The organism is Dolichospermum circinale AWQC131C, from assembly GCF_000426905.1.
In the GTDB taxonomy this organism is placed as follows: Bacteria; Cyanobacteriota; Cyanobacteriia; order Cyanobacteriales; family Nostocaceae; genus Dolichospermum; species Dolichospermum circinale.
This window is the reverse complement of sequence record NZ_KE384618.1, coordinates 7,572-50,046: the sequence shown is the minus strand read 5'-3', so window position 1 is coordinate 50,046 and position 42,475 is coordinate 7,572. Positions and strand designations below refer to the sequence as shown.

37 protein-coding genes and 2 pseudogenes are annotated in these 42,475 nt (G+C 37.2%); 19 read left to right on the top strand and 20 right to left on the bottom strand.

What is annotated here, in order from left to right; all coding sequences use genetic code 11:
• Nucleotides 1–58 precede the first annotated feature (58 nt).
• Nucleotides 59–586 (bottom strand): annotated as a pseudogene (locus tag ACIR131C_RS22710) (hypothetical protein); the annotation flags it as partial.
• A gap of 121 nt (nucleotides 587–707) precedes the next feature.
• Between ACIR131C_RS22710 and ACIR131C_RS0113435 the strand changes: the two are divergent.
• From ACIR131C_RS0113435 to ACIR131C_RS0113390, 10 genes and pseudogenes are all read left to right on the top strand, one after another.
• Nucleotides 708–1,454: a sucrose-phosphate phosphatase gene (locus ACIR131C_RS0113435; protein ID WP_028090618.1), complete on the top strand. Its 747-nt coding sequence runs from the start codon at nucleotides 708–710 to the stop codon at nucleotides 1,452–1,454.
• Nucleotides 1,451–2,092: a Holliday junction branch migration protein RuvA gene (gene ruvA, locus ACIR131C_RS0113430; RefSeq protein WP_028090617.1), complete on the top strand. Its 642-nt coding sequence runs from the start codon at nucleotides 1,451–1,453 to the stop codon at nucleotides 2,090–2,092. The genes ACIR131C_RS0113435 and ruvA overlap by 4 nt, the downstream gene beginning before the upstream one ends.
• A gap of 145 nt (nucleotides 2,093–2,237) precedes the next feature.
• Nucleotides 2,238–2,597 carry a DUF4870 domain-containing protein gene (locus tag ACIR131C_RS0113425; RefSeq protein WP_028090616.1) on the top strand — a complete coding sequence of 120 codons (360 nt, stop codon included), beginning with the start codon at nucleotides 2,238–2,240 and terminating at the stop codon, nucleotides 2,595–2,597.
• Nucleotides 2,598–2,895: 298 nt separating this feature from the next.
• Nucleotides 2,896–3,873 carry a porphobilinogen synthase gene (gene hemB / locus ACIR131C_RS0113420; protein ID WP_028090615.1) on the top strand — a complete coding sequence of 326 codons (978 nt, stop codon included), beginning with the start codon at nucleotides 2,896–2,898 and terminating at the stop codon, nucleotides 3,871–3,873.
• A gap of 228 nt (nucleotides 3,874–4,101) precedes the next feature.
• Nucleotides 4,102–5,250, top strand: a complete 1,149-nt coding sequence (locus ACIR131C_RS0113415; protein ID WP_028090614.1) for a VWA domain-containing protein — start codon at nucleotides 4,102–4,104, stop codon at nucleotides 5,248–5,250.
• A 17-nt stretch (nucleotides 5,251–5,267) separates the two neighbouring features.
• The gene (locus ACIR131C_RS0113410; RefSeq protein WP_028090613.1) at nucleotides 5,268–8,507 is read left to right on the top strand and encodes a tubulin-like doman-containing protein; all 3,240 of its coding nucleotides are present in this window, start codon (nucleotides 5,268–5,270) and stop codon (nucleotides 8,505–8,507) included.
• 77 nt (nucleotides 8,508–8,584) lie between these two features.
• Nucleotides 8,585–10,438 carry a hypothetical protein gene (locus tag ACIR131C_RS0113405; RefSeq protein ID WP_028090612.1) on the top strand — a complete coding sequence of 618 codons (1,854 nt, stop codon included), beginning with the start codon at nucleotides 8,585–8,587 and terminating at the stop codon, nucleotides 10,436–10,438.
• A gap of 76 nt (nucleotides 10,439–10,514) precedes the next feature.
• On the top strand, nucleotides 10,515–11,270 hold the full coding sequence (locus tag ACIR131C_RS0113400; protein WP_028090611.1) for an OmpA family protein: 756 nt from the start codon (nucleotides 10,515–10,517) through the stop codon (nucleotides 11,268–11,270).
• 79 nt (nucleotides 11,271–11,349) lie between these two features.
• Nucleotides 11,350–11,821: pseudogene (locus ACIR131C_RS0113395) on the top strand (J domain-containing protein).
• A gap of 57 nt (nucleotides 11,822–11,878) precedes the next feature.
• Nucleotides 11,879–12,145 (top strand): DUF3143 domain-containing protein, encoded by a 267-nt coding sequence (locus ACIR131C_RS0113390; RefSeq protein WP_035372048.1) that lies wholly within the window; start codon nucleotides 11,879–11,881, stop codon nucleotides 12,143–12,145.
• A gap of 209 nt (nucleotides 12,146–12,354) precedes the next feature.
• Here the strand turns inward: ACIR131C_RS0113390 and ACIR131C_RS0113385 are convergent, their stop codons facing one another.
• Genes ACIR131C_RS0113385 through lysA form a run of 3 tightly spaced genes read right to left on the bottom strand, consistent with a single transcriptional unit; the run spans nucleotide 12,355 to nucleotide 15,537 of the window.
• Nucleotides 12,355–13,104 carry an isoprenyl transferase gene (locus ACIR131C_RS0113385; protein ID WP_028090608.1) on the bottom strand — a complete coding sequence of 250 codons (750 nt, stop codon included), beginning with the start codon at nucleotides 13,102–13,104 and terminating at the stop codon, nucleotides 12,355–12,357.
• Nucleotides 13,101–14,090: a diadenylate cyclase CdaA gene (cdaA, locus tag ACIR131C_RS0113380; protein ID WP_028090607.1), complete on the bottom strand. Its 990-nt coding sequence runs from the start codon at nucleotides 14,088–14,090 to the stop codon at nucleotides 13,101–13,103. Before cdaA ends, ACIR131C_RS0113385 begins: the two co-directional genes overlap by 4 nt.
• Before the next feature lie 34 nt (nucleotides 14,091–14,124).
• Nucleotides 14,125–15,537 (bottom strand): diaminopimelate decarboxylase, encoded by a 1,413-nt coding sequence (gene lysA / locus ACIR131C_RS0113375; RefSeq protein ID WP_028090606.1) that lies wholly within the window; start codon nucleotides 15,535–15,537, stop codon nucleotides 14,125–14,127.
• A 147-nt stretch (nucleotides 15,538–15,684) separates the two neighbouring features.
• Between lysA and rimI the strand changes: the two genes are divergently transcribed.
• Nucleotides 15,685–16,206 carry a ribosomal protein S18-alanine N-acetyltransferase gene (gene rimI / locus ACIR131C_RS0113370; protein ID WP_028090605.1) on the top strand — a complete coding sequence of 174 codons (522 nt, stop codon included), beginning with the start codon at nucleotides 15,685–15,687 and terminating at the stop codon, nucleotides 16,204–16,206.
• 151 nt (nucleotides 16,207–16,357) lie between these two features.
• Here rimI and ACIR131C_RS0113365 read toward each other — a convergent pair whose 3' ends face one another.
• The 4 genes from ACIR131C_RS0113365 to petB all read right to left on the bottom strand — a co-directional run bounded on the left by ACIR131C_RS0113365 (nucleotide 16,358) and on the right by petB (nucleotide 19,227).
• On the bottom strand, nucleotides 16,358–16,729 hold the full coding sequence (locus tag ACIR131C_RS0113365) for a hypothetical protein (protein ID WP_028083692.1): 372 nt from the start codon (nucleotides 16,727–16,729) through the stop codon (nucleotides 16,358–16,360).
• A 306-nt stretch (nucleotides 16,730–17,035) separates the two neighbouring features.
• Nucleotides 17,036–17,479, bottom strand: coding sequence for an ATP-binding protein (locus tag ACIR131C_RS0113355; RefSeq protein WP_028090604.1), 444 nt, complete (start codon nucleotides 17,477–17,479; stop codon nucleotides 17,036–17,038).
• Nucleotides 17,480–17,924: 445 nt separating this feature from the next.
• The gene (gene petD / locus ACIR131C_RS0113350; protein ID WP_028083690.1) at nucleotides 17,925–18,407 is read right to left on the bottom strand and encodes a cytochrome b6-f complex subunit IV; all 483 of its coding nucleotides are present in this window, start codon (nucleotides 18,405–18,407) and stop codon (nucleotides 17,925–17,927) included.
• A 172-nt stretch (nucleotides 18,408–18,579) separates the two neighbouring features.
• Entirely contained in the window at nucleotides 18,580–19,227 is a 648-nt protein-coding gene (gene petB, locus ACIR131C_RS0113345; RefSeq protein ID WP_028090603.1) for a cytochrome b6, read from the bottom strand.
• A 396-nt stretch (nucleotides 19,228–19,623) separates the two neighbouring features.
• Between petB and ctpA the strand changes: the two genes are divergently transcribed.
• Nucleotides 19,624–20,856 carry a carboxyl-terminal processing protease CtpA gene (gene ctpA / locus ACIR131C_RS0113340; RefSeq protein ID WP_028090602.1) on the top strand — a complete coding sequence of 411 codons (1,233 nt, stop codon included), beginning with the start codon at nucleotides 19,624–19,626 and terminating at the stop codon, nucleotides 20,854–20,856.
• A 296-nt stretch (nucleotides 20,857–21,152) separates the two neighbouring features.
• Here the strand turns inward: ctpA and ACIR131C_RS0113335 are convergent, their stop codons facing one another.
• The 10 genes from ACIR131C_RS0113335 to csx18 form a co-directional block, all read right to left on the bottom strand.
• Entirely contained in the window at nucleotides 21,153–22,685 is a 1,533-nt protein-coding gene (locus tag ACIR131C_RS0113335; protein ID WP_028090601.1) for a hypothetical protein, read from the bottom strand.
• On the bottom strand, nucleotides 22,669–24,150 hold the full coding sequence (locus ACIR131C_RS0113330) for a hypothetical protein (RefSeq protein WP_028083686.1): 1,482 nt from the start codon (nucleotides 24,148–24,150) through the stop codon (nucleotides 22,669–22,671). The genes ACIR131C_RS0113335 and ACIR131C_RS0113330 overlap by 17 nt, the downstream gene beginning before the upstream one ends.
• Before the next feature lie 39 nt (nucleotides 24,151–24,189).
• Nucleotides 24,190–25,920 (bottom strand): RAMP superfamily CRISPR-associated protein, encoded by a 1,731-nt coding sequence (locus ACIR131C_RS0113325; protein ID WP_028090600.1) that lies wholly within the window; start codon nucleotides 25,918–25,920, stop codon nucleotides 24,190–24,192.
• Nucleotides 25,920–26,432 (bottom strand): hypothetical protein, encoded by a 513-nt coding sequence (locus ACIR131C_RS0113320; protein WP_196811762.1) that lies wholly within the window; start codon nucleotides 26,430–26,432, stop codon nucleotides 25,920–25,922. The genes ACIR131C_RS0113325 and ACIR131C_RS0113320 overlap by 1 nt, the downstream gene beginning before the upstream one ends.
• Nucleotides 26,433–26,446: 14 nt before the next feature.
• Nucleotides 26,447–27,322, bottom strand: a complete 876-nt coding sequence (cmr4, locus tag ACIR131C_RS0113315) for a type III-B CRISPR module RAMP protein Cmr4 (protein ID WP_028090598.1) — start codon at nucleotides 27,320–27,322, stop codon at nucleotides 26,447–26,449.
• A complete protein-coding gene (locus ACIR131C_RS0113310) occupies nucleotides 27,315–28,496 on the bottom strand; it encodes a type III-B CRISPR module-associated Cmr3 family protein (RefSeq protein ID WP_028090597.1) in 1,182 nt (393 codons plus the stop codon). The genes cmr4 and ACIR131C_RS0113310 overlap by 8 nt, the downstream gene beginning before the upstream one ends.
• Nucleotides 28,496–31,546 carry a type III-B CRISPR-associated protein Cas10/Cmr2 gene (gene cas10 / locus ACIR131C_RS0113305; protein WP_028090596.1) on the bottom strand — a complete coding sequence of 1,017 codons (3,051 nt, stop codon included), beginning with the start codon at nucleotides 31,544–31,546 and terminating at the stop codon, nucleotides 28,496–28,498. The genes ACIR131C_RS0113310 and cas10 overlap by 1 nt, the downstream gene beginning before the upstream one ends.
• A gap of 795 nt (nucleotides 31,547–32,341) precedes the next feature.
• Nucleotides 32,342–32,623 (bottom strand): CRISPR-associated endonuclease Cas2, encoded by a 282-nt coding sequence (gene cas2 / locus ACIR131C_RS0113295; RefSeq protein ID WP_028083680.1) that lies wholly within the window; start codon nucleotides 32,621–32,623, stop codon nucleotides 32,342–32,344.
• Nucleotides 32,624–32,643: 20 nt separating this feature from the next.
• Nucleotides 32,644–33,636, bottom strand: a complete 993-nt coding sequence (cas1, locus tag ACIR131C_RS0113290) for a CRISPR-associated endonuclease Cas1 (protein ID WP_028090594.1) — start codon at nucleotides 33,634–33,636, stop codon at nucleotides 32,644–32,646.
• Between the two features lie 14 nt (nucleotides 33,637–33,650).
• The gene (gene csx18, locus ACIR131C_RS0113285) at nucleotides 33,651–33,926 is read right to left on the bottom strand and encodes a CRISPR-associated protein Csx18 (protein ID WP_028090593.1); all 276 of its coding nucleotides are present in this window, start codon (nucleotides 33,924–33,926) and stop codon (nucleotides 33,651–33,653) included.
• A 207-nt stretch (nucleotides 33,927–34,133) separates the two neighbouring features.
• Between csx18 and ACIR131C_RS0113280 the strand changes: the two genes are divergently transcribed.
• The gene (locus ACIR131C_RS0113280) at nucleotides 34,134–35,315 is read left to right on the top strand and encodes a helix-turn-helix transcriptional regulator (protein ID WP_028090592.1); all 1,182 of its coding nucleotides are present in this window, start codon (nucleotides 34,134–34,136) and stop codon (nucleotides 35,313–35,315) included.
• 227 nt (nucleotides 35,316–35,542) lie between these two features.
• Here the strand turns inward: ACIR131C_RS0113280 and ACIR131C_RS0113275 are convergent, their stop codons facing one another.
• Complete coding sequence (locus ACIR131C_RS0113275) at nucleotides 35,543–36,268, bottom strand: cytochrome b/b6 domain-containing protein (protein WP_028090591.1); 726 nt, start codon at nucleotides 36,266–36,268, stop codon at nucleotides 35,543–35,545.
• A 59-nt stretch (nucleotides 36,269–36,327) separates the two neighbouring features.
• On the opposite strand from ACIR131C_RS0113275, the gene ACIR131C_RS0113270 reads away from it, so the two are divergent.
• Together ACIR131C_RS0113270 and trpD are read left to right on the top strand one after the other, a co-directional pair.
• Entirely contained in the window at nucleotides 36,328–37,134 is an 807-nt protein-coding gene (locus ACIR131C_RS0113270; RefSeq protein ID WP_028090590.1) for a DNA adenine methylase, read from the top strand.
• Nucleotides 37,135–37,438: 304 nt separating this feature from the next.
• Complete coding sequence (gene trpD / locus ACIR131C_RS0113260; protein WP_028090589.1) at nucleotides 37,439–38,485, top strand: anthranilate phosphoribosyltransferase; 1,047 nt, start codon at nucleotides 37,439–37,441, stop codon at nucleotides 38,483–38,485.
• Here the strand turns inward: trpD and ACIR131C_RS0113255 are convergent.
• Nucleotides 38,415–39,440 (bottom strand): retropepsin-like aspartic protease family protein, encoded by a 1,026-nt coding sequence (locus ACIR131C_RS0113255; protein ID WP_028090588.1) that lies wholly within the window; start codon nucleotides 39,438–39,440, stop codon nucleotides 38,415–38,417. The genes trpD and ACIR131C_RS0113255 overlap by 71 nt on opposite strands.
• A gap of 120 nt (nucleotides 39,441–39,560) precedes the next feature.
• Between ACIR131C_RS0113255 and ACIR131C_RS0113250 the strand changes: the two genes are divergently transcribed.
• From ACIR131C_RS0113250 to ACIR131C_RS0113235, 4 genes are all read left to right on the top strand, one after another.
• A complete protein-coding gene (locus ACIR131C_RS0113250) occupies nucleotides 39,561–40,169 on the top strand; it encodes a hypothetical protein (RefSeq protein WP_231395461.1) in 609 nt (202 codons plus the stop codon).
• Between the two features lie 70 nt (nucleotides 40,170–40,239).
• A complete protein-coding gene (locus ACIR131C_RS0113245) occupies nucleotides 40,240–40,545 on the top strand; it encodes a hypothetical protein (protein WP_231395460.1) in 306 nt (101 codons plus the stop codon).
• 96 nt (nucleotides 40,546–40,641) lie between these two features.
• Complete coding sequence (gene carA, locus ACIR131C_RS0113240) at nucleotides 40,642–41,787, top strand: glutamine-hydrolyzing carbamoyl-phosphate synthase small subunit (RefSeq protein ID WP_028090585.1); 1,146 nt, start codon at nucleotides 40,642–40,644, stop codon at nucleotides 41,785–41,787.
• Between the two features lie 251 nt (nucleotides 41,788–42,038).
• The gene (locus ACIR131C_RS0113235; protein WP_035372045.1) at nucleotides 42,039–42,383 is read left to right on the top strand and encodes an STAS domain-containing protein; all 345 of its coding nucleotides are present in this window, start codon (nucleotides 42,039–42,041) and stop codon (nucleotides 42,381–42,383) included.
• The last annotated feature ends 92 nt before the right edge of the window (nucleotides 42,384–42,475 follow it).

The following is a 42,475-nucleotide window of genomic DNA, read 5'->3' as shown; positions in this document are numbered from 1 at the left end:
AGATGAAATCATCCGTGATTATTGTGTATCTTAATGTCTCATTCTTAAGTTAAATGACTATAGCTTCCGTTTGAGTTTTACCTCTTCCCATGACCCTTAACCATAGTGTATCCTCTGTTATGGGTAATTGGTTAATAGCAACAATGGCGGTTTTCTGATATTTGGGTAAAAAATAAACTCCTGTTTCCCATTTCTCCTTTGTTTGCGCTCCAAAACCTGCGAGGATTCTTTCAGAACAAGTTGGTGTTAAAATCCATAGAAGGGGTAATTCTTGTTCAGAAATAGAACGTTTTTCTCGTTTCGCTTCTCGCAATAAATCACCTTGTACACTATACAATTTTAACAAACAAGTTCTAATTTCTACTTCATTAGGTGCATTGCGGTAAGGTTCAAATAAACAGCTTGTAACTGCCATTTTTCCTAATAATCCTAATTCGGAATTTGTAGATGTTGTAGTCGGAACAAACCAAACATCTATTTCTTGAACTTCGCTTTTTACATCTTTACTGGTTTCTACCTTACCTAGAGGTTTCAATAGTTCTTCTAGATATTCTTTGGCCAGTTGGTCGTGGACTTGTCGTGTCATGAATTTCCTAGTATAGCCGTAATTTCTAATTTCCAGGGCTTGTTTTTGAATTAGGAATTGTACAGTAAGTGCCAAAACAACATACACTTTTTGTGAATTAACCTCACAAAAGGAGTTGGCCATGAATAAGTTTTTATTCGTAAGCGATTTAGATCATACCTTAGTAGGCGATGATCAGGCATTGTTGGTATTGAGCGATCGCTTGCAACAGCATCGTCAACAATATGGTACAAAGATAGTCTACTCTACAGGGCGATCGCCTGTGCTTTATCGAGAACTCCAACAGGAAAAAAATCTCTTTTCCCCAGATGCTCTAGTTCTGTGTGTTGGTACGGAAATATATTTGCATGGTAGCAACCATCCTGACACAGAATGGGCAGATATTCTCTCTCAAGGTTGGCATCGGGAAAAGATTTTATCCATTACTGAGCAATTCCCGGAATTAGTGTTACAGCCGGATACAGAACAACGTCCTTTTAAAGTCAGTTTTTTCCTAAAAGCCGAATTATCGGGCATTTTACCACAACTTGAGACAGAATTGCAAAAATCCCAACTAAATATAAAATTAATTTATAGTAGTGAAATAGACCTTGACATTTTACCCCATACCAGCGATAAAGGTCAAGCAATGCAGTTCCTCCGTCAGAAGTGGAAATTTGCAGCCGAGCAGACTGTTGTTTGTGGTGATTCAGGTAATGATATTGCTTTGTTCGCTGTTGGTAGGGAACGGGGAATCATTGTTGGTAATGCTCGTGAGGAGTTACTGCAATGGTATCATCAGCATCCCGCTGACTATCGTTACCTGGCACAAAATCGTTGTGCTGCTGGGATTATGGAAGGTTTAAAATATTTTGGTTTCCTAGAATGATTAGCTATCTTAAAGGTATCGTCGCTGGTGTCCAAGCCATTACCCCTAATCGTGTTATCTTGACCTTAGAGGTAAATGGCATGGGTTACGATTTGCAAATTCCTCAACGTCTGGCCAACCAGTTAACATCTACTGGAGATGTGGTACAAATTTTTACCCATTACCAGATCCGGGAAGAAGTACCTATGCTCTACGGTTTTTCTTCTCCCTCGGAACGGGATTTATTTCGTCATTTACTCAGTGTCAGTGGTATTGGTGCGGCCTTGGCCATCGCACTTTTGGATACAATGGAATTACCAGAGTTAGTTCAAGCTATTATCGCTGCTAATATCCAAATCTTAATTCAAGCTCCTGGTATAGGCAAAAAGACCGCTGAACGCATCTGTTTAGAACTCAAGAGTAAATTAATCGAATGGCGCAAATCAGCGGGCTTCTTCGTCGCTACGGGCGGACCTGCACCAGGAATTTTAGAAGAAGTGCAAATGACTCTCTTTGCTTTGGGGTATACTGCTCATGAAGTTAGTAATGCTTTGCACGTTGTTAGTGAAGATGTTGGTTTACCCAAAAACGCCTATGTAGAGGATTGGATTAGACAAGCGATCGCTTATTTGAGCAGCAATGATATGATTTTACAGTAGATTACAGGATTAGGAGGTACAAATGTTCATAGTAAAACTCTGATTGTGTCTGCATCCTACCAGCTTATATGTACCTCAATCATAATGCAATCATATTTAACCTAACCTAATTACGCCCTCTGCAATATATTTATAGGAGGAAAGAATGTACGACAGCGATAAACGTAAACTATTATCAGCCTTGTGTCACGGAGCAATTTTTTTTAGCACTACAATTGTCTCCGTTGGTTTACCCATAGCTATATTATTTGTATCAGATGATCCTGTCGTCAAAGAGAACGCGAAGGAATCTATCAACTTCCATTTTAACGTTTGGTTCTATGGAGCAATTCTCGCAGCTTTGTTTTTTTTAACCGGTTGGTTGGTTTTAACCCTAATCATCCTCTTACCACTAGCCGGTTTAGGGTATATATTACACTGGGGATTAACCATTTGGGCGCTAATTGCTGTTTTCCGTAATCCTGAACAACCCTACCGTTATCCGTTTATTTTCCGGGTTTTTTAAAAGATAGTATTTCCCTGCTGCTGTCACCTCCGGGAATAGGCAATTAACCGCAACAGACCAAGAAATGATATAAAATCATTGAGAATATTGGATTTTTTTAAGATTGTTTTTTGCAAATAGGTTATTAGCAAATGTCCATCAAGTTGTAAAATATAAAATTGCCCCACAGCTTCATCAACAGCAGGGCAAAAGACAGTTAAAGCACTGCTTGTAGTTTGTCTGAATAAAGCCAGCTAAAAACCTGCTTCTGTGACGCTTTATTCTGTGTCCATCGTATTGTTTTCTCTGCACAAAATTTATGTTTCCTATCCACCGTCCCCGTCGTCTGCGTAGCCATACCCAATTACGTCGTATGGTACGTGAAACCGTTTTAACTACTAGCGATTTGATTTATCCATTGTTTGCTGTACCAGGGGAAAGTATAGCCAAAGAAGTCAAATCTATGCCCGGTGTTTATCAACTTTCCGTAGATAAAATTGTTGAGGAAGCTAAAGAAGTTTATGATTTAGGCATTCCCGCAATTATCCTATTTGGAATTCCTGAAGATAAAGATATAGATGCTACCGGCGCGTGGCACGATTGTGGTATTGTCCAAAAAGCAGCAACCGCAGTTAAAAATGCTGTTCCTGATTTAATTGTCATGGCTGATACTTGTTTGTGTGAGTATACAAGTCATGGCCATTGTGGTTATTTACAAGTTGGGGATTTAACAGGTAGAGTATTAAATGATCCAACTTTGGAATTATTAAAGAAAACCGCAGTTTCCCAAGCTCAAGCTGGTGCAGATATTATCGCACCTTCGGGAATGATGGATGGTTTTGTGCAAGCAATTCGCGCGGGTTTGGATGCAGCGGGCTTTGAAAATATCCCTATTATGTCTTATGCTGCTAAATATGCTTCAGCTTATTATGGACCATTTAGAGATGCGGCAGACTCAACACCACAATTTGGAGATAGACGCACTTACCAAATGGACCCCGGTAACGCTAGGGAAGCCCTGAAAGAGATTGAATTGGATATCGCTGAAGGTGCGGATATGCTGATGGTTAAACCAGCATTGGCATATATGGATATTATCTGGCGCGTTAAGGAAGCTAGTAATTTACCTGTAGCGGCTTACAATGTATCTGGTGAGTATGCAATGGTGAAAGCAGCGGCTTTAAATGGTTGGATTGATGAGCAGCGTGTTGTTATGGAAACTTTGACCGGGTTTAAACGGGCTGGTGCTGATTTAATTTTAACTTATCACGCCAAGGATGCGGCTCGGTGGTTGTAAGTTAAGATATTATCTCACGCAGAGGCGCAGAGGCGCGGATAGCGTTTTTGTGTTTGGGCGTGAGATTTTTTTTGTGGTTTTTGTTGAGCTTATGGAAATTAAGACGGGTGGGATTTTTGTATAAGTACCGAAAGTTCTGAAAACATCCTTTAAGATAGTTGACTAAAATTATTGACTATTTGTGCAATAATATTGACACATACACTATTAAAATAGGCTATAGAGTTTGTGACTTTGACAAAAATTAGCCCCGGACAACCACTGACTGATATACAGAAAAATGGCTTACAGTTGGTATCCCTGTTGACCGGGGGTAAGCGTGATGTTGTTTTAGCTATTGATGTTACGGAAAGTGTTGGTTTTAATGATCAAGGCCGGATTCGTTTACGTCAAATAGTTACAGACAGTCTGAAAACTGGTGATTATGTTTATGTTGTTCCCTTCGCTCAAAATTTGGTTTTTGATGATGTTATATCTGTAGAAAATCCTTTGGGAACACCTATATATTTTGGGCAGAAAAATGCAGAAAATATTGATAAAGTATTAGCCAAAATACCTTTTAGTTACGACCCTAACCGCTATGGTACAGATATTCAAAAAGCAGAATTAACTATTTATCAAGGTATCGCACAAATTAATCAAAATCGAGTTTCTAAAAATCAATTAATTAAACCCCAGTCCGTTGTTTGGATTACTGACGCACCTTTGTTTACTCAACCGGGAATTAATTCTCAGATTTGGACAGAAACCCATGCTGATAGTCCCTTGAGAATAGCAACATCACCAGAAAGCCAAGAAAGACAAAAATGGATTGAGACTTTACCTTTAAAACAGCGATCGCTCACCATTGTAACACAATCCAGTAAAGATTATCAACTATCTGTAGTAGACATTAACCCGACAATTCAAGAATTTTGTACACCAGCCCCCGGAGGTCAAGAAACCTGTTTAGTTAATTCGTATTTACTCAAACAGCTATGGTTTCCCAGTTTAATTTTATTATTATTAATAGCTGCTGGTGTTTGGAGTCTATGCAAATTTGCTAGATTACAAAAAAAATGGAAATTGCGAATCACCTTTGAAGATAATACAGAAGATGAAGAAAAATTATGTATACTACCAAATAAGAAAAAAATCGCCATAGGTGAAGATGATCCTAGCTGTAAGGATTCCATTGACTGTCCAGGGGGAGAAATTAGAGGCTATTTACAACGTCAAGGAGAAAAACTTTATTTAGTCCCAACACCAGAGGGAAACATTCAACTAAACAACAAAAAAGTGATATCAAAGACTCTCATAACCAATTCTAGATTTACGCTAAATTGTCCAGATTCACGCCGGCGTGATTATCAAATAAATGTTAAAATTGAAAAATAGTATTCAGGGGAAAAACTATGACTCAAGCATCTGCAAAAGAAACCCAATCTAGAGGCATTAATCGCACAATTTGTATCGGTTTAGGGGGAACTGGGAGAGATGTATTAATGCGAATTAGACGGTTAATTGTTGACCGTTATGGAGACCTAAATAAGTTACCAATTGTCAGTTTTGTTCACATTGACACAGATAAAGCAGCCACCCAGGTCACAGGGATTAGAACAGGGAGTACCTATCATGGTGTGGATTTAAGTTTTAAAGAAGCTGAAAAAGTCAGTGCTACCATGTCATCAAGAGATGTCACCAGGTTTGTAGAAGAATTAGAACGGAGTTCAGAATATAGTAATTATGGACCTTATGAGCATATTCGGAGATGGTTTCCTCCGCAATTATTACAAAATATCCCAGCAGTAGAAGAAGGTGCAAAAGGGATTAGACCTGTGGGAAGATTGGCTTTTTTCCACAACTACCGAAAAATTCAAGCAGCCATTGAATCCGCAGAAAAACGCACGAAAGGACATGAATCTTTATTACTACAATCAGGTTTAATCATAGAACCGGGACTAAATATTTTTGTTGTTGGTTCTCTTTGCGGTGGTACAGGAAGCGGAATGTTTTTAGATGTTGGCTATACCCTAAAAAATCTTTATGGTGAAGACGGCGCTCAAATTTTAGGTTATTTAGTAATTAGTCCAGAATTATATGGTAATACAACTAGCATGATTGCTAATACTTATGCTGCATTACAAGAACTGAATTATTATAGTTCTCCTGGGACAAAATTTGAAGCACTTTATGATACTCAAAATGTAGTTTCTGTAATAGAAAAGCGTCCACCATTTAACTACACTTATTTAATAAGTAATGAAGCAACAGCAGAATATTCAATACTTACACAAGGTAAACTATGTAATGTAATTGCCCATAAGATTGCTTTGGAATTTTCTGGTGAATTAGCCGCCTCTGTGAAAAGAAATAGAGATAATTTACAAGAACATATAACCAAGTATGATGATCATCCACGTCGTAATAGCCAAAACTACCTAACATTTGGACTGTCAGCAATTTATTTTCCTCGTGATACTATTATCGAAATTGCTTTAACAAAGGTAGGTTTAGAGTTAGTCAGGTTTTGGTTAAATGGTAAAGGTCAAAGTCCAGATCCTATTAACTTACTTGAGCAATTTTTGATTCAACATAATTGGCATAATGACTTAGGAAAACGAGATGGTTTAACTAATAAATTAGCAGAGTCTGTAGAAGAATCCAATAAGACCTTTAGTAATAGTCTTAAAACTTGGCAAAATAAATTATCCCGGTTAATTGCTGAATGTAAAAACAAGGATGACCGCACTAATATCCGTCAGCAATTAGCAACAGAATTTTATAAGCAATTTCGCACAGTGCAACCAGGAGAAACAGAAAGTATTCGCGGTTATTGGTTGACGAAATTAATACAAGCTACTCCTAAGATTACCAAAGAACTTAATGGGAATATTGATGATTATGTGATGCAATTACTCGCACCAGTAGATTCTAATTTCTCTATTAAAAATACACACAATTGGTTAGATTCTCTGCGACACGAATTACATAAATATCAACGAGATTTACAAGAATCAATTACTGATTTTGGAGGCATGAAGCGCTTAGAAGATGTAGAAAGAAAATGGGATAATGCAGAACAAACAATTGAAGATATGGAAAATAAAATAGGTATTCCCTTTGTTGATTTCAAAAACATTCCATTTCAGGAGGAGTGCAAAAAAGTAATGCAAGAAGTTTACAAAATTATCAAGCATAATTTTGAATTAACTGTATTGCAAGAAACTTTGAAAATGGTCAATCAATTACAAAAGCAAGTTCAAGAAAAAGAAAAGCAAATTGCAGCTTTTAGTAGTTTAGTAGAGGACTTAGAAAGTGCTTATGAAAAAGAGGAAAGAGAATTAAAACAATTAAATTTCGATGAAATGAGTGGAGAAGCGATTTTTGATACTGAAGATATAGAACTCTGCTATCAAACAATGATCCCAGAAAATGATAGTCGTCCCCAATTAATATTAGCAAGTTCAGAAATTACTAAAGAAACCGATAGAGGAGCATCTTTAGGATTTTTCCTGAATATGGAACGCACTACTTATTCTCAGCTAAAAGAAAAAATTGATCTGAAAGTTAATACTTTATTTGCTTTTCGCGGTAGAAATATTGTTACTTCTGTGATTAAACGCTTCATGCAGAAATATTCTTTATCTGCACGTTCAATTCGTTTAAAGCAAATTATCCAGGAATCTCAACCACTTTTACGTTTAGATTTGGAGGATAGGTATTTTGTACCTGATAAGGGTAAAAGTAGTAAATTAATAGGTTACAAGGATACAGAAGAATTAGAAGTGGCACAGTTTGAAAGTTTATTGACACAGGATTTATCTGTACAACAAAGTGACTTACAAGAAATGCAAGCAGATGATGAAATTTTATTTGTGAATGAATACGGTGGGTTTCCTTTGAGATTAATTATTGGTTTGGGAAAAATGAGAAACCCATATTTAAAAGAAAAAAATTCTGGTAAATCTTTTTTGCATAATGATTATCGTATATCCTTTCCTGATATTATGCCACCTAATGCTGGAAAAATGGAAGAAGTGGAAAATATTTTCTATCCTTGTTTAGCATTAGAACTGTTAGTAGAAAATCATGATACTCAAGAATTAGAGTTTCAATATTATGACCATTTTCAGAATAGTTATGATACTGTTTCCTTGAGTGGAATTTGGATAGAATCTTTGGAATATCTAGCTAGTCACCCCAATATGACTGAAGCATTAAAGCAAATTTTGGATAATACAATTTTAGAAATGGAAAATAATCCAACATTGTGGGTAAATATTCATTTACCCAAGTTGCGTCAATTTCCTGATAAGCTGACCAAAATTTCTGAAGATAATCCTAATTCTCTCTATAAGACAAGAGTATATACAGACACAAGGGATAATAACGATAATACAAAGGAGGGCGTTATCAATCGTTTTTTGAAGAAAATGGAGGCGAAATTCGGAAACACAAATTCAATTTTACCAAGAAACAATACAGGAACTCAAAAAGCTATTGTGGGGGAAATAGTTGCTAATTCTTCTGATAATCGTTCAAGACGACGACAGGAATTAGAGCAGCTTAAACAAGATTTAGATGAAGGTTTTATGACTTCAGAAGAATACGAACGAGAAAAACAAAGAATTTTTCTCCAATATCCACTATAGTTTTTTATGGGTAGTTCATATCTACCCAATTCTCACATTTTTTTGCACTACTTATTTCACTACCACAGGTCACTTTTATGCCAGCAATACCACTTTACTTAATTCTCATCACTCTCTTTCTGGTTGTTATTCCATCTGTGATTACTATTGTTATTCGCATATATCTTTACCGCTATTTAATAGATTTGACGAGCAAAGTTCAAAGATTAATCAAAACAGGAATCAGGGGAGTACAACCGAAAATTATCCAAACATTAGAAGCTAGATTTGAACAAGCTAGTAAACAATTAGAACAGGTAAATACAGCAGCATTAATAGATCAAATTTATAGTCAGGAAACAATCAAGGGATTTACCTTTACCTGTGAACAAATAGATTATTTATGTCGTATTTTGCCAAATTTACTGTTAGCTTTTGGGTTACTTGGTACTTTTTTAGGTATCACTATTAATCTATCTACTCTGAGTCAAACGATTAATCAAGCTAATGCTAGTGATGTCAGTAATTTAGTTACTGAGTTAAAGAAACCATTGGAAGGAATGAGTATTGCATTTACTACCAGTTTAACAGGACTATTTTTCAGTGCTTTGGTAACAATAGTCAATTTCATCTTTAATAGTGGACTTGCTAAATATCGCTTAATTAGTTCCTTAGAAGATTATCTAGATAATGTATATTTTCCTAAAGTGCAGGGTGATACCCGTCTTGATAAAATAGTTAATAGAATGGTATCGCAGCAGGATGAATTTTTAACAAATTTTGGTAAAATAGTCCGCGAAGCTGTGGAACAATCTATGGGAAAAGTCGCAAAACAAATTGCTGACGGGAATAAAGAAACTACAGATTTAGCTAGACAGGTTTATGAAAAATTTACAGTTTCTGCTGGAACTATATCTAGTGCTGCTAATGAGTTTAAAAGTTCAATGTCAGCATTAAATACAACATCTCAAATATTTAAACAGTCCGCTGAAACTTTTAATAAAAGTGAGTTTCCTCTCAAATTATCATTAGCTGTTGTAGATTTGAGTAATACACAACAAAAATTTTCTGAGTCAGCTACAAGTTTAGCAGCAACAACGGAAGTAATTAAAACAGTTTTAACGGAGGTTCAGAATTGTAGTCAAAGTTTAATTAAGTTAGCAGAAGAAATCAAAGATACAAATAAAGCTTTGGTTAAAGTGTTAGATTTACATCAAAATAACCAAAATCTTCTTAGTGAAATTATTCCCCAACTTCAACAAGGAGCTAATAGTTACGAAAAAGCAATTAATAAACTGGATGATTTAGATCAAAGAGTGGGAGATAAGTTCAATAATTTTGATCAATTAATCACAGCTATGACTCAGTTATTAGAAAATGTGAAAACATATACAACGGAATTAATTAGCAAAGTTGCAACGGAAACTGAAAATTCTAGTCAAAGCTTAATTAGTTTATCTGAAGAGATAAAAGCTATGAACCAAACTTCAATTCAGGTATTAGAATTACATAAAAATAACCAAAATCTTCTCACTGAAATTATTCCCCAACTTCAACAAGGAGCTAATAGTTATGAAAAAGCAGTTAATAAACTGGATGATTTAGATCAAAGAGTGCGCGATAAAGTTAATAGTTTTGATAAATTAATCACAACTATTGAGCAGTTGTTAGAAAATGTGAAAACATATACAAATAATGTAAATACTACTATTAGTATAGCATCTAACCAAACAGATGCTAATAATCAAAAACTGATGAAATTATTAGAGAATAATAATTCTCAACTAATTGCTGAATATCAAAATGTCAGTAATACCATTATTGAAGGAATTGACAGACAAACTAATATCAACAAGAAGGGTTTTGAGGCTAATATTAAAGGTTTGGAGCTATTAATCAAGAATCTTGGGGAATATCCACAAAAATTTGATGACACAAATAACGATACATGAGGTGCGTTACGCTGACGCTAACACACGCTACTGTTGAAGTTGACTAACAAATTTACAAAAATAAAACATTGCAATTATGGCTCGTCGTTCACGCTACACACAATATAATGAAGACCTAAACGTTTGGCCAGCATTTACTGATTTAATGTCTAATGCGTTTATGATATTGGTTTTATTTTTGTTTTTAACCATCATCATATCACAAATCAATAAATCAGAAATTAATAATATAGATAAAAATGCTCAAAATTCAAAACAGTTGGCTTTAAAAGTAAAACAATTACAGCAGCAAGTAAAATATTTACAAATACAACTAGAGCCTGAAAAAAAAGCAACAGACGCACCACCAATCATAGTTATAAAAGATGAAGGTGCTTATAGATTTGCTTCTGGTAGTGCTGAAATCTCTCAAGAAATGTCGAATTATATCCTGCAAAAAATAGTACCAGAAATAGAGGCTAGAACTAAACAATATGGGATTAATGTAGTAGAAATAATCGGACACACAGACGGACAAGCTAATGGTCAAGTAACTAGTAATTTGGATGTCAATTTAGAAAATGTAGTTAGTGGTAATATACAGGTAGGAAACTTACGAGCAGGTTCTAATGCTGATTTAGGATTAATGCGGGCTTTATCGGTTGTCAAGGCGCTGCGTGATATCCAAACAAAAGAAAATAGACTATCTGGATTATCCTTTCGCGCCTATTCTGCGGCACAATTAATATTACCAAATGGACAATTTGCAGCAATAGCGCGTCAAGATGATGTTACCCGACGACGAATTGAAATCCGTTTTACCCGCTTGGGAGAAGTACAAGAGGTTAGATAATTTAGATGATCTAGTTTTGTTATATATCTGAGAGGATGTCAAAAAAGATTTAGAATATAAAGAACTGAATTTGAGCAAAGTGATTCAAAAAACCGTAAACCAAAATGGGGAAGTCCCACTTTTTTAGCAATACTACCTATTACTCCCTGCTAGGGCTACATCCCTCAGCATCAGTAATTGATATCCGTCGCGCTTATAGAGAATTAAGCAAAATTTATCACCCTGATACGACGGAATTACCTGCTAATCTTGCTACTGCTAAATTTCAGCAAATTAATGAAGCCTATGCTACCCTCAGTAATCCTGAACGGCGCTTAAACTATGATTTAAAAATTGGCTATTCCCGTTTTGGTGTCATTCAAACCCCAACTGATTTAAACCGTCCAGTGTCTCGTGGCCATGACTGGTCAAAATCAGGTTATTTAGATGCCACAGATCGTCCCCTGTCTTCCGGGGAAATATTTGTATTATTTATTTTGGGATTGACCATTGTTGGTTGTATGCTATTAGCGATCGCTATTGCTGTTCTTCGTGGGGAAGTAATCCTCTGAATAACCACCTCCCACTTTTCGACTAAACAATAATTTTTCCATAATTTTAAATTGCTTATGCTTCCCTCCCATACACCCTTATATAGTCATCCTTTACCACAAATCGAACAGTGGTTAAAAAACCAAGGTTGTCATCAAGACGAAACTCAGCTACATTGTTGGCATATACAACGATCTAGTTGGGAAGCAGAAATTTGGTTAGACACTGAAGAAATTACAGTCCGGTATCTCCAATCAGGAGGAAATAATCAAGATATTCAACGTTCCTTTAAGTATTCCCTGAGTCGGGAAGATGTGGAAGCAGCGGTTTTTTCTGGACCATAATCTAATTTTAGATTTTGGATTTTGGATTTTGGATTTTGGATTTTAGATTTCGGGATTTTAGGATTTTAGGATTTTAAGATTTTAAGATTTTAGGATTTTAAGATTTTAAGATTTTAGGATTTTAAGATTTTAGGATTTTAGGATTTTGAGATTTCGGGATTTTAGGATTGATTGTCAATCTAAAATCACCAATTTACAATCTAAAATTGTCAGACTTTCCCAAACCGTCGCTCCCGCTGTTGATAAGCAGATAAAGCCCGATGGAACTCACTGCGGTTAAAATCTGGCCAGAGAGCATCACTAATATAAATTTCTGCATAAGCCATTTGCCAAAGTAAGAAATTTGACAGGCGCATTTCCCCACTGGTACGAATTAATAAATCTGGATCTCCTATTCCTGATGTATACAAGTGACTTTCAAATAATTCTTCAGAAATTTCTTCAGGCTTTAATAAACCCTCTTTAACCTTTTGAGCGATCGCTTGACAAGCTTGTAAAATTTCTTGCCTACCGCCATAATTAGTAGCTATTGTCAACCGAATACTGCGATTATCCTTAGTTTCTGCCATAGAACGGGAAATTTCCCTCTGAAGTGCCTTTGGTAAGGCCGATAAATCACCCACAAACTGAATTTGCACATTTTCCTCTACCATTTCCCGCAATTCCTGACGCAAAACCCGCTGGAATAAAGTCATTAAAAATTCCACCTCTTCCTGTGGTCTTTTCCAGTTCTCCGTCGAAAAAGCATAGGCCGTTAGTGCTTTAATCCCCCAATCCTTACAACAGTGCAGCAAATCCTTAAGAGCATTGACACCAGCTTTATGACCCACAATTCGGGGTAAACCTTGGCGTTTTGCCCATCGTCCATTACCATCCATAATCACCGCAACGTGCCGGGGTAGTAATTCTTGTTTTAAATCAGGGGGTAAATATTGCAATTCAGTTGGTTGTGTTATCATTTTTTATCTTCAGAAGCGGTCGTATCCCTGCCGGGAAGTGAACTACGCGTAGCGTGTCGTTGGTGTAGCCCCTCATAGATCAGACGAGGTAATCTAACTAATCGAGAAATTAATTGTAGTGACTGACCACCAAGCCGACGAACTAAACTTAAAATACCAGGTGCATGAGCTTCCCGATCTACAGTTGGGGAAAATCGAGCCTCTAAAGACTCTTTGAGCTTTTTAATAGTTAGTGGTCTATATAAAGTTCCTCTTTCGGCTAAGGAAATAGAACCGGTTTCTTCAGATACAACGACACAAATACAATTTTCTACTCTTTCGGTAATTCCCATTGCTGCCCGGTGGCGTGTTCCCAACTGGCGGGAGGCTGTGCGTCCTGAAAGTGGTAAAATTATTCCTGATGATATAATACGTGAACCACGAATTAACGTCGCTCCATCGTGTAACAAGGTTTTGGGTTGGAAAATAGTTTGGATCAGTTCTTTAGAAACCTCAGCATTTAGCTTTACCCCCGGCACGGAAAAATCTTGTTCTTCAATAGGTCTTGTAGTTTCTAAAATTAGTAAAGCGCCAATGCGATTTTTCGACAATTCTTTAACCGCATCCACAATTTCGTCAATTACACTATCCGACTTAGGAATTGCACTAGCGTTATTCACAAAACACTGCCAAAATTCACCGCGCCCCAATTGTTCTAAAAAACGGCGAAATTCTGATTGTAGTGCCACAGCCATAGCCACAGCACAGCCAATCACCAATTTTTCTAGGACAAAATTTAGCAGAGGCAATCCTAATTTACTACTCAGCGCCGAACAGAGCATTAAAATTATAAACCCTCGTACCATCCATAACGTACGCCGTTCACTAATAATTACTAGGATTATGTATGTTAGTGCCAGCACTAACATCATATCCAGAGTCCCAAGGAGCAAGGACTGTGACCAATCTCCCAGGTTTATCAGCCATTGCTTCCACCAATCTCTCATGACATCTGGATTCTTATAGTCATTTGTCAACGGACTATTTAAGTCTTTCTGGTAGGCAATCTTGTCGAATCAAGTCTTGATAAGTTTCGCGCTGCAAAATTAAATTTGCTTCGCCATTGGCTACCACCACCGCTGCCGGTCGGGGAAGACGATTGTAATTAGATGCCATACTGTAATTGTATGCACCTGTTCCCATAACGACCAGAATATCATTGGCTTGAGTTTTTGGCAGTTGGGCATTTTTAATCAGAATATCCCCTGATTCGCAATGTTTACCCGCTAAGGTCACTGTTTCCGTGCAGGGAACAGACATTTTATTGGCAACTACCGCCCGATAAACTGATTGGTAGGTAATAGGACGCGGATTATCTGACATTCCGCCATCAATCGCCACATAAGTGCGAATTTCGGGAACAATCTTACTAGAGCCAACAGTATAAGCAGTAACACAAGCCGTGGCAATGAGCGATCGCCCAGGTTCACAGAGTAATTTTGGTAAAGGCAGATTTTCTGATATACAAGCCGTTTGCACGACCTCACAAATCGCTTTTGACCATTCTTCAATGCTTGGTGGATCATCAGATTCTATATATTTAATCCCTAAACCACCACCAACATTTAATTCTGTAATTGTCAATCCGTGTTTAGCCGCATCTCTTAACCACTGCACCATCACAGCCGCTAAATCTCTATGTGGTTGACGTTCAAAGATTTGTGAACCAATATGAGCGTGTAAACCAACACAGTTTAGACTAGCTTGTTTACTCACAAAAGCAAACACTTCCTGTAAATCATTGGGATCAAAGCCAAATTTACTATCTAAGTGTCCAGTACGAATATATTCGTGAGTATGGCATTCTATCCCCGGAGTCAAGCGTAGCATAATCCGAATCGGCGCAGCAGCAGAATTTTCTGCTTGTTCCCCTCCTATCTTCACCAACCTATATAATTCATGCCAGTTATCTGCAACAATAGTACAACCAGACTCAATTGCTAAAACTAACTCATCATCAGACTTATTATTGCCATGTAAGTAGATTTTGCTGGGATTCATACCAGCATTCAGCGCAGTATAAAGTTCCCCACCGGATACTACATCAATTCCTAACCCTTCTGAGGCCACAATGGCACAAACGGCTAAACAATTCCAGGCCTTAGAAGCATAAAGTACCTGAGATTCTCCTTGATAGTATTCTTTAAAGGTATTTCGATATTGTCTGCAAGCCGTCCGCAGGGTTTCCTCATCTAAAATATATAAAGGTGAACCATATTGCTCCACTAGGGTTGTTACGTCACAGCCACCGATTTCCAGGTGATCATCATGATTAACTCTCGCTGTCAGGGGTAAAAGTTGTTGGTTAGGGGAAATATCAGCAGTATTGTCATTTATTGGCTGTAAATATTGACGGCCAGAAAGTTGAAGTTCGACGGGGTAAGTCAATGCCATAATTAATTAAAATTGTATTTGTGAAAATTCTACAGAATGACAATAAGTCCTCATTCCTAGTTTACCCTCTCATTGCTAATGGGTAATAGGTAATTGATCATTGATCGTTGGTAATTAGTTATTAAACTTCCTTAATCCTCAAAAATCGTGATTTCATCAGACTTAAAAATTCAACCTTTGACGAGAGACAATTTAACTGCGTTACTAGAACTAGATAAAGCCTGTTTCCACGGTTTGTGGACCATGGAAGGCTATCTACGCGAATTAGAAAGTCCTAACAGTCATTTTCTGGGTTTATTTTCACCTTTTAATGACTGCGAACTTCTGGGAATGGGCTGTTTTTGGTCAATTTTAGAGGAAGCACACATTACAATTTTGGCTGTTCATCCCCTGTATCATGGTCAAGGGCTAGGAAAAGCTATATTATATTCTCTACTGCGAACTGCTACTGATATCGGTTTAGAGAGAGCCACCCTGGAAGTCCGTGATTCTAACTACGTTGCCATTTCCCTGTATCAAAAGTTTGGTTTCAAAACGGCGGGACGACGACGGGGTTATTACAAAGACAACAATGAAGATGCTTTAATTCTTTGGCTTTCTGAACTACAGCAGCCACATTTTCTCAAAAATCTAGATCAATGGGCAAGTTTCATAAATTCACCCTTCTAGATTCCAACTTAACACTGACAACTGACCATTGACAACTGACCATTGACAACTGACCATTGACAACTGACAACTGACAACTGACCATTGACAACTAACAACTGACAACTGACCATTGACAACTGACCACTAACAACTGACCACTAACAACTGACTAATCTTCCCATGATTGGGCTTGGACTTCAACCGCTGTCACATCAATTGTCCCCTCCGGTGTAAAACGTTGAAATTGACTGTTTTTGACTAATAATCGCTCTCCACAGTTAGTACACTGTGTTTGACTATTATTTAAACCTGTTAATTCATATCCACATACGGGACATTGTCCACTAACCAGATTCTTTTGTAACCACCAACGAAACCCAAAAAATGCTGCTACGGGTAAAAATAACAATAAGCCAAAAATAATTACTAAAGAATTAACTAACCAGCCCAAGCCCAATGATGCTAATAACCAGGTAATTGCTAACAGGGTCAGCCAGGGGCGGATTTTTTCAAAGTTGAATTGCAAGTTTTTAAAGCTCATGTCTCAAATTTGTACTGCTGACTCTAGGATAGCGAGTTTATTTTTTGCTGATGGAAAACGGCAAAAATAGGACTTTTTAATAAACTAAATAGTTATTGTACCCTTTTATTTTAACTTTTTAATTCCTGTAACCTGTCCCCTGTAACCTGTCCCCTGTAACCTGTTCCCTGTTCCCTGTCCCCTGTAACCTCTTCCCTGTTCCCTGTTCCCTGTAACCTGTCCCCTGTAACCTCTTCCCTCTTCCCTGTCACCTGTCACCTGTCACCTCTTCCCTTGTCATAACGACAATTTTTAACGCCAACCTACTTAGTGTGATTCATCTAAACAATATTTGACAATTAACAAACAATTTCTTGTATCTTGATCACGCTCATAGACGACTTTATCAGCCAAACGGCGGAGTAAAAACCATCCATACCCACCGACTTGTAGAGTCCCCGGTACTGGTTCAGTGATAACATCAGGATTAAATGGTTTTCCATAATCCCAAATTCTCATTTCCAGTCTATTAATCCATAGACTGACTTGAATTTCTATAGCTGTTTCCGGTGGTAAAGAATGATGAGCATGACGAACAGCGTTGGTAAAACCTTCTGCTAAAGCTAGATTAAGACGATAAATTTGACTGTCTGCCCAGCCATATTTCGGTAAATATTTGTGACAAAATTCTTCAAACCATTGTTGCACTTCGTTTAGGAGTTTAAGATCACTCCTTACAGTCCTATGGTCTTGCTGCAATATGCCAAGCATTGACCCTAATTTGAATAAAAAATAAGTGGATAATACTTTAGACTGGGGAATTTTGGCGGGTGATTTGAGATTGGGGATGTTTTGATTTTCACTTCCTCCTGATTATCAACCTCAAAATTCGGCGGACGCAATTCTATATTAACGTAAGTTGCTAGTTAAGCACAGTGTCAGAATCAGGATATCCAATATCTAAGGATAAACAGGATAAACAGGATGAAAACAGGGATTTGACCACCAATTATCAATTACCCATTACCAGTTTCAAGTAGATAACTAGCAACTTGAGTTATTAGTTAACGTCTGTTGGTCTTCAAGAGCATATATTTTGAAATATCAATAACAATAGGTCATCAAAGACCTAGTGTTATTTGTTTTTCAGATATTGTCTTTTATACACCCTTGAAAACCACAGACGTGATCAGGTTTATGTTTGACTGTAACTACCTTAGAACAATCCTAAAGTTAAGGATTTATCCAATGGGAGCGCGGCGCCAATACCTAGCCACAGAGTCACAAGAGTACCAAACAGAAATACAGTTGTTGCTACAGGACGACGGAAGGGGTTTTGGAACTTGTTCACGTTTTCCAGGAAAGGAACAAGAATTAGTCCCAAGGGTACAGAAGCCATTGCTAATACACCTAATAGTTTACTAGGTAATGAGCGTAAAATTTGGAATACAGGATACAAATACCACTCTGGTAAAATTTCCAAAGGAGTAGCAAAAGGATTAGCTGGTTCACCTGTCATAGCTGGATCTAAAACAGCTAAAGAGACAATACAGGCAAAAGAACCCATAATGACGACAGGAAATATATACAGCAAATCGTTAGGCCAAGCGGGTTCACCATAATAATTATGACCCATGCCTTGGGCAAGTTTGGCTCTCAACTTAGGATCGCTCAGATCCGGTTTTTTTTGCGTTGACATTTTTAAATGCGCTCTCCGGCTGAATTGAGGTTAAAGCATTAGCGAAAGCTATTAGCTTACAACTAGCTTGTGATTTCCGATATCCAGTTGTTTTCTTTTAGTTTAAAGCAAACTTCGATGATCTGGAAACACAAGTTATAGCTGTTGGCTAATAACTTTGATGACAAAGTGATTACAATGGTCCTGAAATACCTTGTTTGCGAATCATCAAGAAGTGGAACAACATGAAGACAGCAATTAGCCAAGGAAGAATGAAGGTGTGAGCGCTATAGTAGCGGGTGAGTGTAGCTTGACCAACACTAGAACCACCACGTAATAAATCGGAGATAAAAACGCCGACTACGGGAATTGCTTCTGGTACACCACTAACAATTTTTACAGCCCAGTAACCAACTTGATCCCAAGGTAAAGAGTAGCCTGTTACACCGAAGGAAACGGTAATAACTGCAAGAATGACACCACTTACCCAGGTCAATTCCCGGGGCTTTTTGAAGCCACCGGTCAAATAAACGCGGAAAACGTGGAGAATCATCATCAGTACCATCATACTGGCTGACCAGCGGTGAATGGAGCGAATTAACCAACCGAAGTTGACTTCATTCATGATGTACTCTACAGAAGAAAAAGCTTCGGTAACTGTAGGTTTATAGTAGAATGTCATCGCAAATCCAGTCGCAAACTGGATCAGGAAACAAACTAGGGTAATTCCACCTAAACAGTAAAAAATGTTAACGTGGGGAGGAACGTATTTGGTGGTAATATCATCAGCAATCTCTTGGAGATCCAAGCGTTCCTCAAACCAGTCATAAACGTTGGCCATACAATCCTAAGTTCCTAAAAAATAGATTGCGGTTGATAAGTTTTGTGATGCGAAGCTTAGTCGGGAACGACTATTCAACTAACCTAAGTTAGAGGGTTCGCTTCTCGTTTTACTCAAGAGAATTGGCTTCTACTTGTCTACGAGCGTTAAGGGTGTAAGTTACCCTAGTTTAGTGAGTGTTTCTTCCTGTCTCTCGTCTTTAATGGACTGACAATGACAATGTTGACCCCAAAAAAGATTTTATCGTTAGATCAGGAAGAATGGACATCTCATTCAGTTGGACTAGCAACTTTATGAGAATAATGCACTGCTTCTATAAAAAAAGTAACATAGTCGAGAGATAGATTTCATCAACAAGTGAGCATTACACAAAGTTTTAGGGAATTTGAGTCTGACATGGAACTGAAATTAGGGTTTATTCACAAACGGGTTTGGCGGCTAGGATGTTTACTATTACTGCTTTTGGCTTTGGTGTTTACTGGCTATATTCCCCCAGCCTCGGCTTTGACTCCAGAACAGAAGTTAGTTTATGAAGTATGGCGAATTGTTAACCGTTCTTATTTAGATGGCACTTTTAATGATCAAAACTGGCTTGATGTCCGACAAAAAGCACTTAAAAATCGTTTTGTCAATCATGAAGCCGCTTATGCCACAATTCGGGATATGCTCAAAGGGCTGGATGATCCTTTTACCCGTTTTCTTGAACCAGAAAAGTATCGCAGTTTAAAGGTTAGCACTTCTGGAGAGCTTACAGGTGTGGGATTACAAATCGCTCTCAATCCCCAAACTGGTATTTTGGAAGTAATTACACCTATTGAAAATTCTCCCGCCGATAAAGCAGGTTTAAGACCGCGCGATCGCATTTTAAAAATTGAGGGTCTATCTACAGAGAATCTCTCTCTTGATGAAGCAGCAGCGCAAATGCGTGGACCATTGGGCAGTGTAGTTACGCTTTTGATTGGTAGGGAAGGAGAAAAAGATCAAGAAGTTGTATTAGTACGCGATCGCATTACTCTTAACCCTGTTTTATATGATTTAAAATTATCCCCGACAGGAAATAAAATTGCTTATATTCGTTTAACTCAATTTAGTGCTAATGCGGTGAAAGAGTTAACACAGGCTATTTCGATTTTAGAAGAAAAAGGCGCGTCTGCCTATATTCTTGATTTAAGAAATAATCCTGGTGGACTCTTACAAGCTGGAATCGAAGTCGCTCGTTTATGGTTGGATTCTGGTACAATAGTATATACTGCTAATCGTCAAGGCATTCAAGGAAGTTATGAAGCCTGGGGTCCGGCCATGACACAAGATCCCTTAGTTATTTTAGTCAATCAGGGAACAGCCAGCGCCAGCGAAATTTTAGCCGGTGCATTACAAGATAATCATCGCGCTCAATTGGTCGGGGAAAGGACTTTTGGTAAAGGTTTAATTCAATCTTTGTTTGAATTATCCGACGGTTCTGGTTTAGCAGTGACAATTGCTAAATATGAAACTCCTAACCATCGAGATATTAACAAATTAGGAATTAAACCTGATCAAATTATTCCCCAACAACCTATCAACCGCGAACAAATTGGTACTGATAAAGACTCTCAATATCAAGCAGCTATGGCTCTTTTAAGTAATTGATCAAGAAAAGTGATCTTTTTTTAATACAGCACTTCCCGGTGTTATGAGGTACATATTTAGCGGGCAAGATGCCCGCACTACAAGAGTAGAGACGTTCCATGGAACGTCTCTACAAGGGTTCTAGGAAACGCATATTTATAATAGACATCTGGTGAAAATGAATGTAGAGCCGAGAATCCCTACCTATAGAACGTCTCTACAAGGGTTCTAGGAAACACATATTTAATTTCACCAGATGTCTAATGATTATTAAAATTACCAGAAGCCTGACCATAGCTTACCGCAACTATCACTAGTTAATTTGCATCCTCTAAATATTGCAATCCCCACTGATACAAAGAACGCATTAATAAGTTATTCAAATTGGGAGGAGTGCTGATTTCTTTGAATGTATCCGTCATCAGTTTTTTAATGATTTGTGGGGGTGTTGGTATTTTAATTCCATCAAAGTTATGTTTAGCCCAAATATCACCAACTTGGTTGGCATTTACTGATTCCCCTTTATGAATAATTTTATTGCGTTTCTTCCTAATATCAGTCATTAATTTTGACCATTTATTATCTTCTTTAAATTTTTTGTAAATACACCAACCTTGCATTAATTCTACTAGACCTGGTTCATCTTGATTACTTACTATCCAACCTTTAGCAGTCCAATTTTCGGCTTTTGATTGAATATATAATAACCGTTCTAAAATTTGCACAAACTGAATAAATGCAGTGGTGTAATTTTCTCGTTTTAGAGAAAGTTCTAAGATGATTGTTGATTCCCAAAGTTTGCTAAGATCATCAGTTTGTATTTTTTGCAGTTGAGTTTTCCAATTGATGATTTGTTCTGAATCAGTTATTTTACTAACATCATTACAACCTATCCAATCTTTAAGTTTTTGGTAAAAATCATGATTAGATTCAGATTCCCAATTATTGTATTTTGCTAAAAAACCAGCTAATTTATATAATACTAAATGACGATTTTGATGGACTTTTAGCCAAATTTGGGTTTCTGAAAAATCACCTCTTTCCCAAGCTGATTTAATTTTTACCTTTTCTAAAGCCCAGAAATATTCACTCATCGTAATAAGTTGAAAACTCTGGGAATGATTAGCAGTAATTAAACCATTTTCTAAAGTAGTAAAAAATTCCTTTGGTTCATCGGGATTAGCATTAAATACTTGATATTGACGTACTAAAGCGGCTGCACAAATTTCTACATTAGAAGCAATTACAGGGGTACATCCTTTAGTTTGAATCCAGAGAATAAATTCTTGATTTTTGTTAGCATTGATAGCTTCTTTTAAAACCAGTTGTTCTAATTCTTCTCGAATTTCATCACTATTACCAGCGTTAATTTTTGGGGCGTGAACATCAACTCTGACATCAGGAAATAAACTTTTAATTTTTCCCTTCATTAATTCTGCTAACCATAAAGTATCTAATCGGCGAAAGTTCCAAGTAATACTTTCTGGTTGGTCAGTTCCCCATAATATAATATGTTTTAAACCTTGTTTTACTCCTCCTTCAATGACAGTTTTATCTAACAATAATTCCACATTACTAAAATCACCGCCTAGCCATTCTTGACAGTAATCATAATATCTTTTACCTAAATCTCGACCACTCCAAGGATAGGTTTTACCATCTTCGTCTTGATGTTTACCCCGTTCTATTCCCAATTCTTCATAGAGTTCGTTGATATGTGGAGGATAACTAATATTACCATCTGCACCAAAGGAACGGATAATACCATCTTGACACCGCCAGCCTATTTGTCGAGTTCCTACGGTAATAATCAGGGTGCTAACTTGATTTGTGTTATTTGTTGTTGTCATAATTAATAATTTCTTGTTTTTGTATTGCTTCTAAAACTTGTTTGTGAATTTGAGAAAATAAACTGGCTTTATATAGGGTACTAAATGATTCTCCAGTGACTAAATTAATGCAATTTAAAATCCTTTTTTGCCATTGTTGTGAGTCGGTTATATCCTCACCCCAAGCAGTAAAAACATCTTGTTCTGCTAAACCACCTAAGCGATGAGAAAAAGTATTTCTGGTGTTTCTTGCAGATTCCCAAAATGCTTGAAAATCAATATTATTTGTGGTTTCAGGAATAACTAGATTTAATAAATCTTCTAATAACCATCCTTGTAAATTTACTTCTGTTTTGCGGTCTGGTTTGTAAAAATGTCTTTTTAAAGATGGATATTTTTGGAAAATAGAATCTTTAATTAAAGGATATTGATTTTTTCTTTCTTCAATATGATCGGGAAAAGAATCAGCAGCCCACCAATACAATAAACCTTCAATGGCTCTATAACTGTGTAGCATTGCTTCTGTGGTATTCATCTGTTTAAGACGAATTACACCTAAATAAGCCTGTTCATAAGCCATCCATAATCTGCCTTCTACACTAGATATTTGTGTAGAACTTTGAGCAAGAGATAAGAATCCTTCAAATTGTCCTTGATTCCATAATTTACCAGCTTTTAATAAATCAGGTATCGCTCCAAAATTAGCAGATGGTTGTTGAAAATAAGGTTCTAGTAAATCATAAGCTTCTGTATAGTCATAGCTTTCTAATAATTTTAAAGCCTGTTTTTGGGTTCTATCCCAAAGATAGTTAGTACCTAAAAATGGACCACTATAATCTGACGGGATACCATTACGATTTGCGCGTGTATTTTCCTTAAATTCAAAGAACTGAATGCGATCGCCATAGAAACTTAGTCCTGAAATTCTTGCTGCTTCAGAACTTTGACCTACACCTCCTTTTAAGCATACCCAAATAGACTGATTCTTATTAACTGTAATTGTGTTTTTCCAAATTTTGCGCCACCAACTAAATATATCCTCAAATATTGAGGGGTTAGTACCATCGGGTCCCAGTAAAATGATGTGAATATTGTCACTATGAAAATGACTAAATTTGTGCATCAGCCATTGTTTAATTAGTTCGGCTGAATATAATGTATCTTTTTCTCTTTGTGTAACGTTTTTTTCTTGATCAGTAGCTATCAAATAAACTTTTTCAATGTTTGATGCTTGCTCAAGAAATATATTACCAATAATTGGCGGTTGGATGCGATCTACATATTTTTCAATATTATCTAATAGGTATTTAGTTAAATCCCGAAAAGTCGTATTATCCTTTAAACCTAAATCAGAAATTACTTCTAATTGTTCGGCAATAATTTCCCCATTTTGGACTCTATCATTACCAATATTGAACCATTCACCGGAGGCGATTTGGAACATTAAATCTCTAGTACCGATTGTGGCAATTAAAACTGATTTCATATTTAATCAAGTTGTATTTGGTAGTTTTTAGTTAGAGTATTAAATTTCTGCTGGAGGTTGTACACCAAATAAATGTACATTACCATTGATATTTTTTAAATCACGGATAAAGCGCGATCGCACATGATTAGCATTTGGTGTTTGTCCACCCATAAATAAACAAACAATTTCTTGACATTTGGTTTCTTCTTGTATGTTGGGAATATTGACCCGTTTAATACTTACCCAAGAACAATGTCCATTTCCTCCACCTGCTGCATTACCTCCTAAATCTGGATTACGTTTATACCTTTGATTTTCATTATTCTGATAAATTAAATCCATTCCATCCCCACGGGTATCAACTGCATCTACATTTTCCCATTCTAATGAATTAACATCTATGGGGTTCTCATCGGGACCAGGAACTACATAAATTGCACAAGTAGTAGGTGAAAAAACTTCGGCTCTAATGTTACGATTATTGATTGATATTCTGTCACTCCAATGATTTCTTACTGCTGTTAACCAATCACTATAAGCTTTTGTCCAACTTGTTGTATCAAGAGGTAAACCAAAGTTTTTAGATTTCAGTTCACCAGTGTTTTGATCTTTTAATTTATGAGTCAATATTAACTGTGTTCCTCTAGAAGCTGCTCTACCATTATTATTCATGTGAAATATATGTAATGGTCTACGCCAACCCCGACCAACACCGCCAACCATCACTGCAAAACGAATGATTGGCAAAATGATTTTATTGAGGATATCCTTTGGTGCGCTAATTTGTAATTTACCTTTCCATAGATAAAAAGATGGTTGATTCTCAGACCTTTCCTCCCATGGTTTACCTTGAATCATTTGCAGACGTACACAACCTTTGCGACTGTTGCCATCTCCTGCATCTATCTCTCCCATCAGTTCAGCCACAGTTAATTTAGCGAGATTTTCTGGCATTACTCCCAAGAAAAACCGCATTAACCAAGAACGCAGCCAACCCCGCCAATGTGAAGGACGTAATTCCATTGTTCTAGTATCTGGACCTGCGCTACCTTGACTATAAAGACTAAATTCAAATTGTTTGACAGCATGGCCAGGATCAAGGGTAGGAGTTTGTGAAGAACTGGAAGTTTTTAAAGTGCCATATCCAGAAGCAGTACGACTACCAACACCATATAGACTTAGCGCTTGTTGTACCCATTCCCAAACTTCGCTTACTTCCTCTTCTGTAGCTTTTCCTGGTATTCCTCTCATTGCAACTATCACAGCAATTCTATCTTTACCATTACCTAAAGTATAAAGAGATAATGGTGTACATTGTCCCTGATGATATACCTGAAATTCTTGTTGAGGATTAACAATATCTAAACTTAATTTAGTTGCCGTTTCTGGCCAAGCATCAAGAAATTCAATTTTCCCAGCAGTAATTTTATCATTGTCTTGATGCCCTAAAAGCTGGTACATTCTTGGTTTAATTTCTGGTCTTTGTTTTGCCCATGCTCTTACTAAACCTCGGATACAAGAACCGGGAATATAACCATGTAAAGGTAAATTTTTCAACGTTTCCCAATTTTGACTAACATTCCGTTTATCTTCTGGTCGTCCTTGATTTGGCCTCCACGCACCACAAGGTTCACCAGCAGAAACTATAGTTTCTACATCTGGATGGGGAAATGAACCAACTTTAGCACGCCATTGAATCGTAAAAGTGCCTTTTTTAAATAAGCCAGATTGCGATCGCTTTTGATGTTGCTTTTCCAGTAAATTAATTAATTCAATTCCAGTATACATTAATCCTCCTGATAGGCTCTAGCCCAAAAATTCCAATGGTTAGCTAATAACAAAGATTTCCGCCAAGTTAAGATATATTCTTGAGGCTGCCTTCCAGTCATCTCTACTATTTGTCTCATTAATTGTTCTTTATTAGGTAGTTGATTTTTATCTACCGCTACCATCTGACCTAGTAATGATTCCCACACTGGTACAGTTCTTTCTCTTACTTCACCACCTTGAGCATTAGCTTGATTTAGATAACCAACCGCAGACAGTAGACCAAAAACTCTTAAATGTTGAGACAATCTTAAAACAGCAGTTAAATCATTTTTATCTAACTTCTGTTTGTTGTATGTTTTCAAATACTTTTGAATATGTTCGTGAGCAGATAAACTCATTTGTTCTGGTAAAACTAGAGAGGAGTTATTATCGCTCCTAACAGTTTCGACCTTCACATTTTCAGAAGGAGTTCGAGGTTTTGGAGGATTAGATTGAGGATGAGGTTTATGTTGATGCTTATTTTGGGGCATAATTTTATATTCCTTTAGGCTGTAACTGTGTCTTTAATGGGTGATGTAAGATGATTTGTCCAACCTTGAACCCAACCCCGTCCTACATTGGCTTGTCCACCTACTTGAAATAACTCTTGCAAAATACTAATTAGTAAGTTGTGTTGTTTTTCTGTTATGGGATTATCTTTGAGTAAACTATAACCCCAAGGATAATAAAAAATAGTGTCCCTGGGAATACAAATATCTGTCCAAAAAATCTCAGCAGAACCTTCTGGATTTACCCCTTCTTTATGATCCTGAATTTTGTTACGAACTTGTGTCCAGAGGGAATGTTCCATTAATACTTGAAAATCAGCATCAGGTAAAACAATTAAATTACTGTCCCAAGTAGGTTTAACAGCATTCTTTAATGAATCTGGCCATCCTGTTAAAGAAATAGCTTGTTTTTGCTCATCTGATAACAATGCAACTTGGATTTGAGCATCAGCGACAGAATAAACTCCTGCACGATTACCCACAGCATGATTAGGAAATATTGCCGCTTTTTGACGTGAAATTAGGGCATGATCACGAATTAATGAGTGACAGCTAACCCAAATAAAAACATCTCTATTATTAACTGACATGGTTCGCATAGGAATCCATAGCAATCTTGCATCTCCAAACCAAACTTGATGAACTCCCATTTGACCTTGTTTATCTAATTCTTTGCCAAATAGAGTTTCTGCTGCTATTTCATCTAATATTTTTACTTCATCTCTCAGGCTACCACGTAAAGAAGATCCGGGTACATAAGGGAAATTTGTATGTACTTCACGGGCAATTTCTAAGATGTTACCTAAGTCTCCTTCACCCCCACAATGAATAGGTGCAAGACTGTACATATAACCAACTCTAAAATCAACCATTTTCTTTTTCTCCTATTTTTTGATATTTAATCCACAACATTTCCGAATAACCCAATTGTCGCCAATTGTTTACACGATTTTTTTGCTCATTTGCTAAACTTTCATTATCCTGAAACAATCCTTGAGGTTTTTCCAAAAAGTACAATGTCCCTGGTGGTGCTGCAAAAACCTGGGGTGCAGGAATGCTTTTTGTAATGCTTTTTGTATTGTCTTCTTTCCCCCTAATTCTACAACTAATTGGTACTGCTTTATCTGTGGACATACTCACAAAAATACCGTCTTTGAGTTTCCATTCCCAGGGATAAGGACGACATAAATTAACTTTTCCTCTCTGCTTATCTTCATGTGGTCTTTCAAAAACTCCAGGAGTAACTAAATAAGCTATTGATTTGCTATCATCTTTAGTATCAGCTTGTTTAGTATTAGCTTGAAAATTACCATCTGAAATAGTTTTTAATTCTTGCCATTGTTCCCCCAATTCTGGACAAGATTCTACTATAACTCTGTGTCCTTCTCCTCCTAATCTGATTGTCGCAGGTGTTGTAATTTCGTGATTAATGCCTATGGCAAAACTCCAATTTTGATGTAAACGAATGGCCTTTTCTACAAAGTAACCATCGGCATCTTTAACTTGTTTTGTTCCCGGTTCAATGCTATTATGAGAACGGGTTTCTTCTTCCCAAGGTTTATCCTCATGACTGTCTTTAATTATGTTCCAATCATTTTTATCTATTTTCCCCGTTTTTAAATATTTCTTAACAACAGAGGATGGTAAATATTGTCTGAATTTTGTTTCTACTCCATTGCCTTTAACCAAATCATCATCATCATCATCTTTACTATTATGAGGTTTAACTAATGGACAAGGTTGAGTTTTATCCCATAAAGCATTATGTATATGAGATTTGGTTTCCCAAGTTAAAGGAACAAGGGGTACAGATTTCACAAAACCTAAAGGACGGGGAAGATATAGGGTGTTTTCTGTGTTTTCATAGCAGAGGAATGGACCAACTATATTAAATCTCTCGTCTCCTAATAAACCCCGTAATGCACCAGCTATAGTATGACCATTAGGAGGAAATATACTACCAGCCCATGCCCTTTCTTGTGGTGAAAATGGTTTAGCATCTCTTAACATTAATATGTCTAATGGTGTGAGTTTGTACCAATACATTAATTCTCACCTCCTACTTTTATATCACGGTTACGTTTGACAAATGCCGCTAGTTTTAACCAACTTTGGATTTCATTATCTAGTTGTTTGGTTTCGGTAGTAATAAACAACGCTGTGAAAAAGTCCGCTAACTGTTTTTGAAACTTTGTTTTTAAGGTGGAATTTTTATCATTTTGGAATTGATCTCGGCGATCGCAAAATGCCTTTGTCCAAGGTACAATAGCTTCTAAACTCGGTGCGGGGTGTTGACTCCATAAACTGGCAGCTTGTTCAAATATCGCACTTTCTAAATCATTTGTGATTAATTGTTGCCACTGATGAAAAACACAAAATTTAGCAGTGGATTTTAAGGTATTACCATTGCTGTATAATACCCGCACTTGTACAGCGTCTTTGGCTTTTTTTTCACCATTGTTATCAATATAAACATGATCTTTTGCTTTTTTTTCCGCGTCCCAGAGACTTTCTAAAGCTATTGCTAAGGGTACAGAATGATGGGCAATTACGATACCAAAACTAATTGTAGCCGTGCTACCCATTGTAAATAATGGACGGTCAACTAAACCAACTTTTTTACCATCATCTTTTAAATATTGCCAATAATCACCCTTATTACTAAATTCTTCACGGGGGTCTTTTGCACCTTTAAAACATTGACGGATATCCCATAACCATTTATCCCATTCCCAGAGATTGGTATAAGCTAAAACATCATCACCTCCACCATAAATTAATCTACCTGCATAACGGCTTTGTGTCAAATAGGGAACTAATTGATTAGAAAAATCTAATAACGCGCGACTTAATGCATTGTGGGTACTAGGTCCCATGCGTTTTTGAATGGCTAAAAACTCTGGAAAACTCTCCAAATTAACTGATAATTCTGATGGTATATAATCACCGTAATTTTTTAGTTTTATTCCCTTTAACCATTCACTCATACTATCACCATCACCTGCTGCTAATACATACCAATCTGATGGATTATTCTTAGGATAGTGTTCGGTAATTATCTTTTGAATGTCTTCACGATAATCACGTTTTTTCGCAATGATTTGTTTTCTAATTACCTCCTTATTTTCTTCCTTAGCTTTCTCCAATTGTATTTGTAATATCTTTAATTCTGGAGTTTGTAAATCCTCCACTAACCAGCCAGCATTTAACAAGCGACAATGATATTTTTGAGACTCTGAACTATCTATCCAAGGAATACCCCATTTTTTGTACATTTGGTCAATTATTGTTTCGGTACTGGGAAATGCCTTGATTATTGCTTCACAAGCATGATCAAAATTTTCTTGTTGTTTTGTTTGATTAACTCTTAAATATCCAGCAACTCCAGAAGTTAAATCTGGATAAGATGCTGCAATATCTTCTTTTTTTATGCCTAATAAATCAGGCAAAATTTCATGCAAACAACGTTTGACAACTTCCGTAGCGTTTAATTGTTCTGTACCATCAAAAAAACCTGCATCATGTTTTTCCCATGATTCCTTAGTATCACCTTCTGTTATCCAGTCTTTTCCATCTTTACCAGGACTGACAACTGGACCAATACCAGAAATTGTTGAACGTGGTCCAAAGGCTGTGGGAAGTTCCCAATTTCTAGCATTTTTAACTGCTGCTAAACTAGCGCGGGTTGCGTCGAAAATATAACCCCACCATGAACCAACGTTAACGCTAAATTTTCTATGTTGTTCTTCTAACCGTTTATCATAAGCCTCCCGTAAAAATTTTAGTTCTTGTGATTGAAATAACTTTTGCTTTTCACTGACATTATAGGCTTGATTTTGTTGATTTAGCCAATTTTGTAATTGATCATCAACGTTTTCAGGAATAGCAGCAGTTTTGAATTGTTTACCTTTACCTATGGGTAATGCTGTCCAGTAAACTTGCCATTGGGATTTTAACCAACCTTGCCAACTATTATGATCTGGTTTTAATTGTCTCATCCAATGACGTTCATTTTGCAATTCATTTAATACTAAATCCCCAATTATTAACCATTCTTCTAACAGCGTTTGTTGGGCTGTCTGCATGGCAGCGTGAACTTTGTCTTTAGGTAAAATTAATGATATAACGTTAGGAAATCCGGCAGTTAATAATGATTCATGGGATGGTGGTTTTACCCATTCGGTAAAATCAAAATCAAGTTTTTCTTCTTTTTTCAACCTTTCAATTTCTTGCAATAACCAATGATCTATTAATGGTTGTTGATATAAACTAGGATAAAGTAAAGTATCTGGTCCATATTGGTTGGCGAGTTTCCAACAAACTTTAGCTGATAGATAATGTAATAACCAAGAACCTGCCCAAAAATCTCGCATTTTGCGACTAGATTTAATTAATTCCTGTACAGGACTAAAACTAAATACCGCTAAATAGGGATGAGATAATTCATCATTTCCTTGCCAACGTTGTATTTGGTCTGCTGTTAAATCATATCCTGCTAATGCACCGGCTAAAGCTGATGTCATACTCAAATGACTCCAAATAGAAGCATCGGGTAAACGAGTTTCTGCCGGCATTAACATTAATGAATTATCTTTATCAAATAAATCACAGGTTGCTTGGGGTAAACAACGCCATAACCACCAAAATAAATGTTTGATGTTTTTAATATCAGTTCTTAAATGATTGTCTATTTCTGCTAATAGTTCTTCTTCTTTTTTCTTTAAATATTCTTGACGTTTAGATTCTATAAGTTCTGTATGAAGTTTGATTTTAAATTCCTGTTTTGCACCAGATAATAAATGGGTGATTTCTAATCCCCTTTCTGGGTTTTTACCTGGGGCATAATTGATACTGGCTGTGACGCTACCCAGGGCTGACCTGTCACTGGCTGAGGCTATATAATCCGCTAAGAGGATATTTTTTAATACTTTACCACCTGATTGATCTGGGGTTTTACCTGTCTCAACCCAAGCTTTCATTACTTCTAGTTGTTCATAGAAGCTACTTTTACCCCGTCCGCTATTGTTATGTAACGCTTTTAATACAGGGTCATGTAATAACCCCCAAATCTTAGCCCGCCAATATTCTGCTGTCATCGGTAGATCCCCTGTTTAGCTTATAGATGAATTATAAGAGCGCGATTCAGTGTTTGTCTAGGAATCTAAAATATCTCAAGATTTTTGTAATATTTGCTCTAACCCTTACTCTGTACGCTTTTCCTGACTTTGAGGATTTTATTAAAAATATTTTATTTTCTTTGACATTGGTTCTTGTTTATGCTGCTATCAAGTTACAGCATTTCCCTTACCAAACATTGATTGATAGTTAAAATGTACTGATTCTCAAAATATCAGTACATATTTTATTATGTATTTATATATACTGCTGATGAGCGTTGTTTCCATTCAATTAATGTCCCCAGCGAGTGGGGACGAAAAAGAGGTAGATTACATCAAAATCTCGAAATATTCGCGTTTCCATTCAATTAATGTCCCCAGCGAGTGGGGACCAAAACCTATTACAGTTAGTGTCAAGCATATACCCGTTTCCATTCAATTAATGTCCCCAGCGAGTGGGGACCCCTCAATTTTAAACCCTTACCCAGCAAGGTGTCCAGAGACAGTTTCCGAAGGTCAGGAAAAAAAGTGTTAAAACCACCAACCGACAGCGGAAAAAACCCCCCAAAACCCTTACCCAGCAAGCGACCTAAGTTCCCAACCAAAAAATCAACATTACAGCCATTTTACCTGACATTCGGAAAAACTAAGTAGGTGAACGGAAAAAAACCGACATAAGTAACGAAAGGTAAAGTTGCTTAAAACCTCTTCCCTGTTCCCAGTTCCCTGTTCCCTGTTCCCTTGTCATAACGACAATTTTTAACGCCAATCTACTTACACAATAATTGAACCCGGAGGCTCAATCACAGGCACACCCACCCCCCAAGTTTCCACCTGGGAAAGAGTATGTCGAGACAAAGGGTAAAACCTGACATTATCCTCCTCCAACTTGACAATCTTCCTTAACCGACGACGGAAATCATTGTACTTTTCCCTACTTAACTGACATTCAAATACAGAATACTGCACCCGCTGACCATAACCCTCTAATAAATCAGCTATCTTTTTTCGGCGTTTATCATCAGGAACATCGTAGGAAATCACATACAAAAACATAACACAAATATCCGAAAAAATCAATCAATTCGATAACATTGATAATGGTGACTGGGATTATAAACAAACTGTTTAAAAGCTTTGACTTGTTGAGTTAATAAATCCCACTTTGGTTGCTTGATTTCCTGATCAGTTTTAATTTCCTCTGTCATTCTTTGCAAAAACCCCCGTAAAAACTTTTTTCTACCCAAATTATTCAAATAACATCCCCCATTTTTAAACTCAAAATCTGCCTTAACATCCATAATTTTGCGATTAATTAACCACATTACCAGAGAGTCTACCAAAGGAGCGCGGAACTCCTCAATTAAATCAGAAGCCAAAGCCGCATGACCATCATTTCCTTGATGTAAACAAGCATAATAGGGGTCAAGACCTTGAATTTCAATTAATGCTAAAAGATGATTCCACAGCACTTGATACCCAAAACTTAACATAGCATTGACAGGGTTTCCTGGTGGGCGACGACTACGACCAGAAAACACAAAATCAGAATTAGTCAGACATTCACCAAAAGCCGAGAAATATTGAGCCGCACCGGCACCTTCAAAGCCCATTAACCGTTCTAAATTATCTGCTGTGGCCGCTTGTGCAGCTAAATAATCTAAACTTTCTAAAACCCGTTCTATAAGTTCTGATTCTCGTTTTTTCTGCTGTCTTCTTAATAGCACTCTGCTATTTTTTAACTTACCTTTAACAAGTTCCCTAGCAGTAATTAACCTGTCTATAGGGGATAATTGTTGTTGATAACGGGATAATTGGCGGTATCCCCTAGAAATGGGTAAAATTCTGCCATAGCAGTAACCCATTTTTGATAAATAAGCAATGGGAATATCCCGCCATAAACAAGCACGAATCACTTGGGTTGTGATTTGCGATTGACCAAAAATCAAAATTTGTTCTAACAAAGGTAACTGTACTTCAATATAAACAGTATCCCCTTGTTTAAGTAATAAAGTTTCTTTCTGTAAACAGACATAACAATTCTGTTCAGAAACATAAAGGGTCTGCATGGAATTATCAATTATTAACGCCACCAACGTTGTAAATGAGATTTTTTAGCAGAACGATATTCACCTGTTCCAGAAGAGGTTAATTCTGCATTTTGTTCCGGTTCTAACCACAAAACTACTCTATCTGCTGCACTAGCAACTATATAAGTAGCTACTGTTACCAATAAAGTATTAATAATAACTGCCGCTAAACCCAAAGGTGCAATCAACAAAATCACTAAAGTAATACCACCATTCACAGTAGATATAGAAACATTTCTGAATGTAGCAGAACGTCGAGAAATATACATAGTGTAAAAAAGCTAACTTCAAGATCCTGTTGATTACCATAACCGCAGAATTAGCAAAAAGCCAGAAAAAGACTATAAACTAAATTATGATAGTTATCTTACCTAACGCAATGTTGACAACAGTTACAGCTAATTTCTACCAATAGTTTAAATATTTTCTTTTTACACGGATATTAATGTACTATAAATTTCTGCCAGTGATTTACCATGTCTAAAAAACCTACCCATTCCTATACAGAACGTTTGGCCTTTGAACGTTTGCTGCTGTTAATTGCTACATTATTAAAATATCCCGGTGTCGGTAGTCCTGATTTTCTCGACTCTAGTAACAATGAAAATCATGATGCAATTAGTTCTGTAAAAGCATATCTGCAAAAGTTAGCAGTAGAATTAAACATAGAATTACCCCCAGAATATCCAGCAACTTCTACATTACGGAAAGATTTAGAAACCCTCAGACGTTACGCTATTCTTGACCAACGAATGTATCGCTGGGGATATTACTTAGGAACATGTGCGCTTTCCATAACAGAATTAAAAGTAGCATTTAACGCCTTAGCATCTCAAGCACAATATCAGGGTGATGCCCAAGCTAGACGCATTTATGAAAGTCTTAGTAAAAGATTACGTGGTTTAGATAAGTCCCTGGAAGGGGAACTTTTTTATCCGACTCGTCAACATCTCAACCGGGCTATTATTCATACCGACCCCGAAGAAATGGCGACTCAGGGAGAAAACCGCGATACATTATTTCATCAATTACCATTATTAGAACAAGCTATTATTCAGGGACAAGCTATTGAAATTTCTCGTACCAAAGATTTATATGGTTCTGGTCATACCGGGCGGTTTCAAGTATTTCCTTTACAGTTAATATATCATGATATTGCTTGGTATTTACTTTATGAACTTTGTGAAAATGGACATTTAGTTATGGGGCGTGTTAACCGCTTGAATAGTCGTTGTGATCTTGTGAAAATACCACCACGGGGTTTAGAAAAACAAAGAGAAAGTTTAGTTACAGCATATAAACTACTAGAAAATGGCTGGGGTTTAAATTTAGGCGACCCAGAACCTCAAAAAGCTGAATTAGCAGGAAACCTCAAATTTATTGAGGTAAAAGTCCGTTTTTATCCTCCAGTATCAGCATTTATTTTAGAAGGAGAACGTCGTCATCCTCGCCAAAGAATTACCGCTAGATATATTGAAAATGGGCAATATTCTTATATAGAATATGCTGTAGATTTACCAAGTCGGTCTTTAAATGAATTTAGTCGCTGGGTTTATCGTTATATGGATAAAGCCCAAGTATTATCTCCTCCTAAATTAGTGGCAGAACACCACAAATATGCACAAGCTTTACTTGACCGCTATAGGAATCTGGTTTGATTCTGTGAATTTACTTGTGTGGTCAGGGAACAGGGAACAGGGAACAGGGAACAGGGAATAGGGAATAGGTTTTGGGCAATTTTACTTTTCGTTACTTACAGCAAATTCAGTTTGAGTGAGGTACACTTGATGCGGGCAAGATGCCCGCACCACAAGAGTTTTATTATTAATATCTGTACTTCATAAACGGATAACTGCTGTATCTAAAACCTAGATAAAGATAGACTTTATTTTTCACTTGAGAAAAACACTGGTAAAATAAACGCAGTAATAATTCCTAACAAAACAATCACCTCAATTATTTTCAATAATAAACTACCGCCCATAAACTGATTAATTTCTTCCTGAATATGATCAGAAAAATTACCCAACCAACTACGGAAACGACCATACCAATTCCCTGGACTATCTTCCGGGCGGAATTTCCATGATATTATTGACAGTAATAATGGCACACCACCAACTTTAGCTGACATCAAAACATGAATTGCTAAACAACAAATCATGATTAACCAAGCTATTAAATGAAGAGAATACCAAATATGATCAAATTCTCCTGTGGGTAGCCATTCTTCTTGCATCATTCTACCAGAGACTACTGCTAAAACCGCAGCAATTAACATTTTAGTATTTGCTAAACGTTGCAAACTTACCCACCAAATTGGTCTGCCAATTTGAGTGAGATTTTGCATAGAGTCTGGTTGTAATAAGCGTCTTTTACCGGCATGAAAACTATAAAGGGCGAAAAATGGCAGTAAAATCAAGAAAAATAGTGCTAATGTGCCATGAATATCCTGAATAGGATTAATTTTAGGAATGGGGATAGATCCAAATCTTTTGTCAAAAGTGTTGTAAATTAGAAACCCGCTGATAATTGCACCAATTACTAAAGTTCCGCTGATACCATGCAAAATTCTTAATATTAAGGGTTGATAGGGTGTTGAACGGTTCATAAGCTGATATAACAAGAGAGTGTATAATTCATATTATCACTTTTTAAGATTTAAACACAATGAATATCAAAAGTCCTCTCCGTTATCCTGGTGGAAAATCTAGAGCAATTAAAAGTATCGCCGAATGTCTTCCAAAAAAGTTTTCCGAATTCAGAGAACCTTTTGTTGGTGGTGGTTCAGTTTTCATTTATCTCAAACAACAATTTCCCAATTTAAAGATTTCCATTAACGATTTAAATCCAGAATTATTTTTATTTTGGCATTTGGCAAAATCTGATTTATCTAAATTAGTTTCTCAAATTCGTCAAGTAAAAGAAAATTACCAAGACGGAAAATTACTCTTTGCTAAACTAGCCCGTGTAGATGTTAACACATTATCAGATTTAGAAAGAGCAACGCGCTTTTTTGTTCTGAATAGAATTACATTTTCAGGAACTATAGAATCAGGAGGATTTTCTTTAGAATCTTTCCACAAAAGATTTACCAATTCATCAATAGAGCGATTGGAAAAATTAGAAAACATATTAACACCAGATATCAAAATCACCAATTTAGATTATACTTATCTTATAAATGAACCAGGGAAAGATGTATTCATATTTTTAGATCCTCCTTATTTCCAAGCGGAGAAATCTAAATTATATGGTAAAAAAGGCGATTTACATACAGGATTTGATCATCAAAGATTTGCTTTAAACTTAAAACAATGTCCCCACAATTGGTTAATTACCTATGATGATTGTCCAGAAATAAGAGAAAACTTTAAATGGGCAAATATCATTGAATGGGAACTACAATATGGCATGAATAACTATAAACAAAAAAAAGCCGAAAAAGGCCAAGAACTATTCATTAGTAATTACTAAGTAGGTTGGCGTTAAAAATTGTCGTTATGACGAGGGAATAGGTGACAGGGAAGAGGCTTCGCTGTGACGGTTTTGGGCAACTTTACTTTTCGTTACCTGCGTAGACTAAGACAAAATTCAAGTTATTAAAGGTTTTAAAGGTTTTAAACCCATGCAGGTGAGTTTAACTTTGGTAGCAGCGATTTCTAGTCGCTAAGTGTGTAATAAATTAAACTCATCTTTGCCTTCTTTCTCCGCGCCTGTGCGTGAAACAAAAAGCCATTTGTCGGTAAAATTATATTCAACATTATCAAAAACCCGAACCATGGATTTTACTATTTGGTCTAACTTACTCAAACAATTATTAGAAGGTCAATCATTATCCCGCAGCCAAGCAGCAGAATTAATGCAAGGGTGGATAAAGGAAGCTATTCCCCCAGAATTATCCGGGGCGATTTTAATGGCTTTAAATTTTAAAGGTGTTTGTGCTGAAGAATTAACAGGCATGGGAGAGGTTTTAAAATCTCTATCTTCCGTGGCTATCAATAAAAGCGACCATGGCCAATTTCTGCCATTAATTGATACTTGTGGTACTGGTGGTGACGGCGCTTCTACATTTAATATTTCCACCGCTGTGGCTTTTGTGGTCGCTGCTGCTGGTGTACGGGTGGCTAAACATGGTAGTCGTTCTGCTTCTAGTCTCACGGGAAGCGCTGATGTTTTGGAAGCGTTGGGAGTTAATTTGACTGCTACCAGTGAAAAAGTCCAAGCAGCAGTCGAAGAGGTGGGAATTACCTTTTTATTTGCACCGGGGTGGCACCCAGCACTAAAAGCAGTAGCCCCTTTACGGCGAAATCTCAAGGTAAGAACCGTATTTAATTTACTTGGTCCTTTAGTAAATCCCCTGAATCCTACTGGCCAGGTGATTGGTGTGTTTGATCCGAAACTCATAGCTACTATGGCTGAAGCTTTGCATCTCCTGGGGACACAAACGGCTATTGTTTTACATGGTCGAGAAAAATTAGACGAGGCTGGTTTGGGTGATATTACTGATTTGGCGATCTTGAAGGATGGTCAAGTATCCTTAACTACTCTTAATCCCCAGGAGGTAAATGTCAAAGCTGCTGACATTACCGCTGTTAAGGGTGGTAATGCACAAGAAAATGCTGTAATTCTCAAAGAAGTTTTGCAGGGAAAAGGAACGCAACCACAACAAAATATAGTAGCGTTAAATGCTGCTTTAGCATTGCAAGTAGCCGGGGTTGTTCCCTGGTTAAATCATGCTCAGGGGGTGACTCTAGCTAAGGAAATTTTACAAAGCGGTAGTCCCTGGACAAAGTTGGAACAGTTAATTCAATTCCTGGGGGGTTAGCTTCTGAGTGGGTTTGGGGACGAAATTCTACAACATGACGTTTGATAGTTACATCGTAATTACCGAAAAAGTCATGTCCTAAAAGTCCTATTTCTAATTCCGTACCAGCGATCGCTACTGAAACTTTATTTACCCTCATACCCTCGACTTCCATGGAATCAAGGTAGCCAATGGGAAATTCCACAGCTTTAGCACTAGCGGTATTAGCTTTAGCTTTCCCGGTTGGTACTACACCTAAAGCCGCTGCTATCTTCTGAGTAATTACTGTCCCACTTGCACCTGTATCTACAATCATTTCAAATTGTTGTGTACCATTGAAAGTAACTTCAATAATTGGTGTACCACCCATCCGCCGCTTAATTGGGACAATAACTACCTCATTTCGGCGAGGTAGCATTGCTAATGGGGCAGAAGTAGGTAATGATAGAGGTTTTGAGCTTTGAATAGGAGTTGGTGGTTTGGGAACATCAATGATCACTGGTTGTGGCTGGGTAAGGGAGGATGTTAAATTTGTTGGTTTAGCTTGTTGACGAGCATAAGCAATTTCCCGACGATACTCAACAATTTGGCTTTGAGCAAAGGCGAAATTGCTACTATTACGCTTAATCTTTTTCATGAGAGCGATCGCATCTTGAAACAGACTGATTACCAAATTCCAATCATCCACAGATACAGCAGATTGGCTGATACTTTTAGCACCAGCAGCTTTATCGAGAGCCATTTCCAAAGTGCTTAATTGAGTTGGAGAAGATTCTAATGGGTTTGATGTGGGACTAACCAACGGTTGTGTAAACTGACTAGGAGAATGAATTGCGGCCAAACTCCCAGTAGCCAAAGATGGCTTAGATTCATCCGTGGTTATTTTCTGCTGATCTTGATTACAAGCAGCAGTTAGAAACGCTAAACTAACCGAACAAGGAATGAGGGCTAGACGAGACAAAGAGTATTTAAGCATAATGGATATTTTAACCGCCCTGGCTGCTCTTACCAAGTTTAACCCCGCCACCAAATTAAAAATGCTTGGCCGTTTAATCATTGCAAAATTAAAGTTTTGATTGTGAATTTCTGGTAATATGTGTATATATATGGTTTTTTGCAAAAGATTGTTTGTATAGTAATTACGGGAAAGTTCTTGGTTGCCGATGAATATGGTATGGAAATATTCAAAACTATCATTTATATACAAGTAGAGGTATTAATCATGTCTAGCGCGGTTTTAATTGATTTTGATCAAATTTATCAAGTTCGGGGCAATAAGGTTGCTTCTACTTCAAAATTTGATGAAATTGCTTCACATTTAAAAAAAGCATCTAGAGAGATCAAAACCGAGTGGAGCAATTTTTCGACTGAACAACGTGATTACTTAAGAGATTTTGCCTACTCTTGTATTGAACCAACCCAGAAAGCTACAGGGTTTTTGGAGATTCTCAAATCAAAAATTTATTTGCTCTTTTTGAATCTTACCTCCCAACGAGAATCTTTTGATGCTTGTGTTCATGCTATTGATTTCTTGGTTGAGACAATTCTTGATTGTATTGAGCAAGATGATCCCGGTTATCAGGCTGTTTTATCTGATACTTTAGAGGAATTGCGTTTAAATTACGAACGGATTCCAGAAGTAAAGCCGGAGGATAGTAGTGTCTGGTTGCGAAATATATTCGATGAGGCCATTGCCGAAGTTTAAGCTTAGTCTTATTAGGCTTGTTAAAACTCACTACAAAAAAAACAAAAGAGCTAGAGATTCATTTGAGACTTTGATACAAAATTATACAGAGACTCTTGCCAAAGATCCGTTTTTTGATGAATCAGATAGCGAGAATTTCCCTAAAGGTGCTTACAAACCAGATTTTGAATTTAGAAAAATTCGGTTTTTAATGCCGGAACTTCAAGGCGCTTCTCGTAGAGGCCGATTTATGTATGTTGTTCATCAAGCTTCTTGTTCTGTCTATCCTGTATGGGTTTATACCCATGAAGAATATCCTAAAAGACCTAGCGACCAGGACTTGAAAGAACAACTGACAATTATAGAAATGAATATTGTAGAGTCCCCACCTTCATAAACCATGAGAAAATATACCTTTACAGTCTTCTAAAAAAATAAGTTATAGAAGATATAAAACCCCTTTATCTCTCCAATTACCAATTACAAACGATCTATGCCTCTATCTGAAACAATTCCGGCGCTATTAGTCCTAGCAGACGGCTCCACTTATCGCGGTTGGTCCTTCGGTGCTACGGGGACTGCCATTGGAGAAATCGTATTTAACACTGGTATGACCGGATATCAAGAAGTGTTAACCGATCCTAGCTACTGTGGACAAATCGTTATTTTTACTTATCCAGAATTAGGTAATACTGGTATTAATAATGAAGATGAAGAGTCTAATAAACCTCATGTTCAGGGAGCGATCGCTCGGAATATTTGTCACAAACCAAGTAACTGGCGTTCCAGCCAATCCCTACCCAAATACCTGCAAAAGCACCAAATACCGGGCATTTATGGCATAGATACCCGATCGCTAACTCGGAAAATTCGGATGTGTGGAGCAATGAATGGTGGTATTTCCACAGCAATTCTCGATGAAACAGAATTGTTAGAAATGGTACAAGCTGCTCCCAACATGACAGGTTTAAACCTAGTCAAAAAAGTAACTACAAAAGCCGTTTATGAATGGCAAGAAACCACAACAGCCCCCTGGGAATTTAACCCCCAAGCGGTAGCTAAAATTAGCGAAACCTACACCGTTGTGGCCTTAGACTTTGGAATCAAGCGGAATATCTTGCGGCGTTTAGCCAGTTATGGTTGTCGTATTATAGTTGTTCCTGCCGATACACAACCAGAAGAAATTCTCAAATACAATCCAGATGGTATTTTTCTCTCTAACGGACCTGGAGACCCTGCTGCCGTCACAGAAGGTATCAACACCACCAAAGCCTTACTAGACAGCCAAAAACCCATGTTTGGCATTTGTATGGGACACCAAATTTTAGGTCACGCGCTCGGAGCAGAAACCTTTAAACTAAAATTTGGACATCGGGGTTTAAATCAACCGGCGGGACTGCAAAAGCGAGTAGAAATTACCAGCCAAAATCACAGTTTTGCCCTTGACCCAGACTCCCTACCAACTACAACCGTTGAAGTCAGCCATTTAAACCTCAACGATTTAACTGTAGCTGGAGTGCGACACAAATCTCTACCTGTGTTTTCTGTTCAGTATCATCCAGAGGCCAGTCCTGGACCCCATGATGCTGATTACCTGTTTGAACAGTTTGTGCTAGAAATGCAAGCAGCACGTCAATAAATTTGAGATTTTGGATTGGCGATTTGAGATTGAACCCCCGGATTAAACCACAAAGGCCAGGAGTTACGCATTGACAACTGGGATTTATGCCAGCAGTGCTAAAACCTAAACCCAAAACAATCTCAAATCTCAAATCTCAAATCTCGAATTTTTAGTCATGGACAAATTGCCCACAAACCATCTATACTAGAACGTTTACTTTTAGTAAAAAGCATGAGGAGGAAATTATAGCTGAACCACTAAATCTAACCGTGAGCCTGAGAGGTACACGCGAACTCCGGGATAACTGTCAGCTATTCCGCCTCACAGGCTTATTAGACGCTTTCTCTGAGCCAACATTTCGGAAGACACTCGGTAGTAAAATTGATGAAGGTCCAAAACACATAATTTTGGATCTTTCACAAATAGACTTTGTGGATAGTTCTGGATTGGGTGCGCTTGTACAGTTGGCCAAGCAAGCTCAAACTGCCAATGGCACTTTACAAATTGTCACTAATGCTCGCGTCACCCAAACCGTTAAGCTTGTTCGTTTAGAAAAGTTTCTTTCCCTACAAGGGACAGTTGAGGAGGCCTTAGCAAATCTCAACGCATCTTGATTATTTGGGTGGAAAATCTAAATTAGGCTATCCGATGTTAAAGGATAGCTTAATTTTAACAGAGCAAAAATTTATCTTTGATTGTGGTAATT

What these genes read in the sequence shown, in the direction of transcription:
- ACIR131C_RS0113335 (WP_028090601.1), bottom strand. Translation starts at nt 22,685, where the DNA reads ATGACAACAACAAATAACACAAATCAAGTTAGCACCCTGATTATTACC.
- cdaA (WP_028090607.1), bottom strand. Translation starts at nt 14,090, where the DNA reads ATGAGAGATTGGTGGAAGCAATGGCTGATAAACCTGGGAGATTGGTCA.
- ACIR131C_RS0113270 (WP_028090590.1), top strand. Translation starts at nt 36,328, where the DNA reads ATGAATATCAAAAGTCCTCTCCGTTATCCTGGTGGAAAATCTAGAGCA.
- ACIR131C_RS0113280 (WP_028090592.1), top strand. Translation starts at nt 34,134, where the DNA reads ATGTCTAAAAAACCTACCCATTCCTATACAGAACGTTTGGCCTTTGAA.
- cmr4 (WP_028090598.1), bottom strand. Translation starts at nt 27,322, where the DNA reads ATGGTTGATTTTAGAGTTGGTTATATGTACAGTCTTGCACCTATTCAT.
- ACIR131C_RS0113365 (WP_028083692.1), bottom strand. Translation starts at nt 16,729, where the DNA reads ATGAGCTTTAAAAACTTGCAATTCAACTTTGAAAAAATCCGCCCCTGG.
- ACIR131C_RS0113255 (WP_028090588.1), bottom strand. Translation starts at nt 39,440, where the DNA reads ATGCTTAAATACTCTTTGTCTCGTCTAGCCCTCATTCCTTGTTCGGTT.
- hemB (WP_028090615.1), top strand. Translation starts at nt 2,896, where the DNA reads ATGTTTCCTATCCACCGTCCCCGTCGTCTGCGTAGCCATACCCAATTA.
- petB (WP_028090603.1), bottom strand. Translation starts at nt 19,227, where the DNA reads ATGGCCAACGTTTATGACTGGTTTGAGGAACGCTTGGATCTCCAAGAG.
- ACIR131C_RS0113435 (WP_028090618.1), top strand. Translation starts at nt 708, where the DNA reads ATGAATAAGTTTTTATTCGTAAGCGATTTAGATCATACCTTAGTAGGC.
- carA (WP_028090585.1), top strand. Translation starts at nt 40,642, where the DNA reads ATGCCTCTATCTGAAACAATTCCGGCGCTATTAGTCCTAGCAGACGGC.
- trpD (WP_028090589.1), top strand. Translation starts at nt 37,439, where the DNA reads ATGGATTTTACTATTTGGTCTAACTTACTCAAACAATTATTAGAAGGT.
- ACIR131C_RS0113320 (WP_196811762.1), bottom strand. Translation starts at nt 26,432, where the DNA reads ATGCCCCAAAATAAGCATCAACATAAACCTCATCCTCAATCTAATCCT.
- ACIR131C_RS0113355 (WP_028090604.1), bottom strand. Translation starts at nt 17,479, where the DNA reads ATGCTTGGCATATTGCAGCAAGACCATAGGACTGTAAGGAGTGATCTT.
- cas1 (WP_028090594.1), bottom strand. Translation starts at nt 33,636, where the DNA reads ATGCAGACCCTTTATGTTTCTGAACAGAATTGTTATGTCTGTTTACAG.
- ACIR131C_RS0113410 (WP_028090613.1), top strand. Translation starts at nt 5,268, where the DNA reads ATGACTCAAGCATCTGCAAAAGAAACCCAATCTAGAGGCATTAATCGC.
- ACIR131C_RS0113275 (WP_028090591.1), bottom strand. Translation starts at nt 36,268, where the DNA reads ATGAACCGTTCAACACCCTATCAACCCTTAATATTAAGAATTTTGCAT.
- petD (WP_028083690.1), bottom strand. Translation starts at nt 18,407, where the DNA reads ATGTCAACGCAAAAAAAACCGGATCTGAGCGATCCTAAGTTGAGAGCC.
- ruvA (WP_028090617.1), top strand. Translation starts at nt 1,451, where the DNA reads ATGATTAGCTATCTTAAAGGTATCGTCGCTGGTGTCCAAGCCATTACC.
- ctpA (WP_028090602.1), top strand. Translation starts at nt 19,624, where the DNA reads ATGGAACTGAAATTAGGGTTTATTCACAAACGGGTTTGGCGGCTAGGA.
- lysA (WP_028090606.1), bottom strand. Translation starts at nt 15,537, where the DNA reads ATGGCATTGACTTACCCCGTCGAACTTCAACTTTCTGGCCGTCAATAT.
- ACIR131C_RS0113425 (WP_028090616.1), top strand. Translation starts at nt 2,238, where the DNA reads ATGTACGACAGCGATAAACGTAAACTATTATCAGCCTTGTGTCACGGA.
- cas10 (WP_028090596.1), bottom strand. Translation starts at nt 31,546, where the DNA reads ATGACAGCAGAATATTGGCGGGCTAAGATTTGGGGGTTATTACATGAC.
- ACIR131C_RS0113310 (WP_028090597.1), bottom strand. Translation starts at nt 28,496, where the DNA reads ATGTATTGGTACAAACTCACACCATTAGACATATTAATGTTAAGAGAT.
- ACIR131C_RS0113385 (WP_028090608.1), bottom strand. Translation starts at nt 13,104, where the DNA reads ATGATAACACAACCAACTGAATTGCAATATTTACCCCCTGATTTAAAA.
- ACIR131C_RS0113400 (WP_028090611.1), top strand. Translation starts at nt 10,515, where the DNA reads ATGGCTCGTCGTTCACGCTACACACAATATAATGAAGACCTAAACGTT.
- ACIR131C_RS0113405 (WP_028090612.1), top strand. Translation starts at nt 8,585, where the DNA reads ATGCCAGCAATACCACTTTACTTAATTCTCATCACTCTCTTTCTGGTT.
- csx18 (WP_028090593.1), bottom strand. Translation starts at nt 33,926, where the DNA reads ATGTATATTTCTCGACGTTCTGCTACATTCAGAAATGTTTCTATATCT.
- ACIR131C_RS0113330 (WP_028083686.1), bottom strand. Translation starts at nt 24,150, where the DNA reads ATGAAATCAGTTTTAATTGCCACAATCGGTACTAGAGATTTAATGTTC.
- cas2 (WP_028083680.1), bottom strand. Translation starts at nt 32,623, where the DNA reads ATGTTTTTGTATGTGATTTCCTACGATGTTCCTGATGATAAACGCCGA.
- ACIR131C_RS0113390 (WP_035372048.1), top strand. Translation starts at nt 11,879, where the DNA reads ATGCTTCCCTCCCATACACCCTTATATAGTCATCCTTTACCACAAATC.
- ACIR131C_RS0113325 (WP_028090600.1), bottom strand. Translation starts at nt 25,920, where the DNA reads ATGTATACTGGAATTGAATTAATTAATTTACTGGAAAAGCAACATCAA.